General features: G+C 57.8%; 58 protein-coding genes and 1 tRNA gene (2 of these 59 running past the window's edge). 29 read left to right on the forward strand and 30 right to left on the reverse strand.

The window, feature by feature from the left end:
• On the reverse strand, positions 1–252 hold the beginning of the coding sequence (locus tag L2D14_02735; GenBank protein ID WNK00351.1) for an NAD(P)H-dependent glycerol-3-phosphate dehydrogenase. Its footprint begins 753 nt before the window's first position; the window shows 252 of its 1,005 coding nt (coding positions 1–252); it begins with the start codon at positions 250–252; its stop codon lies off the left edge, out of view.
• A 61-nt stretch (positions 253–313) separates the two neighbouring features.
• On the reverse strand, positions 314–1,366 hold the full coding sequence (gene tsaD, locus L2D14_02740) for a tRNA (adenosine(37)-N6)-threonylcarbamoyltransferase complex transferase subunit TsaD (GenBank protein ID WNK00352.1): 1,053 nt from the start codon (positions 1,364–1,366) through the stop codon (positions 314–316).
• 95 nt (positions 1,367–1,461) lie between these two features.
• Here tsaD and hemC point away from each other — a divergent pair, with 95 nt between their 5' ends.
• Genes hemC through L2D14_02770 form a run of 6 tightly spaced genes read left to right on the forward strand, consistent with a single transcriptional unit; the run spans position 1,462 to position 7,872 of the window.
• A complete protein-coding gene (gene hemC, locus L2D14_02745; GenBank protein ID WNK00353.1) occupies positions 1,462–2,403 on the forward strand; it encodes a hydroxymethylbilane synthase in 942 nt (313 codons plus the stop codon).
• A complete protein-coding gene (locus tag L2D14_02750) occupies positions 2,403–3,116 on the forward strand; it encodes a uroporphyrinogen-III synthase (GenBank protein ID WNK00354.1) in 714 nt (237 codons plus the stop codon). Before hemC ends, L2D14_02750 begins: the two co-directional genes overlap by 1 nt.
• Before the next feature lie 35 nt (positions 3,117–3,151).
• Positions 3,152–4,450: a hypothetical protein gene (locus L2D14_02755; GenBank protein ID WNK00355.1), complete on the forward strand. Its 1,299-nt coding sequence runs from the start codon at positions 3,152–3,154 to the stop codon at positions 4,448–4,450.
• 23 nt (positions 4,451–4,473) lie between these two features.
• A complete protein-coding gene (locus tag L2D14_02760; GenBank protein WNK00356.1) occupies positions 4,474–5,895 on the forward strand; it encodes a heme biosynthesis HemY N-terminal domain-containing protein in 1,422 nt (473 codons plus the stop codon).
• Positions 5,892–6,734: a polysaccharide deacetylase family protein gene (locus L2D14_02765; protein ID WNK00357.1), complete on the forward strand. Its 843-nt coding sequence runs from the start codon at positions 5,892–5,894 to the stop codon at positions 6,732–6,734. Before L2D14_02760 ends, L2D14_02765 begins: the two co-directional genes overlap by 4 nt.
• 1 nt (position 6,735) lies before the next feature.
• A complete protein-coding gene (locus L2D14_02770) occupies positions 6,736–7,872 on the forward strand; it encodes a hypothetical protein (protein ID WNK00358.1) in 1,137 nt (378 codons plus the stop codon).
• Positions 7,873–8,368: 496 nt separating this feature from the next.
• Here L2D14_02770 and L2D14_02775 read toward each other — a convergent pair whose 3' ends face one another.
• The 3 genes from L2D14_02775 to L2D14_02785 form a co-directional block, all read right to left on the reverse strand.
• Positions 8,369–9,058: a Bax inhibitor-1/YccA family protein gene (locus L2D14_02775; protein WNK01638.1), complete on the reverse strand. Its 690-nt coding sequence runs from the start codon at positions 9,056–9,058 to the stop codon at positions 8,369–8,371.
• Between the two features lie 174 nt (positions 9,059–9,232).
• Positions 9,233–11,764 carry an FtsX-like permease family protein gene (locus L2D14_02780; GenBank protein ID WNK00359.1) on the reverse strand — a complete coding sequence of 844 codons (2,532 nt, stop codon included), beginning with the start codon at positions 11,762–11,764 and terminating at the stop codon, positions 9,233–9,235.
• 2 nt (positions 11,765–11,766) lie between these two features.
• Complete coding sequence (locus tag L2D14_02785) at positions 11,767–12,465, reverse strand: ATP-binding cassette domain-containing protein (GenBank protein WNK00360.1); 699 nt, start codon at positions 12,463–12,465, stop codon at positions 11,767–11,769.
• Positions 12,466–12,577: 112 nt separating this feature from the next.
• Between L2D14_02785 and L2D14_02790 the strand changes: the two genes are divergently transcribed.
• From L2D14_02790 to thpR, 4 genes are all read left to right on the forward strand, one after another.
• Positions 12,578–13,237, forward strand: a complete 660-nt coding sequence (locus tag L2D14_02790; GenBank protein WNK00361.1) for an arylesterase — start codon at positions 12,578–12,580, stop codon at positions 13,235–13,237.
• On the forward strand, positions 13,238–14,350 hold the full coding sequence (locus tag L2D14_02795; GenBank protein ID WNK00362.1) for an FIST N-terminal domain-containing protein: 1,113 nt from the start codon (positions 13,238–13,240) through the stop codon (positions 14,348–14,350).
• Between the two features lie 100 nt (positions 14,351–14,450).
• A complete protein-coding gene (locus tag L2D14_02800; protein WNK00363.1) occupies positions 14,451–15,491 on the forward strand; it encodes an aldo/keto reductase in 1,041 nt (346 codons plus the stop codon).
• 6 nt (positions 15,492–15,497) lie between these two features.
• Positions 15,498–16,031, forward strand: a complete 534-nt coding sequence (thpR, locus tag L2D14_02805; GenBank protein WNK00364.1) for an RNA 2',3'-cyclic phosphodiesterase — start codon at positions 15,498–15,500, stop codon at positions 16,029–16,031.
• On the opposite strand, the gene L2D14_02810 is transcribed toward thpR, so the two are convergent.
• Positions 16,023–16,676, reverse strand: coding sequence for an HAD family hydrolase (locus tag L2D14_02810; GenBank protein ID WNK00365.1), 654 nt, complete (start codon positions 16,674–16,676; stop codon positions 16,023–16,025). The genes thpR and L2D14_02810 overlap by 9 nt on opposite strands.
• 22 nt (positions 16,677–16,698) lie before the next feature.
• Complete coding sequence (locus L2D14_02815; GenBank protein WNK00366.1) at positions 16,699–17,211, reverse strand: low molecular weight protein-tyrosine-phosphatase; 513 nt, start codon at positions 17,209–17,211, stop codon at positions 16,699–16,701.
• A 65-nt stretch (positions 17,212–17,276) separates the two neighbouring features.
• On the opposite strand from L2D14_02815, the gene cobB reads away from it, so the two are divergent.
• Positions 17,277–18,002 (forward strand): NAD-dependent protein deacylase, encoded by a 726-nt coding sequence (gene cobB / locus L2D14_02820; GenBank protein WNK00367.1) that lies wholly within the window; start codon positions 17,277–17,279, stop codon positions 18,000–18,002.
• On the opposite strand, the gene L2D14_02825 is transcribed toward cobB, so the two are convergent.
• Positions 17,999–18,853 carry a glucosaminidase domain-containing protein gene (locus tag L2D14_02825; protein ID WNK00368.1) on the reverse strand — a complete coding sequence of 285 codons (855 nt, stop codon included), beginning with the start codon at positions 18,851–18,853 and terminating at the stop codon, positions 17,999–18,001. The genes cobB and L2D14_02825 overlap by 4 nt on opposite strands.
• A 51-nt stretch (positions 18,854–18,904) precedes the next feature.
• Between L2D14_02825 and L2D14_02830 the strand changes: the two genes are divergently transcribed.
• Both L2D14_02830 and L2D14_02835 read left to right on the forward strand, forming a co-directional pair.
• Positions 18,905–19,501 carry a uracil-DNA glycosylase family protein gene (locus L2D14_02830; GenBank protein ID WNK00369.1) on the forward strand — a complete coding sequence of 199 codons (597 nt, stop codon included), beginning with the start codon at positions 18,905–18,907 and terminating at the stop codon, positions 19,499–19,501.
• A gap of 154 nt (positions 19,502–19,655) precedes the next feature.
• Entirely contained in the window at positions 19,656–21,092 is a 1,437-nt protein-coding gene (locus tag L2D14_02835) for an ATP-binding protein (protein WNK00370.1), read from the forward strand.
• Positions 21,093–21,116: 24 nt separating this feature from the next.
• Here the strand turns inward: L2D14_02835 and L2D14_02840 are convergent, their stop codons facing one another.
• The 6 genes from L2D14_02840 to rlmN all read right to left on the reverse strand — a co-directional run bounded on the left by L2D14_02840 (position 21,117) and on the right by rlmN (position 25,242).
• A complete protein-coding gene (locus L2D14_02840; protein ID WNK00371.1) occupies positions 21,117–21,326 on the reverse strand; it encodes a hypothetical protein in 210 nt (69 codons plus the stop codon).
• Positions 21,327–21,449: 123 nt separating this feature from the next.
• Positions 21,450–22,661, reverse strand: a complete 1,212-nt coding sequence (locus L2D14_02845; GenBank protein ID WNK00372.1) for an argininosuccinate synthase — start codon at positions 22,659–22,661, stop codon at positions 21,450–21,452.
• Positions 22,662–22,762: 101 nt separating this feature from the next.
• Positions 22,763–23,017 carry a hypothetical protein gene (locus L2D14_02850; protein WNK00373.1) on the reverse strand — a complete coding sequence of 85 codons (255 nt, stop codon included), beginning with the start codon at positions 23,015–23,017 and terminating at the stop codon, positions 22,763–22,765.
• 85 nt (positions 23,018–23,102) lie between these two features.
• On the reverse strand, positions 23,103–23,462 hold the full coding sequence (locus L2D14_02855) for a DUF427 domain-containing protein (GenBank protein ID WNK00374.1): 360 nt from the start codon (positions 23,460–23,462) through the stop codon (positions 23,103–23,105).
• A gap of 103 nt (positions 23,463–23,565) precedes the next feature.
• Complete coding sequence (locus L2D14_02860; GenBank protein WNK00375.1) at positions 23,566–24,054, reverse strand: hypothetical protein; 489 nt, start codon at positions 24,052–24,054, stop codon at positions 23,566–23,568.
• A gap of 72 nt (positions 24,055–24,126) precedes the next feature.
• Complete coding sequence (rlmN, locus tag L2D14_02865) at positions 24,127–25,242, reverse strand: 23S rRNA (adenine(2503)-C(2))-methyltransferase RlmN (protein ID WNK00376.1); 1,116 nt, start codon at positions 25,240–25,242, stop codon at positions 24,127–24,129.
• 95 nt (positions 25,243–25,337) lie between these two features.
• Between rlmN and L2D14_02870 the strand changes: the two genes are divergently transcribed.
• Positions 25,338–26,573, forward strand: a complete 1,236-nt coding sequence (locus L2D14_02870) for an MFS transporter (GenBank protein WNK00377.1) — start codon at positions 25,338–25,340, stop codon at positions 26,571–26,573.
• Here L2D14_02870 and L2D14_02875 read toward each other — a convergent pair whose 3' ends face one another.
• From L2D14_02875 to L2D14_02890, 4 genes are all read right to left on the reverse strand, one after another.
• Positions 26,574–27,431, reverse strand: coding sequence for a DMT family transporter (locus L2D14_02875; protein ID WNK00378.1), 858 nt, complete (start codon positions 27,429–27,431; stop codon positions 26,574–26,576).
• Positions 27,432–27,647: 216 nt separating this feature from the next.
• A complete protein-coding gene (gene folD, locus L2D14_02880) occupies positions 27,648–28,547 on the reverse strand; it encodes a bifunctional methylenetetrahydrofolate dehydrogenase/methenyltetrahydrofolate cyclohydrolase FolD (GenBank protein WNK00379.1) in 900 nt (299 codons plus the stop codon).
• Between the two features lie 13 nt (positions 28,548–28,560).
• Positions 28,561–28,923 (reverse strand): DUF167 domain-containing protein, encoded by a 363-nt coding sequence (locus L2D14_02885; GenBank protein ID WNK00380.1) that lies wholly within the window; start codon positions 28,921–28,923, stop codon positions 28,561–28,563.
• Positions 28,889–29,188, reverse strand: a complete 300-nt coding sequence (locus L2D14_02890) for a YggT family protein (GenBank protein WNK00381.1) — start codon at positions 29,186–29,188, stop codon at positions 28,889–28,891. Before L2D14_02890 ends, L2D14_02885 begins: the two co-directional genes overlap by 35 nt.
• A gap of 208 nt (positions 29,189–29,396) precedes the next feature.
• Between L2D14_02890 and L2D14_02895 the strand changes: the two genes are divergently transcribed.
• Positions 29,397–29,472: transfer RNA gene (locus tag L2D14_02895), tRNA-Ala, on the forward strand.
• Positions 29,473–29,478: 6 nt separating this feature from the next.
• On the opposite strand, the gene L2D14_02900 is transcribed toward L2D14_02895, so the two are convergent.
• Entirely contained in the window at positions 29,479–30,531 is a 1,053-nt protein-coding gene (locus L2D14_02900; protein ID WNK00382.1) for a site-specific integrase, read from the reverse strand.
• Positions 30,532–31,457: 926 nt separating this feature from the next.
• On the opposite strand from L2D14_02900, the gene L2D14_02905 reads away from it, so the two are divergent.
• The 6 genes from L2D14_02905 (at position 31,458) to L2D14_02930 (ending at position 39,662) form a co-directional block, all read left to right on the forward strand.
• Positions 31,458–34,217 (forward strand): DEAD/DEAH box helicase family protein, encoded by a 2,760-nt coding sequence (locus L2D14_02905; protein ID WNK00383.1) that lies wholly within the window; start codon positions 31,458–31,460, stop codon positions 34,215–34,217.
• Positions 34,217–35,650 carry a restriction endonuclease subunit S gene (locus L2D14_02910; protein ID WNK00384.1) on the forward strand — a complete coding sequence of 478 codons (1,434 nt, stop codon included), beginning with the start codon at positions 34,217–34,219 and terminating at the stop codon, positions 35,648–35,650. The genes L2D14_02905 and L2D14_02910 overlap by 1 nt, the downstream gene beginning before the upstream one ends.
• A 10-nt stretch (positions 35,651–35,660) precedes the next feature.
• The gene (locus L2D14_02915) at positions 35,661–36,386 is read left to right on the forward strand and encodes a hypothetical protein (protein ID WNK00385.1); all 726 of its coding nucleotides are present in this window, start codon (positions 35,661–35,663) and stop codon (positions 36,384–36,386) included.
• 83 nt (positions 36,387–36,469) lie between these two features.
• On the forward strand, positions 36,470–37,900 hold the full coding sequence (locus L2D14_02920) for a class I SAM-dependent DNA methyltransferase (protein ID WNK00386.1): 1,431 nt from the start codon (positions 36,470–36,472) through the stop codon (positions 37,898–37,900).
• A complete protein-coding gene (locus tag L2D14_02925; protein ID WNK00387.1) occupies positions 37,900–38,970 on the forward strand; it encodes a DUF5655 domain-containing protein in 1,071 nt (356 codons plus the stop codon). The genes L2D14_02920 and L2D14_02925 overlap by 1 nt, the downstream gene beginning before the upstream one ends.
• Positions 38,967–39,662 (forward strand): hypothetical protein, encoded by a 696-nt coding sequence (locus L2D14_02930; GenBank protein ID WNK00388.1) that lies wholly within the window; start codon positions 38,967–38,969, stop codon positions 39,660–39,662. Before L2D14_02925 ends, L2D14_02930 begins: the two co-directional genes overlap by 4 nt.
• Positions 39,663–39,977: 315 nt before the next feature.
• Here the strand turns inward: L2D14_02930 and L2D14_02935 are convergent, their stop codons facing one another.
• From L2D14_02935 to L2D14_02950, 4 genes are all read right to left on the reverse strand, one after another.
• Positions 39,978–40,844, reverse strand: coding sequence for a flagellar motor protein MotB (locus tag L2D14_02935; GenBank protein WNK00389.1), 867 nt, complete (start codon positions 40,842–40,844; stop codon positions 39,978–39,980).
• 3 nt (positions 40,845–40,847) lie between these two features.
• Positions 40,848–41,669 (reverse strand): MotA/TolQ/ExbB proton channel family protein, encoded by an 822-nt coding sequence (locus tag L2D14_02940; protein ID WNK00390.1) that lies wholly within the window; start codon positions 41,667–41,669, stop codon positions 40,848–40,850.
• Between the two features lie 166 nt (positions 41,670–41,835).
• Positions 41,836–43,512 (reverse strand): PAS domain-containing protein, encoded by a 1,677-nt coding sequence (locus L2D14_02945; GenBank protein ID WNK00391.1) that lies wholly within the window; start codon positions 43,510–43,512, stop codon positions 41,836–41,838.
• A gap of 27 nt (positions 43,513–43,539) precedes the next feature.
• Positions 43,540–43,845, reverse strand: coding sequence for a circadian clock KaiB family protein (locus L2D14_02950; protein ID WNK00392.1), 306 nt, complete (start codon positions 43,843–43,845; stop codon positions 43,540–43,542).
• Positions 43,846–44,635: 790 nt separating this feature from the next.
• Between L2D14_02950 and L2D14_02955 the strand changes: the two genes are divergently transcribed.
• Both L2D14_02955 and L2D14_02960 read left to right on the forward strand, forming a co-directional pair.
• Entirely contained in the window at positions 44,636–45,004 is a 369-nt protein-coding gene (locus tag L2D14_02955; GenBank protein WNK00393.1) for a response regulator, read from the forward strand.
• A 51-nt stretch (positions 45,005–45,055) separates the two neighbouring features.
• The gene (locus L2D14_02960; protein WNK00394.1) at positions 45,056–45,346 is read left to right on the forward strand and encodes a 4a-hydroxytetrahydrobiopterin dehydratase; all 291 of its coding nucleotides are present in this window, start codon (positions 45,056–45,058) and stop codon (positions 45,344–45,346) included.
• Here L2D14_02960 and L2D14_02965 read toward each other — a convergent pair.
• Positions 45,343–46,161 (reverse strand): trypsin-like serine protease, encoded by an 819-nt coding sequence (locus L2D14_02965; GenBank protein ID WNK00395.1) that lies wholly within the window; start codon positions 46,159–46,161, stop codon positions 45,343–45,345. The two genes, L2D14_02960 and L2D14_02965, sit on opposite strands and share 4 nt — an antisense overlap.
• Entirely contained in the window at positions 46,158–46,919 is a 762-nt protein-coding gene (locus L2D14_02970; GenBank protein ID WNK00396.1) for an SDR family NAD(P)-dependent oxidoreductase, read from the reverse strand. The genes L2D14_02965 and L2D14_02970 overlap by 4 nt, the downstream gene beginning before the upstream one ends.
• A gap of 62 nt (positions 46,920–46,981) precedes the next feature.
• Here L2D14_02970 and L2D14_02975 point away from each other — a divergent pair, with 62 nt between their 5' ends.
• Complete coding sequence (locus L2D14_02975) at positions 46,982–47,341, forward strand: YkvA family protein (protein ID WNK00397.1); 360 nt, start codon at positions 46,982–46,984, stop codon at positions 47,339–47,341.
• A gap of 26 nt (positions 47,342–47,367) precedes the next feature.
• Positions 47,368–49,320: an acetoacetate--CoA ligase gene (locus tag L2D14_02980; protein WNK00398.1), complete on the forward strand. Its 1,953-nt coding sequence runs from the start codon at positions 47,368–47,370 to the stop codon at positions 49,318–49,320.
• Here L2D14_02980 and L2D14_02985 read toward each other — a convergent pair.
• On the reverse strand, positions 49,317–49,508 hold the full coding sequence (locus L2D14_02985) for a hypothetical protein (protein WNK00399.1): 192 nt from the start codon (positions 49,506–49,508) through the stop codon (positions 49,317–49,319). The genes L2D14_02980 and L2D14_02985 overlap by 4 nt on opposite strands.
• Positions 49,505–50,437, reverse strand: a complete 933-nt coding sequence (locus tag L2D14_02990) for a transcriptional regulator GcvA (GenBank protein WNK00400.1) — start codon at positions 50,435–50,437, stop codon at positions 49,505–49,507. Before L2D14_02990 ends, L2D14_02985 begins: the two co-directional genes overlap by 4 nt.
• A 246-nt stretch (positions 50,438–50,683) precedes the next feature.
• Here L2D14_02990 and L2D14_02995 point away from each other — a divergent pair, with 246 nt between their 5' ends.
• On the forward strand, positions 50,684–50,923 hold the full coding sequence (locus L2D14_02995) for a hypothetical protein (GenBank protein WNK00401.1): 240 nt from the start codon (positions 50,684–50,686) through the stop codon (positions 50,921–50,923).
• Between the two features lie 121 nt (positions 50,924–51,044).
• Positions 51,045–51,548: a DinB family protein gene (locus L2D14_03000; protein ID WNK00402.1), complete on the forward strand. Its 504-nt coding sequence runs from the start codon at positions 51,045–51,047 to the stop codon at positions 51,546–51,548.
• Between the two features lie 6 nt (positions 51,549–51,554).
• Here L2D14_03000 and L2D14_03005 read toward each other — a convergent pair whose 3' ends face one another.
• The gene (locus L2D14_03005) at positions 51,555–51,734 is read right to left on the reverse strand and encodes a DUF3012 domain-containing protein (GenBank protein ID WNK00403.1); all 180 of its coding nucleotides are present in this window, start codon (positions 51,732–51,734) and stop codon (positions 51,555–51,557) included.
• 158 nt (positions 51,735–51,892) lie between these two features.
• On the opposite strand from L2D14_03005, the gene L2D14_03010 reads away from it, so the two are divergent.
• Complete coding sequence (locus tag L2D14_03010; protein WNK00404.1) at positions 51,893–52,390, forward strand: hypothetical protein; 498 nt, start codon at positions 51,893–51,895, stop codon at positions 52,388–52,390.
• Between the two features lie 31 nt (positions 52,391–52,421).
• On the opposite strand, the gene L2D14_03015 is transcribed toward L2D14_03010, so the two are convergent.
• Together L2D14_03015 and L2D14_03020 are read right to left on the reverse strand one after the other, a co-directional pair.
• Positions 52,422–54,500: a SpoIIE family protein phosphatase gene (locus tag L2D14_03015; protein ID WNK00405.1), complete on the reverse strand. Its 2,079-nt coding sequence runs from the start codon at positions 54,498–54,500 to the stop codon at positions 52,422–52,424.
• Between the two features lie 60 nt (positions 54,501–54,560).
• Positions 54,561–55,559, reverse strand: a complete 999-nt coding sequence (locus L2D14_03020) for an NADPH:quinone oxidoreductase family protein (protein ID WNK00406.1) — start codon at positions 55,557–55,559, stop codon at positions 54,561–54,563.
• A gap of 182 nt (positions 55,560–55,741) precedes the next feature.
• Between L2D14_03020 and L2D14_03025 the strand changes: the two genes are divergently transcribed.
• Positions 55,742–56,193, forward strand: partial view of an RNA methyltransferase gene (locus L2D14_03025; GenBank protein ID WNK00407.1) — the 5' portion only. Its footprint extends 118 nt past the window's final position; only the first 452 of its 570 coding nucleotides appear in the window; its start codon is at positions 55,742–55,744; the stop codon falls past the right edge of the window.

The following is a 56,193-nucleotide window of genomic DNA, read 5'->3' on the forward strand; positions in this document are numbered from 1 at the left end:
TACCACAAGAATGACGGCTTCGGCATCCGTGACGGCTTCGGCAAGATCGCTGCTGGCCAGAATACCGTCCGGCAGCACGATGTCCTTCAGGTAAACAGGGTTGCCTTGGCCGGCGTTGATGGACTCAGCGACTTCGGTTTCGCGGGCATAAAGCCGGGTCGCGCATCCGGCACGGCGGCTGGCGGCGGCCAACGCCGTTCCCCACGCACCCGCACCGATGACCGAGATGTTTTTCATGCGTTCATTTGCCATGGGACATTTGTAGGCGAAGCGCCCGGGGCTGTCACCTGCCCCAATTACCTAATCGAAGCGCTTAAGCCTTCACCCCGGCGAAAGCGGCGGCGGGGGCATCGGGATCCAGCGGCCAGCGCGGCCGGGCCTTGAAGTCGAGCGGATCGGTATGTCCCAGGCGGAACCGCTCGAGCCCGGCCCAGGCGATCATGGCGCCGTTGTCGGTGCACAGTGCCGGCGCCGGTTTCACCAGTTTCATGCCGGCCTTGTCACAGAGTTTGGCGAGTGCCGTGCCAATCGCGGTATTGGCGGCGACACCGCCGGCGACGACAAGAGTGGTGATTTCAGGGTGCTTGTCGCGGGCCATTTCAATGGCGTTTTTGGTGCGCGCCACCAGTGTATCCGCGACGGCCTGCTGGAACGATGCGGCAAGATCGGGGGCGGCGTCTTCGAGCGGACGGTCCAGTGTTTCCACCGCGCGCCGCACACTGGTCTTGAGACCCGAGAACGAGAAATCGCAGCCCGGCCGGTGTGCCATCGGACGCGGGAAATCGAATTTTTGCGGATCGCCGCCTTCGGCGGCTTTTTCGATCAGCGGGCCACCGGGATAACCGAGCCCGAGCATTTTGGCGGATTTGTCAAAGGCTTCGCCCGCCGCGTCGTCGATGGTCGTGCCCAACCGCGTGTATTTGCCGACCCCTTCGACGATCAAAAGCTGACAATGCCCGCCGGACACCAAAAGCAAAAGATATGGAAACGCGACATCATCGGTCAGCCGCACGGTCAGCGCATGGCCCTCCAGATGATTGACGGCGACGAACGGCTTGCCGGTTGCCAGCGCAATCGCCTTGGCAGACATGGCGCCGACCAGCACACCGCCGATCAGGCCCGGGCCGGTCGTCGCTGCGATACAATCGAGATCGCTGAAGTCCAGCCCCGCGTCCTGCATCGCCTGGGCAATAACGTGATCGGTCTTTTCCAGATGCGCGCGCGCGGCGACTTCCGGCACGACACCGCCATACGGGCGGTGATCGTCGATCTGCGACAGCACGACGTTGGATAGGATGCGGCGCGCATCGTCGACGACGGCGGCCGCCGTTTCGTCACAACTGGTTTCGATCCCCAAAACAATCACGTCAAAGCCCTTTCGCTCGGCGGGGCGGGACTTTACTCTCGGGCGCAGCCGACGCCAAGGGTGCGCGGCAATGGAATTACTACAGTGATGCTATCATGACCGAACAACCGCGCAGACTGATAATAGGCACCCGTTCCAGCCCGTTGGCCATGGTGCAGACCGAAACCGCGGCGGCGGCGTTGCGCGCCGCTCATCCGCAACTGGCCGAAGACGGACGGCTGGTCATCGATGCGGTCAAGACAACCGGCGATCTGGTGCTCGACCGGCCGCTGTCGGAAATCGGCGGCAAGGGGCTGTTCACCAAGGAACTGGACCGTGCCCTGATGGACAGGCGTATCGACCTCGCCGTGCATTCCATGAAGGACCTGGAAACCTGGCTGCCCGATGGTATGGCCATCGGTTGCGTGTTGCCGCGCGCCGATGTGCGCGATGCCCTGATCAGCCTCAAGGCGCCGACGCTGAACGAACTGGCACCGGGCTCAAAGATAGGCACGGCATCGATCCGCAGGAAGGCGCAACTGATGTACATGCGCCCGGACCTCGAAATCGGCGTCATTCGCGGTAACGTGCAGACACGGCTGGCGAAGCTTGAAGCCGGTGAATTCGATGCCACGTTTCTGGCACTGGCCGGGCTCGACCGGCTGGGCCGCCGCGACCTGGCGACGGAGATCATCTCGCCCGATGTTTTCCTGCCGGCCTGTGCGCAGGGCGCCATCGGCATCACCTGCCGCGCAGACGATACGCAGACACGCGAATATCTGGCGGCCCTCAATGATGTCGACTCGCATACCGCTGTGGCCTGCGAACGCGCCATGCTGGATGCGCTGGACGGCTCGTGCCGCACGCCGATCGCAGGTCTGGCATTGATCTCAGACGGGCAGATCCGCCTGAAAGGCATGATTTTCCGTCCCGACGGCTCGGAAGTGCTGACCACCGAGCGGTCCGGCCCCGTCAGCGATGCCGTGGTAATGGGCCGCGACGCGGGCGAAGAACTGCGCCGCCGTGCCGGGCCCGGGTTTTTCGACGAGTCCCTGTAATGCCCCGGCTGTTGCTGACGCGCCCCGCCGATGACGCCGAGACGCTTGTGGTGCGTTTGCGCGAGATGGGAGTCGACAGTCTTGTCGCGCCTTTGCTGGAAATCGAATATTTCAACGGCCCGCCGCTTGATGTCGACGGCGTACAGGGGTTTCTGCTGACCAGCGCCAACGGCGTCCGCGCCCTCGCGCGGAGAACGGAGAGGCGCGATATCCCCTGCTATGCGGTCGGCGACGCGACGGCCCGCCAGGCGGCGGAACAAGGATTTGAATCCGTGCAAAGCGCCGACGGCGACGTCGATGATCTGGCCCGGCTTGTCGGTGAAGAATGCACCTCCGAGGCAGGGGCCTTGCTGCATGCCGCAGGCACGGTCAGCGCCGGGGATTTGGCGGCGCTGCTGGCGCCGGTGGGCTTCAATGTCCGCCGCGAGCGATTATATGAAGCAAGGACGGTGGATCGTCTGGCGAAGACGGCGCAAGATGCGATTGAACATGGTGATCTGGACGGTGTCGTGCTGTATTCGCCAAGGACGGCCCGGCACTTCGTCAAGCTGGTGGCGGAAGCGGGGCTTTCTGCGGCGCTTGGCGGCCTGACCCTTTTCGCATTGTCGGAAAATGTCGACCAGGCGGCGGCCGGGACCTGGGCAGAACGTATTGTCGCAGCGCATCCTGATCAGGAATCCTTGCTGGACGCGGTCCGGACTTGTTACTACTGAGAGGCGCCGACGAGGCGAACAGAGAGGGATAACGCATGGCTGAGCCATCGGATCCGGCGAAACCGTCGGAAAAAAAGCCCGCGAAGGCGGCGAGCGATATGAAAAAGGCCGCAGATACCAAGAATGCTCCCGCAAAAGAGCCGGAGAAAGCGCCTGGGAAAGCGACTGGGAAAGCGGCAGCTGACGCCAAGGCCGACGATCAGGCTAGCGATCAGACGGGTACGAAATCAAGCTCCGTGCCGAGCGGCAGCGGCAAACCAGCAGCATCGCAGGCCCAAACCGAAAGCTCGGGCAGCGGTGGGCGCGGCTTATTTTATCTGTTGGTGATCATTGTCCTTCTGGGCGGCGGCGCATATGTGACCCGCGATGTTTGGCTGGCCGAGGTGGAGCCGTATCTGGCGGATCTGCCCGGGTTCGGCGGCAGTGAAAGCAATGCCGTCGCTGACAATCAGCCGAGCCCGGTCGATATGTTGAGCGCACGCCTGGCGACGCTCGAAAAGTCGCTCGCCCAATCCAGTGATGCCGCCGGCTCAGTCGATGCCGTGATGAGTGCGCTCAAGGAAGAAAAGGCGCGCACCAAGGCGGAACTCGACAAGGCGCTGGCCCGTATTGACGATCTCGAAAACAGGCTGGCCGAAGTCCGTTCCCTGGCCAGTGCGGTGACGTCGAGTTCGGGTGCCGAGGTCGATCTGGCGCCAATCCTGTCGCGTATCGACGGGCTTGAAGAAAAAGACCGCGAAACCAGCGGCGAAGTCCGGGCGTTGAGCGAGCAGGTTCAGACCATCTCATCAAAAGGGCCGGGCTCAGCCGGTTCCGGCATTGTTCTGGCGGTCGCGCAGCTGCGTGACGCCGCTCTTTCCGGGCATCCCTATGCGGCACAACTGGACGCGCTCAAATCCGTCGCCGCGGGCAATACGGATATCATTGCCGCCGCCAGCCGACTTGCCGGTGGGGCGGACCGGGGCTTGCCGACGGTCGATGGCCTGCAGACGAAATTTTCGGCGATCGCCGGTGACATCGTTGCGCAGGCACGGGTCGCTGGTGGTGACTGGCTGGGACAGGCGGCAGGGCGGCTTTCGGCACTGGTGTCGTTGCGACGCACCGACGGCGGTTCCGGTAATCCGGTCGAGGATGCTGTGGCCAAAATCGAACAGGACCTGGCGGCACGCGACATGGCATCCGTCGTGAAAACCGGCGATGCCCTGGCCGACACGCTCGAAGGGGAGGCAAAGTCGACCTTTGAGCCATGGCTGCTCGATGCCAAGGCGCGGGCGACGGCGGAACGCGCACTGGATGCCATGCATTCATCCGCGCTGGCGGCGCTTGAAGGATGATCAACAGGAAGGACAGTTAAGCCATGTGGCGTTGGATATTCTTCCTGACCGGGTTGTGTCTCGTCGTTGTCGGCGTTGTCTGGTTCGTGCAGAACCCGGGCGATGTGAGCCTGCAGTGGCAAGGCTGGCGACTGGATACGTCCGTCGGCGTAATGATGGCGGCGGTTCTGCTGTTCGCCGCTCTGACAGCGGCGATTTACCGGTTTTGGCGGTTTTTGCGCGCCGTGCCGGGCGAGATCGGCTCGGCAATGAAAGAGCGCCGCAAGCGTAAGGGCTATACGGCACTTTCCAGCGGCATGGTCGCTGTCGCCGCGGGCGATGCGTCGGAAGCGCGCCGTCATGCCCGCCGCGCCGAAGCTCTTTTGAGTGAATCGGCACCGCTGACGCGGCTGTTGTCGGCGCAATCGGCGCAACTGGACGGCGATGAAAAAGCCGCCGAGCGGTTTTTCACGGAAATGCTGGACGATCCGGAAACAAAGTTTCTCGGGCTGCGCGGCTTGCTGACACAGGCGGTCAAGGCAGGAAACAAGGGCCGGGCGTTGGAACTGGCGCAATCCGCCTATCGATTGCAGCCAAAAAGCGAATGGGTGGCAGCCACCCTGTTTGATCTGCAATCGGGCAGCGGTTCATGGCTTAACGCCGCCGATACCAATGACGACATGGCGCGCAAACGCCTCCTGGCCAGGCCAGAAGCGGATCGCCGCCGCGCCGTCATTGCGTTTGAATTGGCTCGTGAAGCGGAAGCTTCCGCGAACGGGGCGCAGGCCATGAAACAATTGAAATCCGCCTGCGATCTGGCGCCCGACCTGATCCCGGCGTGCGTTGCGTTGATGCGCCGGTATGTGGCGGATGGCCAGCACCGTAAGGCGGTCGCGCTGGGTGAAAAAATATGGGCCAAGACGCCGCACCCGGATCTGCTGGACCCCTATTGGGAAGCCCGCAAGGCGCCGGACGGGCTTGTCCGGGTCAAGGCCAGTGAGAAGTTGGCATCCATCAATCCGGACCACGCGGAAAGTCACATCGCACTGGCCCGTGCCGCGCTTGGTGCCGAGCTGTGGGGCGAGGCGCGTAAGCATCTGCAGGTTGCCGGCGCCGGGGGCGGTCTTGAGCCGCAGGCGCGCATCTGCCGGATGATGGCCGAGCTTGAAGAACGCGAAAACGGCGATCTGACCAAGGCCCGCGAATGGCTGGTGCGTTCCGGCAGTGCGCCCGAGGACGAAAAATGGGTGTGTTCCGAATGCGGCAATGCCGTCGAGGTGTGGACGGCGCACTGCGGCAACTGCAATGCCTTCGACAGCTATGCCTGGCGTAAGCCGACACATATATCCGGTCTGCCCAAGCCTGTGACCGGCGCTGCCGGTCCTGCGGCGATGCATGTACATCCGACGTCCGGCACGGCGCTGGCTCCGAGCGACCCGGCAGCCGTGGTGACTTCCAAGACGTGAACGCGTCCCCGTCCGCTGCGATCCGAACATACCGTGCGTTCATGGCCGATGAGAGCGCGGCCCAGCGCCTTCGGAACGCCGCACGTGCCTGTGTAATCGCGGGTTTGTCGGCGACCCGCTCTCCGACACGGGGTTCCGGGTGGATACGGTTTCCCTATTACCACCACGTCTTCGATGACGAACGCGCAGGCTTCGAGCGGCAGCTCCGCTACTTCAGGAATATCGGCGAGATCATCGGTATCGATGACGCCGTCGCCATGATGACCGGCGGCACGCCGATCGACGGCCGTTATCTGTGCATCACGTTCGATGACGGCTTCAAGAACTGGATCGAAAACGCGGTGCCGATTCTGGTCGGGCAACAGGCCGTCGCGGCTTTCTTCGTCGCCACCGGTTATATCGGCACGGATGTCGAACGTGATCTGGAGAGGCTTTTGGCGTTTTACGACAATGACGGTCGGCTCATGGAATTTCTGAACTGGGACGATTGCCGTGCCATGACCGAAGCCGGCATGACCATCGGCTCGCACAGCGAAGGACACGTGCACCTCAAGGATCTCAGCGATGACGCAGTGATGGGAGAGCTGACTCGTTCCCGCAGCATCATCGAACGCGAAACCGGCAAGCCGTGCCTGCATTTCTGTTGCCCGTTCGGTCGCGAAGGCATCGATTACGACCGGGATCGCCATCCTGAAATGGCCGCCGCGGCGGGCTATGTGTCTTTTCTGACCGGACATCGCGGCGATAACCGTGCCGGGACATCGCCGTTCGATATCCACCGCGATCACCTGCTCGCGAACTGGGGCAATTATCAGCTCCGTTATTTTCTGGGGGCCTAGCATGACGGATACCGCGAAGGGGACGTTGCGCACCGCAAGCATCGACGACGCTCCGGCGATCACTGATTTTCTGGCCGCGCTCGGGCTGGTCATGCCGGATGGCCCCGAAGCAGTGATCCGGCATTGGCGGGGGCTTTGGGTGGATAATCCGGCCCTTTCCCATCATGCCAGGGACGTGGCGCTCGGCTGGGTGCTGGAAGACGGCGGCGCCATCAAGGGTTTTTTCGGCAATATTCCGCAGGTTTCCTGGCAGGGCGACACGCCGGTGTTGATCTCCAGCGCGCGGGCCTGGGCCGTCGATCCCGGATACAGAACGGAAACGCCCCGGTTATGTGAAGCGTTCTTCGGCCAGACGAATGTAGACGTCGTGCTGATCTCGTCGGCGAATCCGCCGGCCGGCAAGCGCTGCCTGGCCTATGGCGGCGCAAAAATGCCGCAACCGGGCTATGCGGATATTCTGTATTGGGTGGTCGATGCGCCGGGATTCCTGAAGGCGGCGTTCCGCAAGAAGGGACGCGGCAATTTCATGGCCGGCCTGCTCGGGCTGCTGGGTTCGGTGCCGCTCGATTTCTCGATGCGGATCGCCGGCAGGCGGCCCTACGGGGCGCTCGACAAGATCACCCCGGTCGGGGTCAGTGCCATTGATGACGCTTTCGACAATCTCTGGACACGCAGGAAAAAGCAGCTTGCCGATGTCCTGCTGGCCAGCCGCGATGCAGAAACCCTGAAGTGGTATTTTTCGCTGGGTGCGGCCAGCGATGAGGTGCGCTTCCTGCGCTATGACGACGACGGCATGTTGAAAGGCTATGCGGTGCTGGTGCGCGAGGATGCGCCTGCAATCGGCCTGAAGCGGATGAAGATCGCCGACATCTTTATCGACGGTGACGATCCGAAAGTGCTGCAGGCCCTGCTGGCGGGCGCCTATGAATACGCCATAGCAAAACGCTGCCATGTGCTGGAACTGATCGGTCTGCCCGAAGGCTTGCGCGCCGAAGCCATGAAAACCAAGCCGATGTCCAGACCGATGGCGACATTCCCGTTTTTTTACAAGGCAATGAGCGGGGAAATGGCGGCTCGGCTCGGCGATCCCGCGGCCTGGTACGTGACCGCCTATGACGGCGATACATCGCTGATTTAAGTTATGAAATAGCTGTTTCTCGACAACTGCTTTTGACAACATTTTGCGTGTTTTTTTGACGGGTAACGGATTTTTGGCTTGTCCTGAAACGGCCCGTTGATTATTAGGGGGCGCAGTGCCGCCTTAGCTCAGTTGGTAGAGCATCGCATTCGTAGTTTTAAATTGCGTCTCTGAGGGGAAACTCTTGGATGAAAACCCATCAAATTCGGGGAAACCTGTAAAATGGCAATCCCGAGCGAAGCCCGAAAGGGAACGTGTAGAGACTTGACGGTGGGCGCCTAATCCAGCCATTTCGACTGGTATGGCGAAGAGAAAGTCCAGGCCACAAACGCCCGTTGGGCGGCAACGAAAGTTGTAGCTGGTATGAATGCGGGGGTCGGGTGTTCAAGTCACCCAGGCGGCACCATTTCTCCTCCTCCACGATCATCCCCGGGCAAAGAAAAACCCCGATGCAGGCACCGGGGTCTTCCGTCGTTTTCTTTGCTGCGCGCGATGATTATTCGCGGTTACCGAACAGGTGCAGCAGCATCATGAACATGTTGATGAAGTCGAGATATAGAGACAACGCACCCATGACGCTTTTCTTGGTCATGGTATCGGCGCTGTCGCCTTCGTAGTACATCGACTTGATGCGTTGCGTGTCATACGCGGTCAGGCCGGCGAAGATCAGCACGCCGATCACCGAGATCGCAAAGTCCATGGCCGAACTGGCCAGGAACATGTTGACGACCATGGCGATGACCAGGCCGATCAGGCCCATCACCAGGAACGAGCCGAAACCGGTCAGATCGCGTTTTGTGGTGTAGCCGTACAGGCTGAGGCCTGCGAAGGCGCCGGCGGTGATGAAGAATACACGTGCAATTGACGCATCCGTGTAGGCGATGAAGATCGTCGACAACGACAGGCCCATGACCGAGGCAAAAGCCCAGAACATCAACTGCGTCGCCGATGCGCTCAGTTTGTTGATGCCGAAGCTCAGCACCATCACGAACGCCAGCGGTGCCAGCATTACGACCCACGCCAGACCGGTGCCGAAAATCGCCTGCATGATCGCCGGCTGCGTTGATACCACATAGGCCATCAGGCCGGTAATGGCCACGCCCAGGGTCATGTAGTTGTAGACCCCCAGCATGTACTTGCGCAGACCCATATCGATCGAGGCGTCGTACGCCTGCGAATGGGTCATCCGCCCGGTGCGGGCACCGAAACGGTTATTGGGTCCGAGAGCCATTTGTAACTCCTGTCAGTCAGAATATTAGTACTGTTCTAAAATAGGGTAGGAGGGGCCTTGTTTGCAACTCATACCCCCAATCCTTACGAAAATTTCATCTTCGCCGGGGATTGCAAAAGTTCTTTATTTTCAGTCATTTCGAAGATACGGGGCGGTTTTCAGTCCGAGTATCCGCCACGACCCGGCAAGTCCCAGAACAATTGTTGCTGAAAGCGCCAGCGTCAGCGTCGCCAAGGCCTCGCGGGCCAGCCATGTCCAGTCGAGATGCATCAGGAACGCCGTCACTGCCCATGCCGCCAGTGTGCCGACCGCAAAGGCGCACAGCGCCGTGATGATGCCGAGTGCGCCGTATTCAAGCACGAAAGCCAGGGCGATGCGTTTTCGCGTCGCGCCGAGCACCTTGAAAACCACGGCGTCGAAGCGCCGGCGTTGCTGTCCCGCCGCGAGAGCGCCGGCAAGGACGATGGCACCGGCAATGACGGTCAGCCCGGCGACGGCACGAATGGCAATGCTGATTCCGGCCATCAGATCACGCGCGGCGGCCAGGGCTTCACGGACATGGATCGCCGAAACATTGTCGAAAGCGTCGGTGACGGCTTTTTCCAGCGGTGCTTCGGCGGCTTCGCTGGCGCGGACGGCGGCGATATGTGTATGCGGCGCGCCTTCGAGAACGCCCGGCGACAACACCACGGCGAAGTCGAACCTGAGAGATTGCCAGTCGATATCTCGCAACGAGGCGATCTTAGCCGTGATGCGGCGACCGAGAATGTTCAGTGTCAGTGTATCGCCGAGCCCGACGCCGAACCCCTTGGCCAGACCGTCATCGAGCGAAATCAGCGGTGGGCCGGTATAGTCTGCGGGCCACCATGCGCCGGCGACGATGTCCATGTCGGGTTTCTTCGCCGCCGCCGATGTCAGCGCACGGTCGCCACGGACCGCCCACTGGCTTTCCGGCGCGATGGCGGCTTCGTTGACCGGTGTGCCGTTTATCTCGACGATGCGTCCGCGGACCACCGGTTCGCGCCTGAGGTCGCTGGTGCCCTCTACGCCACTCACGATGCGGTCGAAGTCGGCGACCTGACCGGGCTGAATATCGATGAAGAAATAGGCCGGCGCCTCTTTCGGCAGACGTTCGTCGATCTGGCGCGTGATGTTGCCTTCGATTTGCACCACCGCGACCAACACCGCGAGACCAAGGCCGAGCGACAGAATCACGCCCGACGTTGCCGCACCGGGCCGGTGCATATTGGCGATGACAAGTCGGGCCATGGCGTTTTTCGGATGCAATTGCCGGCTGAGACGGATCAGGATTATGCCTGCGAGCCGGAGCAGGGCCACAGTGGCAAGTGCGCCCAACACGAACCATAGTGCAAACCATTTGTCGGTAGCACTGAGGAACACGAGCCCTATCAGCAGCGCGATGCCGATGCCGATCCACAGCAGATAAATGCGCCTGGGCGTTGCCGCGAGCGGTTCCGCCTGGGCACGGAACAGGTCGCGTGCGGGGACTTCGCGGGCCCGGCCGAGCGGCCACAACGCCGCCGTGATCGCCGTCAGCAGCCCAAAGGCGGCGGCGATGACGAGGGCTTCCGCATGCCAGCCGAGCACAGGACGGACCGGCAGCAGGTCGGCGATGGCATACAGGGATAGGGCAGGCAGAATTACCCCGGCGAGCAGTCCGACACTCACGGCCAGTCCTGAAAGTGCCAGGACCTGCAGCAGATAAACCTGCACGATCAGTCCGGCGGGGGCGCCCAGGCATTTGAGCGTGGCGATGGTGCGGCTTTTGCTTTCAAGATAGGCGCTGACGGCCCGGGCAATGCCGACACCGCCGACCAGCAGCACCGTATAGCCGACGAAGCCCATGAACAGGGTCAGGCGTTCGATGAACCGGCGCACGCCGGGGGCGGCTTCGTTGGCGGCACGGACGCGCCACCCGGCATCGGGGAAAGCATCCGTCAAGGCCGCGCGCCAAGACGTCGGATCGATGCCCGCTTCGAAAAGAATGCGGTAATAATAGCGGATCAGGCTGCCCGGCTGGACCAGCCCGGTGGCGTCGAGGTCGGCTTTGGCGATCATCACGCGCGGGCCGTAATTGATAACGCTTGTAACCCGGTCCGGTTCCGATTTGATCACGGCCCCGACGTGGAACTGCGCCTTGCCGATCTTAAGGATGCCGCCTTCGGCGATGCCGAGTTTCGACAGCAGGTTGGCATCGACCAGAGCGCCGGGCAGTCCGCCCTTGCCGGCGAACATTGCCTCGCGGGGTAAGGCCGGGGCGAGTTCCATTTCCCCGACGAGCGGATAGACATCATCGACGGCCTTCAGCTCGACCAGGGTGCGCGACGCATTGTCGGCGGTCGAGGCCATGGCCCTGAGCCGTATGGTTTCGGAAAGCTTCGTGCTGTTGGCGGCGAGCCAGGCGCGCTCGTCCGGACCGGCCGCGCGGTGTACCAGGCGCATCTCCATGTCGCCGCCGAGCAGCTTTCGGGCATCCGCCTCGAGACCGCCGACAACCGCGTTGGAAGTCCAGCCGACGGCGGTGATCGCTGCAACGCCCAGGGAAAGGCACAGCATGAATACGCGGAAACCGGCGAGGCCGCCGCGCAGTTCGCGCCCGGCGATGCGCCATGCGAGTGAGAGTGAAAGTTTTCCGGACACCGTCAGTCGGCCGCCATCGTCATGTGCTCGTCGCTGGCGATGCGCCCGTCGGCCATTGCGACACGGCGCTTGCAGCGGACAGCGAGGCGGTCTTCGTGGGTGACGAGGATCAGGGTCGTGCCCTTGCGGTCATGAACGGCAAACATCAGGTCCATGATCTTCTCGCCGGTTTCGCCATCCAGATTGCCGGTCGGCTCGTCGGCCAGAATCAGTTTTGGTTCCGGGCCCAGCGCGCGGGCCAGGGCGACACGCTGTTGTTCGCCGCCGGAAAGCTGCCCCGGGTAATGGCTATGCCGGTGCGAAAGCCCGACCTCGTCCAACGACGCGCGGGCGCGCTCGAACGGATTATCGAGATCGGCCAGTTCCAGCGGCAGTGCGACATTTTCAAGCGCCGTCATATTCGGGATCAGGTGAAAGTCCTGAAACACGATGCCGATGTTTTCGCCACGCAATCTGGCCAGCGCATCTTCGCTCAGGCCTTCGAAGGATACGCCGCCGACCGCGACGCGGCCTGCGGTTGCGCGTTCAAGCCCGGCGATGATCATCAGCAAGGACGTCTTGCCGGATCCGGACGGGCCGACGATGCCCAGTGTCTCACCGCCGTTCACGGCAAGGTCGATGCCGCGCAGAATCTCGACCGGACCGGCGTCGCTCGACAGGGTCAGTTCGACGTTCTCTAGCTTGATGAGGGGAGCGGACATGCTTTCTTCGTTCATTTGTCGACGGCCCTGCCTATATGTTACGGATGACGGTCATCGGACCAACCCCATCGAAACCGGTTCCATCAGGACCAATCAAGGGCATTCACTGGATATGTGGCTTAGACGCGCAATTGCAACAACCCTGCTCAGTTTCGCCGTGGCGGGCCTGTTTTCGCCGGCCCCGCTCAGGGCCGATGGGGCGCTTGCCCTGGTCGTTATCGGCGACAGCCTGTCCGCCGGCTATGGGTTGCCCGGCAAGGACGCCTTTCCGGTCAAACTGGAAACGGCACTGAAGACCAGGGGATATCAGGTATCGGTCGAAAACGCCGGCGTTTCCGGCGACACTACGGCCGGTGGCCGGGCACGGCTGGCATGGGCCATCGGCAGCAACCCTGGCGCGGTTATTCTTGAGCTCGGGGCAAACGATGCACTGCGCGGTCTGGAGCCGGAGAAGGCTTATGCAAATCTTGCGGCCATGCTGGACGAACTTGCGCAAAAGAAAATCCCTGTACTGCTCGCCGGCATGAAGGCACCACCAAATATGGGTGACGAATACGCCAGTGAATTCGATGCCATCTTTATGCGCCTCGACAAGGCATACGATATAATTCTTTACCCGTTCTTTCTGGCCGGTGTGGCTGGTGACCCGTCACTCAACCAGGACGACGGCATACACCCCACTGCGCGGGGCGTCGATGTGATCGTCGAGAACATCGTGCCGTATGTCGAGCGGTTGCTTGAGCAGGCGGCCGCAGCAGCGGGGCGTAGCTGAATGACTGAATTTCCGGTTGCTTACAGCGAGGCCCCGGATGCGGCGGCGGTTGCCGGCGAACTGGCGGCGGGTCTCGGCGGCGGTCTCGGTGGTGGTCTCGGGCTGCTGTATCTGACGGATATCTACGCCGAAGATTTTGCGGCCATCGTCTCCACGCTCAAGGCCAAGACCGGAATCGAGACCTGGGTCGGCACACTCGGCCTCGGCGTGATCGCCAATGCGCGCGCGGCCTTTGACAGGCCGGCGGCGGCGGCGATGATCCTCGATATCGGTTCCGAGGCTTACCGTATGATTGGTCGCACCCCAATCCCCGACCGCTGGCCGGATGAGTTGATACGCTGGGCGGAAACCGTCAACCCGACATGCGCGCTGGTCCATGCCGACGGCACGACACCGGGTCTCGCGAACCTGATTGAAACACTTGCCCAGCGCTCAGGCGCGTACCTCGTCGGCGGGCTGACATGCTCCAGAACCGTGCAGCATCAACTCGCAGGGGATCTCGGCGCCGGGGGTGTTTCGGGTCTGCTGTTCTCGCCTGACGTGCCGGTGACGGTCGGTCTGACCCAGGGCTGCAGCCCGCTTGGGCCGAGCCACGAGGTGACGGCGGGTGAAGGGAACATCATCATTGAAATCGACGGGCGACCTGCGCTCGAGGTGTTCAAGGAAGATATCGGCGAAATGCTGGCACGCGACCTGCAACGGGTGGCGGGCTATGTCCATGTCGCTTTTCCGGTCTCCGGCGCCGATGCCAATGCGGATTATCTGGTCCGCAATCTGATGGCCATCGATGCTCAGAATAATTTATTGGGCGTAGCGACCGAGGTCGCACCGGGTGACAGGGTAATGTTCGTCAGGCGCGATCCGCAAAGTGCGCAAAAGGATCTGCAGCGCATGCTGAGCGACGTCAAAAAGCGGCTGCCGGGTCCTGCCCGCGGTGCAGTATATATCTCGTGTGTGGCGCGCGGCCCCGCCATGTTCGGCAGCGAATCGGCGGAAGCCGAAATGATCTCGGCCGGTCTCGGCGGCGTGCCGGTCATCGGATTTTATGCCGGCGGTGAAATATCGAACGACCGGCTGTACGGCTATACAGGCGTTTTGCTGAGCTTTGGCTGAAGCCGCTGGAAAGCAACCGCGCTCTCCTTGACTCCCGTCCGGCCTGCCCCCCACATTTGCGGACGTAAACGCCGCCGTGCTCGCCTGAAAGGTTTCCCAAATGCAATACAACGAACTTGGACGTACCGGAATTTCCGTCAGCCGGATCTGCATGGGGACCATGACCTTCGGGGGGCAGAATACCGAGGCGGAAGCCTTTCGCATGATGGATATGTGCGCCGATCACGGGGTCAATTTTTACGACAGTGCGGAAATGTATGCATTTCCGGCCAACCCCAAGACACAGGGTCTGAGCGAGGAAATTCTCGGCAACTGGATCAAGGCGCGGGGAAACCGGGCGCAGATGATCGTCGCCACCAAAATCACCGGGCCCGGCGGGCGGTTTCAGCATATCCGGGGCGGCGATCTGAAATTTACAAAGCAACAGGTTGCGGATGCAGTGGACAACAGCCTGAAGCGTCTTGGGACTGATTATATCGATCTCTACCAGACCCACTGGCCGGAACGGGCGACCAATTTTTTTGCCAAACTCGGCTATGAACACGACCCCGAGGATACGGACTGGACACCGATAGACGAGGTCGTCGATGCCATGCAGGCGCAGATCGACGCCGGCAAAATACGCGCTTTCGGCGTTTCCAACGAAACGCCGTGGGGGGTCTTGAAACATCTTGAAGCGGCCGGTGTGCGGCCGTCGCGGATTGCCGCAATTCAAAATCCGTACAACTTGCTGAACCGGACCTTCGAGGTCGGCCTGGCGGAAATCGCCGTTCGCGAAGACGTCGGCCTGTTCGCCTACTCCCCCCTCGGCTTCGGGGCGTTGACGGGCAAGTATCTCGACGGCGCCTTGCCGGAAGGCAGCCGGTTGAAGCTGTTTCCCGATTTCAAGCGTCACTTCAAGCCGCGCGGCATCGAAGCCACGGCCCGGTATGTCGCTCTGGCACGCGAGCACGGGCTCGACCCCGCGGTCATGGCATTGGCGTTCGTGAACTCCAGGCCGTTCCTGACATCGAATATCATCGGCGCGACCAACGTCGATCAGCTTGCGGTCAACCTCGGTGCGGAAGATCTGCGGCTAAGCGCGGATGTGCTGGCCGGGATCGAGACCATCCATGCCGACATTCCGAATCCGGCCCCGTGACCCGCCATGCGCCTGTTTGTTGCCATACCCATACCCGACGACATCCGCCAACACCTGATGGCGGCGTCATCAGGTGTGCGCGGTGCGCGCTGGGTCCGTCCCGAAGGCATGCACATTACCCTGTTCTTTTGCGGTGAAACCGACCGTGCCCAGGCCAGTGATCTGGATGCGGAATTGTCGGATATCAACATGCCGCCGTTCGAACTCAGATGCGACGGTCTCGGATATTTTGAGCGCGGCTCGCGCATCAAATCGATCTGGGCCGGGATCGAAGGCAACACGACACTGGGCTATCTGCATGGCAGGGTAGAAAGCGCCGCCGTCAAGGCGGGGTTTGAGCGCGAAGCCCGGAAATACAAGCCGCACATTACGCTGGCGCGTCTCAAGCAAGCGCGTGCCGAGGATGTCGGTCAGTGGATCGAGGCGCATGACGCCCTCGCCACACCATCGTTTACGGTCGACAGGTTCACGCTTTATCGCTCACACCTCGCCCGCGAAGGCGCGATGTACGAGCCGATGGTGGATTATCTACTAAGCTGACGCGGACAGCAGTCGGGGCAGTTGCAACATGTCGGCGAACACCATATCGGCACCGGCCTTTCGCAATATTTTTTCATCAGATGGCACGCGGTGTGCGCCGCCGATGTAGCCCAGCGCCCGCATGCCGGCTCGCTTTGCCCCTTCGATGCCAAGCGGCGTATCCTCAATCACGATGCAGTCTTCCACGCCCGCGCTCATGCGTTCGGCGGCCATCAGGAACAGGTCCGGTGCCGGCTTCGGGTGTTTCACATCCAAGGCTGAAAACAGATACGGGTCCAGGTAGCCGATCAATCCCGTGGTCTCCAGATTGCGATGGATTTTTTCCGGGCTGCCGGAAGATGCGACGCACCGGGGGGTGCCATGCAGCCGTTCCAGTGTGGCCTGCATGCCGGGTGTCGGTTTGAGGTCGCGGGCAAAAGCCTCACTATCCCTTGCGCGCAAGGTTGCCTCGAAATCATCCGGCAGCTCAACGCCGTCCTCGGCGACCATTTTGATGACGCCGGGGATTGTGCGGCCGACGAACTTGGCGATGCATTCAGATGCGGTCAGTGGATAGCCATACCGACTGAGATGTGCGGCCAGCACCCGATTGGCGATGATCTCGCTGTCCACCAGCACGCCGTCGCAATCGAAGATGATCAGCATCGGTTAGGTTTCCTGTCCGGCCTCAAAGGGTATTCAGATGTTTCTTGCGAATGTCGGCGAGCAGGCCACGCGATGCCGCGTCGATCATATCGAAGACGTCAGCGAAGCCGTCCGGTCCGCCATAATAAGGATCGGGAACATCGGATCGCCCGACCTCGGGCGCGAAGCTCAAGAACAGTTTTACCCGTTCCTTGCCGGTTTCCGGACACTGTGCCAAAAGCCGTGTGATGTTCTGATCATCCATGCCGAGCACGTAGTGGAAATTGTTGAAATCGTCTGGATGAATCTGCCTGGCGCGAAGGTCGCTCAGATCGATGCCACGCCGTTCGGCTTCTGCGCACGCGCGTTCATCCGGCGGGCCGCCGATGTGCCAGTCGCTGGTGCCGCAGGAATCGGTCTGTATCCGATCGCTCAGACCTTCACGCCGAACCAGATCGCGGAACACGCCCTCGGCGGTGGGTGAGCGGCAGATATTGCCGAGACAGACGAAAAGCACACGGATCATTGTGATGGCTTCCATGGAATTGATTGGCAATGCGGACCGCCGGATTATCATGAAGGCGGGCGCCATGAGCAAGGCGGCTTGAAAGGATTTCTAAAATGAACGATGTCGATGCATCGGCCGCGATCGTTATTCTGACCGGTGCCGGCATTTCAAAGGAGTCAGGCCTCGACACGTTTCGCGATGCCGGCGGGATCTGGTCGACCGTTCGGATCGAGGATGTGGCAACGCCCGAAGCCTTTACCCGTGACCCGGTCCGGGTGCACGCGTTTTACAACGAGCGCCGCCGGTCGCTTCTGAATAGAAACGTTCAGCCCAATGCGGCGCATATGGCACTGCAACGTCTGGAAGCCGGCTGGCCCGGGGAGGTGCTGGTTGTGACGCAAAACATCGATGACCTGCATGAGCGGGCGGGCTCGAAGAACCTCGTTCATATGCATGGTGAACTGTTGAAGTCGCGCTGCACACGATGCGGCAACATCGCCGAATGCCGGGACGATCTTTCGGTCGATCTGCCCTGCCCGACCTGCGGCGAACTGGGCTGCCTGCGTCCGCACGTGGTTTGGTTTGGTGAAATGCCGTTGGAAATGGACCGTATTGAAGCGGCGTTGTCGCGGGCCGGGCTGTTTATTTCAATCGGCACGTCAGGCAATGTCTATCCAGCGGCGGGCTTCGTCGAGATCGTGCGGCAGTTTGCGCACGGGCATACGGTCGAGCTGAATCTGGAGCCTTCGAGCAGCGCCACGTCGTTTGCGGAAAAGAAATACGGCTTGGCCGCCGAGATCGTGCCGGCCTATGTGGACCGTCTGCTGAAGGCGGTTTAGTCGCGGGCGATGCGGACGCCGTCGAAACGGTCGAGGTTGTTGCGCTCCATCATGCCACGCAGGCGGGCGCCGTATTTTTCCGGGATTTCGGAATACGCGGTCAGGAAATTCGTCATTGTACGGCCGCTCGGCGGTTGGCCCTTGGCGCGCTGGTCGGCACGAGCCCGGCGGAACTTCGCATAGGCGTTATGTGTGTTCAGATTTTTCATGTAGGCGCGGACACTGGCGGCAATGTTCTTGAAGGTCATGACCTTGAAGCCTTCGGCGGCTTTTGGATCCATACCTTTGGCGTCCTTGTTGTAGGTGCGCATGCCGAAAAAGTTGTTGCCATGTCGCGCGAATCTCGATGTGCCCCAACCACTTTCCAAGGCCGCCTGTGCCAGGACCAGTGATGCCGGCACCACATCAACGCGTCGCAGCAGTTCTTTCACGTCACCGCTGTCGACGCCGTACTTTTCGAAAAGCTTTGCAGGGGCCTTGTCGGGGGCCGCTGTAATTTTTGCGCGTTCATCGCGAATGCGGTCATTTTCACGGGCGATATGCGGCAACATGATGCGAAAGAACGTCGCTTTCTTCTGGTCGATGTCACGGATGCGATCCAGATTGACGTCGAGGGTATCGATGAACAGTGCCGGGACAGCCTTGCGCAATGCAACATCATCAAGGGCGTAAACGAGACCGCTATGGATTTCCGTCGCCAGAAGCGGCGGCAGGGTTGCTATTTCCCGTTCCTCGTTGGGCTGTCTTGTATCGCCGGGTATATAGAGCGCAAAGGCAACGGCTGCGGCGCCGAGAACGGCGAGGACCGCATATGTCCTGGGGTGAGGCCTTGGTTCAGAGTGTGCGCGCATGATCCAATTTACGGGTTATTCGACACCTTTGGCATATGGTATAGAATTATCATGACACAACCTGCGGAAAATCTGGACACATTGCTGACACGGGTTCGGGCGTGCGACATTTGCCGTGATCATCTGCCGCTCGGGCCGCGTCCCGTGGTCAGGATCAGCGAAACGGCAAAAATTCTGATTATCGGCCAGGCCCCCGGCACCAAAGTCCATGAGACGGGGGTTCCCTGGGATGATCCCTCCGGCGAGCGGTTGCGCGGCTGGCTGGCACTCGATGTGGATAGATTCTATGACACATCGAAAATCGCCATCATGCCGACCGGGTTCTGCTATCCGGGCCGCGACCCCAAGGGCGGCGACCTGCCGCCACGCCCTGAATGCGCACCGGCCTGGCACGGACCGTTGCGGAAACATCTTAAGGCTGTTCAATTAACTTTGCTTGTTGGCATGCATGCGCAGGCCTTCTGCCTGGGCGACAAGCGCAAGCGGACCATGACGGAAACGGTTCGCGCCTGGCGGGAATACGCGCCGGATGTCCTCCCGATGCCGCATCCAAGCTGGCGGACAACCGCTTGGGCCAGGAAAAACCCCTGGTTTGAAGAGGAATTGGTGCCGGAAATTCGCCGACGCGTTAAGGTGTTGATTTTCTAGGGGTTTGGCCGGAAGTTCTTGACAGGCATTGGAAATAAGGTCATTCCTTCGATCTAAGAATATAAGATCATATAATTGACCATCTTTGTATGGTGCGGCCCCGAACCAACGGGGTTCCTGAGTGTAACCGTCGGCAGGTATGAAACGGGGATTCATGCATACCATTACCGACAACGACTTGTTCCACCGGTTGGCCTTTGATAATCCCTGGTGGGAATTCAAGGACTCGACCCGTGTCGCCTTTAAAAACCCGCCGAAACGGGCTTTTTTCCCTGCATTTTATGACCGTGTTGTGAACGCCGGTACCGGCAAGGTGGTTGTCCTTGCAGGGCCGCTCAGGGCCGGTAAAACCGTCATGATGCGCCAGATGGTGGCGCAGCTTGTCGAAAAAGGCGTGAAGCCGACCAGTATTCTGTATTGCTCGCTGACCACGCCTAGTTACACGGCTGCCGATCTTGCGATCCTGTTCGAAATGTTCTGCCGCCGCTACCGGCACGGACCGGATGCGGAAATCTATGTCTTCTTCGACGAGGTGCAGTACGCTCGGGATTGGGAAAAGCAGCTCCTGACACTGGCCAAAATGCGCCCGCGCGCCAAGATTGTCGGCACCGTTTCATCCGCAGCCCCCTCCATCGTCAGCGGCACCGAAGTCATGGATGGGAAGATGGAGATTTTCGTCCTGCCGCCACTGACGTTTCTGGAGTTTCTGCGGTTTCGCGGAACCGAGGAAAAGCTTTTCGCTGCGACCGCCAGTGACCCGCAAAAAGGCGGCATGGCGCTGGCGCCGAACGGGTTGCCGGCGCTGAATCAGGAATTTCACCGCTACGTCAATTTCGGCGGCTTCCTTGAGGGGATATTGAGCGGCAAGGATGGCGTTCCGGCACCGGCATTCATACGTGACGGCGTTGCCGACCGCGTGCTGCATAAGGATCTCGCGTCCCTTGCCGGGGTTAACGACCCGCAGGAACTGAACCGCTTGTTCGGGCTATTGGCCTTCAATACAGCACGTGAAGTGTCGATGGATGACCTTGCCAAGGCAACCGGGATCGCCAAGAACACGCTCAGGAAGTATCTCGATTATCTGGAGCAGGCGTTTCTAATCCGCCGCATCAACCGGGTCGACCGCGACGCCAAGAAGTTTCAGCGCCAGGTTTTCTTCAAGGTTTATCTGACCAGTCCGTCACTGTATGCGGCGCTGTTTGCGCCGGTGCCACCATCGGACCAGTTCTTCCAGCGTCTTGCCGAAACGGCGCTGATATCGCAGTGGCTCGGCTCGGCAGCGATTGAAAACCTCTATTATGCGAGCTGGCGCGGTGGCTCCGTCGATCTTTTGACGCTTCATCCGGAGACCGGCCAGCCGGACCATGTTTACGATCTCGACTGGCAGAACACTTATGTTCGGACCGACACACGGCCCGATCAGATGGTCAGCTTCGTGCGCGAGAATAATCCGAAAGCGACGACATATGTGCTGACAGGAAGCGTTGCACGAACGGCGGTTATGAAAGGCGTTGACCTGACGTTGGCGCCGGTCGCGCTTTATACGTACTGGATCGAACGCGATCCTACGCTGAAATCATTCCACGATTAGGCCGCTGTCATGGTGTGTCGGGGCTTAGCCCCGGGCGCGCTGGTCGCGAAGCGCACGAAGGATCGGTTCGAAAAAGATCGAGACCAGAATGCCGGCGATGCCGAAGCAGAGCAGCATGGCGCCGCTGCCTAGGGCTTGTATAGATCCGTTGTGAAAGAAAATACCGACGCAGACAGCGCCGCCAATGACAGAGAATCCCGATAAAAAATAGAGCACAACTTTCAGAGCAGCCATATCCGCCCCCCTTATTCATATGGTTAACGCCACCATGAAGAAAATAGGTTCATCGGTCAACTTATAACGCTAAATAGCCCGGAATACCGGGCTATTTAGGCGCTGTGAGCGTCGTGGGATGTATTAAGATTGCTTGCGGCCGAGTAGACGCAGACGCAACGCATTCAGGCGGATAAAGCCCTGCGCATCGCGCTGGTCATAGACGTCGTCTTCCTCGAAGGTCACCATCGCCTCGTCATACAGTGAATTCGGCGACTTGCGTCCGGTGATGATGACGTTGCCCTTATAGAGCTTGAGCCGCACGGTCCCGGTAACGCGTTCGGACGCCTTGTCGATGGCGGCCTGCAGCATTTCGCGCTCGGGGGCGAACCAGAAGCCGTTATACAGCAGTTCCGCATAACGCGGCATTATCTCGTCCTTGGTGTGCATGGCGCCCTTCTCAAGGGTGATGCTTTCCATGGCGCGGTGCGCATGGAACAGCACCGTGCCGCCGGGTGTTTCATAAACGCCGCGGGACTTCATGCCGATAAAGCGGTTTTCGACGATGTCGATGCAGCCGACGCCGTTGCGCCCACCCATCTCATTGAGCTTGGTCAACAAGGTTGCCGGGCTCATCTTTTCACCGTTGATGGCAATGGGATCGCCACGCTCGAAATCGATGGTAATTTCTTCCGGCTTATCCGGCGCCGCCATCGGCGTCACCATGCGCGACAAGATATGATCGTAATCCGGCTCAATCCAAGGATCCTCGAGGATTTTACCTTCCGACGAAATATGCAGAAGGTTGGCGTCCTGGCTGAAAGGCGCTTCGCCGCGCTTGTCCTTGGGAACCGGAATCTGATTTTGCTCAGCATATTCGATCAGCTTTGTGCGGCTCGTCAGATCCCATTCGCGCCACGGCGCGATGATTTTTATATTGGGCTCCAGCGCATAATAGCCAAGCTCGAAACGGACCTGGTCATTGCCTTTGCCAGTTGCGCCGTGCGAGACGGCGTCGGCACCGGTTTCACGTGCAATTTCGATCTGGCGTTTGGCAATCAGCGGCCGTGCAATGGAGGTACCGAGCAGGTACGTCCCTTCATAGAGCGCACCGGAGCGAAACATCGGGAACACGTAATCGCGGACGAATTCCTCGCGCAGGTCTTCGACATAGATTTCCTTGATGCCGAGCATTTCGGCTTTCTTGCGCGCCGGTTCGACCTCTTCACCCTGGCCGAGGTCGGCGGTGAAGGTGACGACTTCGCAATTATAGGTGTCCTTGAGCCATTTCAGGATGACCGAGGTATCGAGACCGCCCGAGTATGCGAGGACTACTTTTTTGACGTCGTTGCTCATGCGTGTGCGCTTTCAAAATCTGAATGTGGTGAAGCGCGCGCAGTATATTGATCCCGTCCGCTTCGTAAAGGCGGATCGGGGCGGAAAAGGAAAACCCACTATCAGGCGAACGCGTAGACAGCCATCACCCGGTCGATGACCTCGTCGACCATCTGCCGCTGCGCGTCGCCCATGTAATCGAGATCACGCTCGGTCAGGCCGAACGACAGCAGTATTTGTTCGCGCTCAGGCGCGATTAGGGAAAGCGGTTCGTCGTCGGGTAACGCCGGTATGCCGGACATTGCAGCCTTGGCGGCCTTGTCGCTTCCGCACAGGCCCTCAACCAGGGCTTCGAACGTCATGGGATCCAGTAACACGGGACTTCTCCTTCGCTCTGAAAGATAAGCTATTGAAGACCGGGCACTGTTTAGAAAAGCTTAAGTTGCAGGGAAGGTATTTTGCTCAGGAAATGGTGATTTCGGAACCGATATCGTAAAACGCGATGTAGCCGCTGATTTCGGCGACACCGAGAAGTGGTGCCGGATAGGACCATGCGATATTTTCAGCGCCTGTATTACCCGTCTTGAGGTGGAAGTACTCGGCCTTGCCCTTGTGCGGGCAAATGGTCGTTTTATCAGAGGGCTGCAAAAGCGCCATTTTAACGTCCAGGCGCGGAAAATAATACCGCGGCGGATATCCCGGTTCGTGCAAAACGACGGGCGCAGAGCTTTCCGCCAGCAGGGTGCCTCCGAAATGAACGGAGACAGGCGCCGGGCTGATGGTGACGTTAATGGCGATATTTTTCGGGCTTCTGTGAGGCAAGGGCGATTTCGACTTCAAAACAGCTTATGACCCACAAGACATACGCCGAATCCTTGAAATATTCAAAAATTGCGTATGTAAATTGCCTAAGAGGCGGCAGAAATTACCCGGTCGATTCTTCCTTTTCAGCCTCATTTTTGCGGTCGGGCTCATGAGAATTGTCGAGTTCCTGCATCAGCAAAACGCCGGCGCCGAGACCGTTCGGTGCGGCACGGACCTCGTCGGCCAGGCCGTCGGCCGGACTTGCTTTACTGTTTTTATCGTCATCAAGCGTCCCCTCGGCGGCGAGGCGTTGCTGAATTTCCAACGCAATCATCTTTTCGATTTTGTTGCGCTGCTCAGGCGACATGTTTTCAAGATCACCCTCTGTAAGCCCCATGGAGGCTAGGATTTTCTCGCGCAGTTCTTCCATTTTCTTGGCGTGGATTTCATCGGCATAGGCGCCGAAACCCTTGTCGCGGATATCATCGAGTGTGCGCCGGAAATCGCTTTTCCAGGCAGGCTCCTGATCGATCGGGGCCTTCTTGCTGCCGCTCATCGCCGGCATGGAGGTTGCGCCATAGGCATTTACATTGTCTGAATTGTCGAACATGGGATCTTAGCTCCTCTGTCTCTCCCCTGGAATTTGAGAAAAGAGAAGCAAGAGCGGGGCCAAAATTCCGGTTCAGGCGGTTTCAGCGCGATCTGAAAATTTTCGCGCCCGCTCGGAGGCCGATTTCAACTGTCCGCATGCGGCCATGATATCGCGGCCGCGCGGCGTGCGGACAGGCGAGGAATAGCCCGCATCGTTGACGATTTGCGCAAATTTGTGAATGCGGTTGTTGGACGAGCATTCGTAAACCGTCCCTGGCCAAGGGTTGAACGGGATCAGATTGATTTTTGCCGGAATGCCCCGGACCAGTCGGACCAGTTCATGGGCGTCTGCATCGCTGTCGTTGACGCCCGCCAGCATGACATATTCGAACGTGATGCGCCGGGCATTCGACGAGGTCGGATAACGGCGGCAGGCATCCAGCAGTTCGGCAATCGGCCACTTCTTGTTGATCGGCACCAGCTCGTCGCGCAGGTCATCGCGCACGGCATGCAGGCTGATCGCGAGGTTCACGCCAAGTTCAGCGCCGCAGCGCTCGATCTCCGGTACGATGCCGGATGTCGATAGCGTGATACGGCGCTTGGAAAGCGCGATGCCGTCACCGTCCATGACGATGGTCAGGGCCTTGGCCACGTTCTCGTAATTGAACAGCGGTTCACCCATGCCCATCATGACGATGTTCGAAAGCTGGCGGCTGCCGTCGCTGGGCGACGGCCATTCGCCATAGCTGTCGCGCGCGGCCATGAACTGACCGACGATCTCGCCCGCCGTCAGGTTGCGCACCATCGGTTGCGTACCGGTGTGGCAGAACTTGCAGGCCAGCGTGCAGCCGACCTGGCTCGAGACGCAGACCGCGCCGCGGTCTTCCTCGGGAATGTGGACGGTTTCGACTTCTTTGCCGTCGGCAAGCCTGAACAGCCATTTCCGCGTTCCGTCGCTTGACGTCTGTTCGGTTGCAATGCCGGGCCGTGTCACCTTGTGGGTCTCGGCGATCTTGGCGCGAAAGTCCTTGGACAGCGTCGTCATTTCAGCGAAATCGGTTGCACCCTGATGATAGATCCAGTGCCACAGCTGCTTGGCACGGAACGGTTTCTCGCCAAGGCGCGTCAATTCGTCCGCCAGTTCGTCGCGGCTCAACCCGACCAGTTCGGTGCGGGGATCGTCAGGCGTGTTTATCAGTGTGCTCATGGGCGCGGGGTGTACACCCAAATCGGCTCAGCGCCAAGGGGGCAGGTGAGCGGCGCGGGCTTGGCGGCAGGTGGGGAATGCTCTAAAGCCATACTATGGCCGTATCCGGGAACGAGCGTTCGGGGAAAGGGAAGGCGCTGATCCTGTTGGCGTTGGCCGAAGTGTTGGCGTTGTCGCTTTGGTTTTCGGCCAGCGCCGTGGTCCCGGCCCTGAAGCTCGAGGCCGGCATTTCGGATACGCAAGCATCCCTATACACCAGCGCCGTTTCCATCGGCTTCGTTGGCGGAACGCTGTTAAGCGCGGTGCTGGTGCTGGCGGACCGCGTGCCGCCGATCCGGCTGTTTGCGCTGTCCGCACTCGCCGCTGCCGTGTTCAATGCGGGTATTCTGTTTCTGGATCCGTCATCGTTTTCGGTGATCGTGCTGCGGTTTCTGACAGGTGTCTGCATGGCCGGAGTATATCCGGTCGGGATGAAGCTCGCGTCATCCTGGGCCCGGCGCGATCACAGGAACGATACGGGATTTTTGGTCGGGCTTCTGGTGGGCGCGCTGACACTGGGTTCGGCATTGCCGTATCTGTTCAACGTCGCCGGCGGCGTCGACTGGCACTTCACCATTGCCGCGGCCTCCATGGCAGCGGTGCTGGCGGCGCTGCTGATATTGCAAAGCACCCCGGGGCCGGGGCTGGCCCCGGCGGCACCGTTCAATCCGGCAGCCATGCTGGATGCCTGGCGCAATCGCCCGCTGCGTCTCGCCAATCTCGGGTACTTCGGGCACATGTGGGAGCTGTATGCCATGTGGGGCTGGATCGGGTTTTACCTGAGCGCCAGCTTTACCGAGAGCGGCTTGCCCGAGCCGGTGTTCTGGGCCGGTGCGGCGACGTTCCTGGTTATTGCCGCAGGGGGTGGCGGGTCGATGGTGGGCGGATTGTTCGCCGACCGGATGGGGCGAACGACACTGACAATCGGCGCCATGACGATCAGCGGACTGTGTGCCGCAAGCGCGGGATTTCTGTTCGGCGGTATCCCGTTGGCGATGGTCGCGTTGTGCCTTGTCTGGGGGGCGACGGTGGTCGCCGATTCGGCGCAGTTTTCGTCCTGTGTGATTGAGCTCGCCGACCCCCGCTACGTCGGCACCATGCTGACGGTGCAGACCTGCATCGGATTTTCCCTGACGCTTCTGACGATCCACGCCTTGCCGGTATTTGCGGGACACTTCGGCTGGCAATGGGCGATGGCCCCGCTCGCCATCGGCCCGGCACTCGGTGTCGTCGCCATGGCTTTGTTGCGCGCGGACCCGGCCAGCAGCAAACTCGCGGGCGGACGCCGCTAGTTACCCGGTCGCCAGCAACGCCACACCCGTCACAATCACAACGGCCCAGCCGAGGCGGCGCTTCAGATCGCCTTCGTGCAGCAAGATGCTGCCCATGAGCACCGTCAGTAAGACGCTGCTTTCGCGCAACGGGGCGACATAGACAACGGGGGTGAGGGTCATCGCATACAGCACCAGAATATACGCCAACGGGCTGATCGCGGCGACGACGAAGATCGCCAGTTTCTGTTCTTTCCAGAAGGTTCTGACGGTCTGTAGTCGGCGCAGACCGATCGGTGCCAGAAACAGCGCGCGGCAGATCAGCCCGGTGATTTCCAGCACCAGCGGTGAAATCATGATCGTCGACACGGCGTGCGCGTCCCAGACCGTATAGCAACCGATGAACGTGCCCGACCCGATCCCGAACAGCAGAGATGTGCGAAAGTTGTCCGGGCGTTTGGAAAAGCCGCCGGTCAGACTGACAACGCCGATAATGATAATAACGGCGCCGACGGCCAGTTGTACTGAGATGGCTTCGCCCAGAATCAGGACGGCCATGGATACCGAAAGCAGGGGGCCGGTGGCGCGCGCCGTCGGATAGACCAGCGACAGGTCGCCGCTGCGGTAGCCGGCCTGCAACAGCAGGAAGTATCCAAGGTGAATGATCGCGCTGCCGACGACGAAGCCCAACTCGAGCCACCCGAAGGTGGGTTTTTCCATGACGAAGACGAAAATCGCCACCGGCATGTAAATGATGCTGGAGACGACGGCAAACATCCACGCCAACTCGGCACCGCCGTTCAGGCGTTTGACGAAAAAATTCCAGGTGGCGTGGCAAAAGGCGGCGGCAAGGACAAGAAGGAATGCAGTGACGGTCATAGGGGTTCCCGCAGTTGGTTGTTAAAAGGCATGCAACAGCACGCCTCTCCAACCCCTCTAGAATTTTCGTCCTCGGGTGTCTGCCGTACACGGCTCATGACGGCGCTCGGTCCAGGCTTGGCGCATTCAACATGTGCGCAACGGAACCCTAGCCGCACTTGGATAGGCGGATTCAGTATAGGCTTTTATCTGAACTGGTAAAGTTCGCGGGGTCTTTTAAATGTCCGGCGCATCGATGCCGTTCTGGCGGCATGCGGCGACGAGGGTGTTCCTGAGCAGACATGCAATCGTCATCGGCCCGACCCCGCCGGGTACCGGCGTGATCGCGGATGCCGCCGTGGCGGCCGCGGCGAAATCGACATCGCCGACCAGCTTGGTATTGCCTTCGCCCTTTTCCGGCGCCGGTACGCGGTTGATACCGACATCGATGACGACGGCGCCAGGTTTGATCCAGTCACCCTGTACCATTTCCGGACGGCCGACGGCGGCGACCAGAATATCGGCTTCGCGGCAACGTGCCGCAAGATCCTCGGTCCGGGAATGGGCAATGGACACGGTGCAGCTTTCGGCCAGCAAAAGAGCGGCCATCGGTTTGCCGACGATGTTGGAACGGCCCAATACAAGGGCGCGCTTACCGGACAGCTTGCCTTTGAAGTGATCCCTCAACATCAGCAGGCAGCCGTATGGCGTGCATGGCACCAGGGTTTCCTGGCCGGTCCATAAGCGGCCGACGTTGATGACGTGAAACCCGTCGACGTCCTTGTCCGGGTCGATCGTCGCCAGGACCTTGCTTTCGTCGATGTGGTCCGGCAGCGGCAGTTGTACCAGAATGCCGTTGCAGCCGGGATCGGCGTTCAGTTTTTCGATCAGCGTTAAAAGCTCGGTTTCGGGTGTCGCGGCATCGAGGCGATGCGTGACCGACGTCATCCCCGCTTCTTCGGTCTGTGTGCCCTTATTGCGGACATAGACCTGACTAGCCGGGTCTTCACCGACCAGAATGACGGTCAGGCAGGGCTTGATGCCATGGCCGGCGGTCAAGACCGCGACTTCCTTGGCAACCTGCTGGCGCAGGCCGGCGGCGAAGGCCTTGCCGTCAATGATGGTGGCGTCGCTCATGTGTAAATTCCCCTCAACTTTTTTCGATACCGTGCAGCAGCGGGACGAGCCGCTGCATAAGTTCGTCGCCGTCGCCGGCAATCAGCAGTGTCTTGTTGCGGTCCGTCGCGCCCTGCACGATTTCAAGGTCCGACTTTCTGAGCCGCCATGCTTTCGCCAGAAGTTTGATAACCGAAGCATTGGCGTTACCTTTCTCGGGAACGGCGGTGACGGCAATCTTGAGTGCGCCTTTTCCTTGTCCGTCGGCGACCACGCTGCCAATGGCGTCACGTGAAGCCTTGGGCGTGACGCGCAGGCGGACCTGAAGGCCGCGCGGGGTGGGCTGGAAAGGCGAGGTGGCGTCAGCCAATGCGGAGCGCGAGGCGGTATACGACATCCTTGGCGAACCACAACAGCAAGATCAGGATCACCGGCGAAATATCGACGCCGCCGAGGTCCGGCAGGAAGCGGCGGATCGGGCCCAGAAGCGGTTCCGTCAGACGCGTCACGACATCATAGATCAAACGAACGAACTGATTCGACAAGTTGATGACGTTGAAGGCGATCAGCCAGCTCATGATGACGCCGATGATCAGCACCCAGGTATAGAGCTCGATCAGGTGATAAATGAGGGCAAGGGCCGGGCCGATGATGACGTCCATGTACTTTCTCTCCGATGGGCGGGGCAATGCCCGCCAGAAACGACGCTAAAGGTAATTGCCTGTTCCGGATGGCGCAAGCGTCCAGCCGCCCGGTGCGTGCTCGGAGTAGAGATCGCCGGATGTCGCATAGCGTCTTGACAGAAATAGGCGCCGCGCCGCATATTCCGCGCCCGTCGGCGAGGCTATGACCCGCCGGGGAACTTGGTGCGGGGCCGTAGCTCAGTTGGGAGAGCGTCGCGTTCGCAATGCGAAGGTCAGGGGTTCGATTCCCCTCGGCTCCACCAATCTTTTCAATGACTTACAGCCATTTTCAACGGTGGAGAATTTTCCACTGTGCCCGAAATGTGCCCAAATGAATTCTGGCGCTGATCGAGTACGCGGATAGCGGCCTCCTGAAATTCGGGGGCCAGGTGGGCATATCGCTGCACCATCGACAGCGACTTGTGCCCGGTGAGGTTCATCACCTCGTAGAGCGGCACGCCGCCCTGCACCAGACGCGATGCAAACGTGTGCCGGAGATCGTGAAAGCGGAAGTTTTCTATTCCCGCCCGTTCGCAGGCTTTGGCAAACGATGACCGCATGTCCTTGACGGCCCTGCCGCCCCACGTGAACACGGGGCCGCTTTCCTTGGGGCCAAGGGCCAGCAGGGTCCGGTAAGCGCGTTCACAGAGCCTTACAGAGCGGTCTTCGCCGTTCTTGGTTTCCATGAACGTGACCCGCCGTGACGCCAGATCGACGTTGCGCCAGTCCAGCCCCAAAAGCTCACCCCGTCTGCCGCCGGTATCGACGGCAAAACGGATCAAAGGCTTCAAGTGCGATGCGGCTGCCATGACGAGGCGTTCTTCCTCCTCAAACGTCAGCCAGCGGTTGCGGGGCTTGGACGGTTTCAGCCTCGGAAAGTTCGGCACGAAGTCCGTTCGTTCTTCCCGCCGTGCCATGTTGATGGCGGCACGGACGATGGCCAGATCGGCAAGGCACATGGCGGACGAGACGGACTCTAACCGTTCGTCGACAAATGCCTGTACGTTGCGGTACGTGAAGTCGGAAACGTTCCATCCTTCGAACCGTTTCGCCAGATACCGGATTCTGTATCGTGTCTTGGCCATGAAGTTCTTCGTGTTATCCCGTTTCTTTGCCTTGGCGTATCGTAACAGGGCTTCGGAAAACGGAAGTTCGGGTTTCTTCCCGAAATGATCTTCCAGAAAATCTTCCTGTACCCATTTGGAAACCAGCGCTTCGGCTAGCTTCCGGTCGTCAGTCCCAGTACTTCGGCGATGTCGCTTTCCGTCCTGGTTCCATGTCGCCCACCATTGGGACGAGTTCTTGCGTTTGTAGAGTCGCATATTTGCCGTCTCCTCAAATCCGAGGTTCGGGCGCTGTCGCACCGTTTAGTATCGTTGGCGTACTGAACGATGTCCACAACGTCCCAGCGTTTTGTTCGGGGGCCGAAATCGCAAAAGGGGATGTCGAGCGTGTTGAAGGTATCGACGGACACACCCAGCCACGCCGCCGCCTCATCGCGGGCGAGGTATCGTCTGGGTGGCAGGGTCGTCTCAACTTTCAAACGTACAAATCCCGTATCTGCTCGAATCGTTCCTTAAGCAGTGGATGCTTTAGGAAACCCTTGGGTTCGCGAATGGTCTAAGCGAAATGGCATTGCCGGGTCGAATGCCTTTAAAGGGAAATATTCCTTTAAAGGAATCCGGTCCCTTTAAAGGCAAAGAGCAATTTTATTTCGTTTTGGGATTTTCCCTTTAAAGGAAACTTTTTTAACAAACCTGTCATTTGCTCCACCTTTCATGCCAAACCTCGAACCGCGCTAACGCGAAACCGTCTGCAATAATTCTTGCCGTATACGGAGCACATCTCAGGACCGGTTGTCGCGGTCCCGTATACGTATACGGGAATGGTGGTCGTTTGAGTGTGTTCGGGGGCTGATTTCCGTATACGGCGATTCGCGTATACGGAACTGAATGGGGGCGTCTCGCAGGTATACGTATGGGTGCAGGAAAATGTCAGAATGATGAGTTTCTTTGATACACATGATTGAGCCTTAACCAGACACGCGAGCCTTTCCCGCAGGATGGCCCATAGTTTTACCGATCTGTAGACCGAGCCTTAAGCTTAAGCTTAGGAAACAGTGACGCCCCTTAAGCTTAAGGTGGAGCGAATCGGAATACGTAAGCTTAAAAAGCGAAATATTAATCGGATAGACACTCGCCCAAACAACCCCTTAAGGTTGTCCCGTCTTTAAAGACGAGGGGGCTCAATGCCAACGCCGGAGGATAAGGCGCGGGAGGTTATCGACGCTCAGCTTGATGCTGCGGGTTGGGATATCCAGGATATGGATAAGTTCAACCGTAATGCCGCGTTGGGCGTGGCCGTGCGCGAATTCTCGTTACCGAGTGGCCCATGCGATTATCTTTTGTTCGTCGATGGCAAGGCGGCAGGCGTCATCGAAGCGAAAAAAGAGGGCGTCACCCTAAGCGGTGTATCGGATCAGTCCGAAAAATATATGAGCAAGCTGCCAGATCATCTGGCGCGGTGGGCCGATAGCCTGATTTTCGACTATGAAGCGACCGGCACGGAGACGTTATTCCGTGACATGCGCGATCCAAATCCGCGTTCGCGTCGCGTCTTTGCATTTCACAGGCCGGAAACGCTTCTTGCCTGGTTGAAACAGGACAAATCCTTAAGGGCCAAGCTCACGGAAATGCCCGATTTAGACGAGCGCGGCCTTCGCGATTGTCAGGTCGATGCAATCACCGACCTTGAAAAATCACTCGCTGCCGACAAACCACGCTCTTTGATTCAAATGGCGACGGGTGCGGGGAAGACATTCACCGCGTGCACGTTCTGTTATCGGCTGATCAAGAACGCCGATGCCAAACGCATACTTTTTCTGGTCGACCGCAACAATCTGGGCGATCAAACGTTGCGCGAATTTCAGGCATTTCAGCCGCCCGGCACGGCAAACCGCTTCAGCGATACCTACATTGTGCAGCACCTGCATGTGCGGCGAATCGATCCTGACGCCAAGATCGTGATTACGACGATCCAGCGCCTGTATTCGATGCTACGGGGCCAGGACTTGCCCGAGGAAGACGAAGAAATCTCCGGCTTCGAGAAATGGCAGGGCGATGATGATGAAATACCGCCGCTCGCCTATAATCCCGAAATCCCTATCGAGACATTCGATTTCATCGTCACTGACGAATGCCACCGGTCCATTTACGGACTATGGCGACAGGTGCTGGAATACTTCGATGCGTCGATCATCGGCCTGACGGCGACCCCGTCAAAGCATACGCTGGGGTTCTTCAATCAGAACCTTGTGGCCGAATATCCGTATGAACGCTCCGTCGCCGATGGCGTCAACGTCGGCTACGAAGTCTATCGAATCCGCACCCGTGTGACCGAACAGGGCGGCAAGGTTGAAACCGAGGAGGCAGGTTTCCAGGTGCCGGTGCGTGACAAGCGCACCCGCAAGGTTCGCTATGAAACGCTTGATGCCGATCTGGAATATACCGCCAAGGAACTGGACCGATCCGTCGTCAATCCCAACCAGATCAGAACCGTGCTGCAGACGTACAAGGACAGGGTCTTTACCGAACTGTTCCCCGAACGCACGGGCGAATGGCTGCCCAAGACACTGATCTTCGCCAAGGATGACAACCATGCCGAAGAGATCGTCACCGCCGTCCGAGAAGTCTTTGGCGAGGGTAACGACTTCGCCAAGAAGATCACGTACCGCAACACGGGCGAGAAGCCGAAACAGATGATCAAGGCCTTCCGTGTTGACCCGTTCCCGCGCATTGCCGTGACCGTCGACATGATCGCAACGGGGACCGACATCAAGCCGGTCGAAGTGCTGATCTTCATGCGTGACGTTAAATCCGAAGGCTATTACGAGCAGATGAAGGGGCGCGGTGTCCGCACCATCCCCGATGCCGATCTTCAAAGCGTCACGCCGGATGCAAAAACAAAGACCCGGTTCATTTTAATTGATGCGGTCGGGGTGTCGGAGACCAAAAAGAACGCCAGCCAGCCGCTTGAGCGCAAAAAATCCGTCAGCTTCAATGCGCTGATCGATCAGATCGCCATGGGCAGGCGGGACGAGGATGCGCTGTCGTCCCTTGCCGCGCGGCTTGCCGTGCTGGACCGTAATTTGGCCGACGAAGACCGTGCCCGTATTGCCGAGGTGACAGGCGGCAAGACACCGCGCGATCTGGCCAACGATCTGCTGGACGCCATCGACCCGGACAAACAGGAAGCGGCCATCCGGGCCAAGTATATAATGCCGACGCAAACGGAGGAACAGCAGGTCATCGACGAGATGACGGAAACCGCCTGCCGCTCCTTCGATGACCCGGACGCGCGCAATCTGCTAAAAGACATCAAGCAGAAAACCGACATCGTGATCGACGAAATCACCACGGACGAGGTCACGGGCGCGGGCTTCGACAAGAAGCAGGCCGAAGCCACGGTCACCAGCTTCAAAAAGTTTATCGAAGACAACCGCGACGAACTGACGGCATTGCAGATTCTTTATAACCAGCCGCAGGGACGGCAGAAGTTGACCTATGCCGAGATCAGGGAGCTGGTCACTGTCATGACGGAACGCCCCCCGCATCTGACAACGGCGACGGTCTGGCAGGCCTACAAGCGGCTTGATGCTGCCAAGGTGCGCGGCGCACCGGTTGATGAGCAACTGACGGAGGTTGTCAGTCTTGTCCGCTTCGCGCTGGGCCAGGCGGACGTCCTTGAACCTTTCGGGGCGGTCGTCGAGCAGCGCTTCAACCTGTGGATGGGGCGCGAAAAAAAAGCTGGCCGGGTATACTCAAAGGAACAGGAGGGCTGGCTTCGTGACATCGCGTCCTTTATTGCTGCCAATGCGGAAATCGCGCCGGGTGATTTTCAGGATGTACCGAGCCTCGCCGACCGGGGCGGCATCCTGCAGGCGCGCAAGGTATTGGGGCCGAACTTGAACGACATGCTGGATGATCTGCAGGGGGCGTTGGTGGCGTGATGGATGTCAATCTGCCAAATGGATGGAGCATCACCTCACTTGATAAATTTACGCAAACTCGGGGAAGTTCGATCAACCCTGCCAAATCTCCAGACGAGGTTTTCGAATTATACTCAGTGCCAAGCTATGACATAGGAATGCCCGAGAGCACACTTGGATCAGAAATAGGCTCATCCAAACAGGCCGTTACGCCTCTGAGTGTGCTCCTTTGTAAAATTAATCCTCGGATTAACAGATCGTGGGTTGTCGGAGAGGCTGCCGGTTATCGACAGATAGCCTCCACTGAATGGATAGTATTCCCGCCTTCTGATGCATATGAACCAGAATATCTTTGCTATTTTCTCCGCCAACATTCCGTAAGAGACTATTTGGCGCAAAACGTCTCTGGCGTTGGCGGCTCACTAATGCGAGTTAAAGCGTCGACGCTTAAGGATTTTCCGTTTCCAGTCGCACCGCGAGTCGAGCAGCGCCGCATCGTTGAGAAGATCGAGACGCTGTTCGCGCGTCTGGACAAGGGAGAGGAAGCGCTGCGCGAAGTGCAGAAACTTCTCGCGCGATATCGCCAGTCCGTCCTGAAGGCGGCCGTTACCGGCCAGCTTACCGCCGATTGGCGCGCTGAGAACGCTGACCGGCTGGAACATGGTCGCGATCTGCTCGCCCGCATTCTGGAAACCCGCCGCGAACAATGGTCAGGCCGGGGCAAATACAAGGACCCCGCCGAGCCAAATAATAATTATATTGTCACGCCTGATGGATGGGCGACGGCATCGCTTCAAATGGTGTCTCATAAAGTCACTGATGGTACACACCAGTCTCCAGAGTTCGCCGATTCTGGTATCCCGTTCATCGTGATCGCGAACGTAAAAAAAGGCCGGATAGATTGGTCTTCGGTCAACAAGTGGGTTTCCATAGAGACATATGCTGAGCTGACCCGGAATTGCATGCCCGAGAAAGGCGACATTTTATATACGGCAGTTGGTTCATATGGCATTGCGCTGCATGTAGTGGATGATCGTCCATTTGTTTTCCAAAGACACATTGCACATATCAAACCCCTAAACGGGGTCATGAATCCTGATTTCTTGGTGCTTGTTCTCAACTCCCCGCAATCACTAAAACACGCACACCAAGTTGCGAGAGGCGTCGCTCAAAAAACGGTTACTCTTGGTGAGCTTTCTCAATTCTTGGTTCCAATTCCTTCAACGGAGGAACAAGCCCGGATCGTAGATATCGTTGCTGAAAAAACCTCGCAAAATGATGCTCTCGAAACTTGGTGCCAAGCTGAGCTAAAGCGCTCCAACGCGTTACGCCAATCCATCCTGAAAGACGCCTTTGCGGGCTGTCTCGTTCCGCAAGACCCAAACGACGAACCCGCCGCAGAACTGCTTGCACGCATCAAAGAAGAGGGTGCGCGCGGCGCAGCTCGCACGTAGGAAGGTCCGCATGTCAGAGGCCAAAAAGATCGATCCAGAATTGTTGCCGTGGGTGTGGGCATTGCGCGAACAGATACATCTGCTTGACGGTGGCGATGGATTTTATGTCGAGCAAGCGCGAGCGGGGTGGCGGGAGCCAGCGAACTGGCTCCCGCCGAGCGCAAGAGCGTCGAAATATTCGGGGACGGAATGGCCGTTCGATCAGTTCCTGAAGGCGTATGGGCTGAAGCGTGGTGATGCTGCGACATTTTTTTCGGATGCGGAGAATCTCCGCGAGTTTAAACGTATTTGTGCGAATCGATTTTCTGGCCCGTTTAGCAGCCTGGATGATGCCGGACGAAGGTGGGAGGCGGCCATCAAGGACACAAAGGCTGCGAGTTGCCCAGCCAACCTCGCCTCGGCCACTTCAAAGGTCTTTTGGTGTTATCATCCGGACAAACTCTCAATGTATGATGCCTATGCCCGAGGTGCGCTAGCGCGTCGTGCAAAGGGTCGTTGGGTCAAATATCTAAAAGATCTGTCAGAGACAAATTTTATTGAGGTGTTTGAGGAATTTTTTGAAAAAGACGCCAAGCCATTCATTCAGCAAGCAGAGCATTTTTCCGACCGACATTATCCCTACCCGCGACGAGTTGCAGACAAATTTCTATGGCTCAACGGCAGCGGCAGGCAGGATGCGATCTTGCAGCGATTTAAAGCAGGCTTGGACCAAGGGCGGTATAAGCAATGGAAATAATCAAAGATCTTTTCTGTGGGCAGTTGGCAAGGATGCCAGCCTTAGGTGGTCACGTGAAGATAACCGTAGTTAAAGTCAAGTAGATGACCAACGAACAACTCGTCTCGAAAGTCTGGAACTATGCGCATGTGCTGCGCGATCAGGGTATTTCCTATGGCGATTATATCGAGCAGATCACCTATCTGCTGTTCCTGAAAATGGATCAGGAGCGTGAGGACCTGTTGGGCGAAACGTCCGCCATCCCGCCAGAATGGAGCTGGGCACAGTTGGCGAACAAGGACGGTGACGCGCTGGAACTGCAGTACCGTCACACGCTGGAAAACCTCGGCAGCGAAGAAGGGCTGATTGGCACGATCTTCAAGAAGGCGCAGAACAAGCTTTCCGATCCTGCCAAGTTGACGCGCATCGTCAGTCTGATCGACAAGGAAGGACCGTGGGTCGGTCTTGAGGTCGACGTGAAAGGCGAGATTTACGAGGGACTGCTGGAACGCAACGCATCGGAAGTGAAATCCGGGGCCGGTCAGTACTTCACGCCACGCCCGGTGATCGAGGCCATCGTCAAATGCGTCGACCCGAAGATCGGTGAAACCGTCTGTGATCCGGCCTGCGGTACAGGCGGTTTCTTGCTCGCGGCCTACGATCATATGAAAGGTCAGTCTCAGGATCGCACCAAACTACGTGACCTGCGTCATACGGCTTTCACTGGGATTGATATCGTCGATGAGGTTGTCCGTCTGTGCGCGATGAACCTTTACCTGCATGGCGTCGGCAATGGTGGCAGTCCGGTACACCAGGGCGATGCGTTGGCCAATGACGGTGGTGAGCGCTTCAAGGTGGTGTTGACCAATCCCCCGTTCGGCAAGAAATCCAGTTACAAGATCGTCGGTGAAGACGGATCAATCACGACCGAGACCGAAAGTTACGAACGCGAGGACTTTAAGTTCACCACATCGAACAAACAGTTCAATTTTCTGCAGCACATCATGACGATTCTGGAAGCGAACGGTCGTGCCGGTATCGTGCTGCCAGATAATGTGTTGTTCGAAGCGGGCCGTGCCGGCGAAGGTATCCGCAAACGATTATTGGAAGGCTTCAACTTCCATACGCTGCTACGCCTGCCGACCGGTATCTGGTACAGCCCTGGCGTGAAGGCGAATGTCCTTTTCTTTGACAAGCGCCCGGCGTCAAAGGACGTGCAGACTAAGGAACTCTGGGTCTACGACTACCGCACAAATGTGCACAAAACGCTGAAAACCAAACGGCTTGCCAGCGCCGATCTGGATGATTTCGTCAAATGCTATCGCGAGCGCAAGGAAACGGAGCGCTTCAAGCGGTTTACGTATGATGAGCTCGCCAAGCGCGACAAGCTGAACCTCGATATCTTCTGGCTTAAGGACGACAGCCTCGAAGACATCGACAGCCTGCCGGAGCCGGACATCCTCGCTGCCGAAATCGTCGAGAACCTTGAAAGCGCACTGGAACAATTTCGGGGTGTCGCTGAGGAGTTGGAGTGATGGCAGCGAAAAAGCCGGTGGACAAGATTGAGAAATATTTTTGCAACCCGTGCGGCCATAAAACCAAGCACTTTGTGCGCGGTGAATACTCACTCACTGAGCATGATGAGCATGAGGTCGTCAGCTTTACACAAAGGTGTTTAATCGTTGAGTGCTGCGGCTGTGAGAATTTGGCTCTGATCAAAAAAACACATTTCTCTGAAGACGAGGACTATGCGCAAGATCCTCGTACAGGAGAATGGGAATTGTTGCCACGTTGGGAAGAGGCAATCTATCCACCTGTGACCTATCGTAATCCTCCACCTTGGTTCGGCGATCTGCCGGATGAAATCCTCCTCAAGGTATCCGGTGAAATATATAAGTCACTTCAATCAGAATCCTATTTCTTGGCAACCTTTGGCTCCCGAACTCTTTTGGATCGGCTGATCTTGTTGACAGTTGGAGATCAGAAAAATTTCCAGGATGGCCTGAAGGCGCTCCTGGATGAAGAAAAGATTTCTGCAAGTGAAATGGAAATCTTAAACTCGGTGATTCAGGCTGGCCACGCGGCAGCGCATCGCGGTTGGGCGCCTTCGAAAGACCAACTTTTTACAATTCTAGATACGGTAGAGGGTTTGATCCACCGTTTGTTGGTCCTCCCTAAACTTTCGGAAGAATTGGATGAATCGGTGCCAACGCGTGGTGGTGCTGCCAAAGTAGGCGGAGTGAAGCAGGTTGCCACTACTTTGGAGAAGATCGAGAAGGCACCGAGGACGTTGCGTGCAACCTACGAAAAACTGGCAGAGATATTAAAAGGCATGGGCGAGGATGTTTCTGTTCATCCGCAGAAACATTACATCGCGTTTCGTCGCAACCGGAACTTCGCATCAGTTCAAATCTATAACCAGAAAAAAGTCATTCGAGCTTATCTGAATCTGAATCCTGACGAGCTGGAAATTGACGAGTCGTATATGCGAGATGTGCGACAAGTCGGTCATTTCGGCACTGGTGATCTTGAAGTAACGATCCGCACGAACAGGGATATTGAGCGGTGCGTGGAACTTCTTAAAGCGAGCTACGAAGCATCGTGAAGCATAAGTTTACACTAAAACTAGCGGTTGTGGTTTTGGTGACTTGCCTGCTCCCAGCATGCGCTACTGGTGTTTCAAAAAGTGGCAGTGCATGGCCGACCCAAACTTACGAGTTCGTATGTCGAAATGATCTGCCCTTTCCACCGATCTGTCTGGATGGCGCAGACTACGATGGTGGGTTTAAATATCGAGCACAATTCAAAGCATGCCGTGTCGATTTGTTGAATTTTGCGAGTGCGACAGATTTTCAAGTTCAGTGTATGGCAGATGAATTACGTTCTATTTTTAATGACCTAATCGACAAAGTGTTTAAGTCATACAACTGTTACTTAGATCATTTTCGCCAAGGCAACAAAGGTGAACCTGTTCACTGTTCGCGTGTTGAAGTGCCAAGATTCTTGGGAAGATATGCGGCCTCTGGAGTCGAGCTATATTTTGGAATTCCAGATTGCGTTAGGGCAGGAAGCACGTCGCTTTATGTGCCAAAACATGAATATGAACTGGACGACTGCAAGAAGCAGGTTGATGTGTTTACGGATAAGAGTATTTGGGGCTCTAGCTTTAAGGCAACGAGTGCACAGGAGCAGTACGACGATTATATACGAAATCTGGAGAACGAAGCTCAGGAGAACGTAAGGGAGGCAACAGATAAATTTAACTGCATTGCCGAAGGGAACCGATATTGTTTTTAACGCAGTTAAAGCCTTCGAAACGACCCAGCATAAACAATCCGCAGCTTCTTTGCAGTTAACGCACTGTGCCCAGACTGTGCCCAAATACTCCGTAATTCTCCCGGCCTTCGCATGTGAATAGCGACAGTAGAATCTGTGCCCAAACTGTGCCCCGGCTATTCCATTTTAATCCCGATTATCCCCTTTTGTTCCGGTTTAGCGTGCGACAGCGCCCGAACAAGTTGCTGATATTAAAGGGTTTCTAAGTTCCCGAAGCCTTTCGCAATGCGAAGGTCAGGGGTTCGATTCCCCTCGGCTCCACCAATCTTTTCAGAGTTAGCGTGCCGATCCCTTTCGTGTTTCATCGGGCGTGCGGAGCTGGATTTCGACACGCCGGTTAAGCGCACGGCCATTTTCCGTATCATTGCTGCCGATCGGCCGGCTGTCGGCATAACCGGTGGCACCGATCCGGGCTTTGTCGATCTTGCCGCTTTTCAAAAGCATATGCACAAGAGACGCGGCCCGTGCCGATGACAAATCCCAGTTGGAACGGAAAACATCCGTCGATATTGGCACGTTATCAGTATGCCCTGAAACCAAGATCTCGCCCTCGGTTTCGGCTAGAATCGACGCAAGTTCGTTCAGCAGGCCTTCCATTGAATCGAATACATCGGCACTTCCTGAATTGAATAGAAAGTTGCTGTTGAAGCGGATCAGGACCCCGTTGGGTGACGGTTCGAACATAACCTGGCCGGCGCGCATTTCTTTGGCAAGCCGGGTCTGCAGATACTTCGCAACCTTTTCGCCGGAAGTTTCTCTGGGTACGGCTGTCGCTTCTTCCGTCATTTTGTCGGCGGGCGATTCTTCGGTATGGGGAAGTTCCGGCGGAGGTATGTCGATCATTGGTTCTGCATTGATGTCGGCGGGAGCTTCCGGCGCCGGCATTTCCGTAACGGCGCGGTTCGGTGACGAAACATAGGCCCGGTCAGGGATACCGCCCGTTTCCGTCACGCCCAGAAGCTTTGTTTTCAGCGACAAGCCGAATGCCTGCTGCATCTCTCCGGCAATGCGTTTGAATTTCTGGGCATCCATGGTTGAGAAAGACAGCAAGAGTACGAACAGGCAGAGCAGCAACGCCATCATATCGGCGAAGGTCACCATCCATGACGGCGCACCACCGGTTGCTTGTTTTTTGCCTGCCATGTGTCAGGCCTTTGCCCCGTTTTCCTGGCCGTTCGTGTCTGTGGATGCATGGCTTTCTGACGGGTCAGCGGCAAAGCCACGCTTGTTGTCAGGTAAATATGTTTCCAGGATTTCCGCCAGCATATGGACGCGCTGACCACTTTGAATGCCGATGACGGCATCTATGATAAGGGATTTGTTGATCCGTTCGATCTCGATCTTGTTAGCGAGTTTGTCGGCGATCGGTAGCGCGACCAGGTTGGCGATTACGGCACCGTAGAGTGTGGTCAGCAGCGCCACCGCCATTGCCGGGCCGATACTGGCAGGGTCTTCCAAGTCTGCCAGCATCTGTACCAGACCGACCAGTGTGCCGATCATGCCGAACGCCGGTGCGGAATCCCCAATGGCGCGAAAAATCCGCTCCCCCTCCTCGTTGCGTTCGATGCTGTGTTCCATTTCCTTGACCAGCATCCCGTGCACGACCTTCGGCGGATTGCTGTCGACGCAAAGCCGGATGCCCTTGGAAAAAAACGGATCTTCGATTGTCGTGTTCTCGAGTGCCAACATCCCGTTTTTACGGGCAATCTCGGCCAGCTCCAGCGCTTTAACGACCAGGTCGCGGGGTTTGCTCTCGCGGGAGCCGCTGAATGCCGCTTTGGCGCCGACCACGAACGCGGTCATGACGCCGGCAATCGGATAGCGTATCAAGGTTGCCGCGAAAGTTCCGGCGACGACGATCAAAAACCCAGGCAGGTTCAGAAACACCCAGAAATCAGAGCCGGTCAGGACCGCCGCAGTAATGACAAGCAGGCCTGTCGTCAAACCGATATAAGTTGCTATATCCAAGCTCGGTAATCTCCTGCGTTTAAGCGTGGTGAAGACGTAGGGCTCAGCCCCGCCCATGCGCACGCATTCAAAATGGAGAATACTTTATTCAATCCGAAGGGCAAGTGAAGCAGGAATGCTTGAGGATTGGACCGTTCAAGAAGCATCCATTTTACGAGCGCCGCCCTTACAGGTGAATCTCACCATTTTCTATGAGGCCCAGACACACTTCCGCGATCTCTGGGTCATACCGTGTGCCGGCCCCGGTGCGGATTTCCTCGGCGGCTTTCTTGATGCCGAGGCCGGGCCGGTAGGGGCGATGGCTGGCCATTGCTTCCAGTGTATCGGCGACGGCGATGATCCGGGCCTCCAGCAATATTTCTGTTCCGGCCAAGCCATCCGGGTACCCCGAGCCGTCAAAACGCTCGTGATGCTGGTGGATTATTTCGGCGATCGGCCATTCGAACTCTATATCACTCAGCAACTTGGCACCGACGGCCGGGTGCGCCTTGATCAGCGCGTATTCCTCGGGCGACAATTTAGTCGGTTTGCTGAGAATTTCCGCGGGGATCTGGATTTTTCCGACATCGTGGATCGTTGCGGCAAGCTCAAGGCCTGTCAGGCATTCAGAGGAGAGCCCCATTTTCTGTCCGATCTGGATGGATACCTCGGCCACCCGCTGCTCATGGCCGGCGGTATAAGGATCGCGTGCTTCCAATGCCGCTGAAAGAACCCGGATAGCCTGTTTCAACGCATCGGACAGTGCTTGTGCCGATTTTTTTTCAACCGTGACATCAAAAACGAGGGCATTCCAGATCGAAGCGCCGCCTTGCTGACTGCGCGGTCTGGCAAAGCCCCGAAGCCATTTTTTTTCACCCGAAGGCGTAAAAATCCGCCATTCATGCTCCCAGGCAGATGCCGTATGAGCAGACGCCATGACAGAGGTGCGTAAACCTTCGATGTCATCCGGATGTACCTTGTTCCAGACGAGGCTGGAATCACGCGCCACCTGGTCTGTTGTAACGTCCCAGATTTCCTCGCAACGTTTGTTTAAAAAGATAATTTCATCTGTATTGTCGGGATTCAGTTTGTACTGGAAAAAGGCACCCGGCAGGTTCTCTGCAATATCAAGCAATCGGTTCGCATCCCGATGCCTGTCGGTTACGTCCTCGCCATACAGGTTGGTATAGTCCTTCCCCTCGACATGTTGAATATTAAACTCGTAACGCTTGTCGCCGACATCCAGATCGAACCGCCCTGAAAGCTGCATGTCGGTGGCAACGGACAACATTTTCTTCCAGTTTTCCCGTTGCGCCGGTGAAGCGTCGGTCAGATCGGCAATCAGCTTTTGCGCGGCTTTGTTGGTCAGCAGTATATCGCCAAAGCAGTCTATGCGTAGAAGTGGGTACGGGTTCTCGAGCGGGAAGTTTGCAAAGTCACGAGCGCGCGCCTCGGCATTCACAAAGTCCGTGATATCGAGAATGATCCCCTGTGCTTGCAGGGCCCGTCCGCTTTTGTCACGAATGATATCCGTCCAGTCCATGATCCACCTGGTCTCGCCCGAGCGGGTGACGATCCTGTATTTCTGCTCAAGCTTGACGGCATCGGAGTTTATTGCCTGCTCAACTTCCTGCCCGACCCGTTGCAGATCGTCCGGATGTACGATTTCCTCAAAGTCGATACTCCGGGAAAGAAATTCATCGACCGTATAGCCGAAATTTTCGATGGCTTTCGAGACGAACGCGACCGGCCATCCTTCCGTCAATTCCCAGACGAATGCGATTGTCGGGCTGTCATCGATGATAGATATAAGCCGCTCGGTATCGGTATATGGGGCTCGGTGAGTGGCGGATTTATCATCCATAACGGGCCTCTGGGAATATCCGTGGAATCATGGGGTTATCAGACCCAATCCAATGATGGCTTCTTCGATGTCGTTCATGTCGCCGGTTATCGACATAACGGGCTGGGGGGATCTGCGGACAATTGTCGGCGTTGCCATAATGTTATGCGCCTCTGCGGCTTTCGGGTTTTCATGAATATTTATGATTTTGATTTCATAAGCACCGACAACGCAGATCTCTTCACACATCTTGTGTATGTTGGCGATTGCCCGCTCACCTGCAGGTGTGTTCCCGGCGATGTAAATCTCCAGTTGAAGATGGCCGCCGTTAAATCTTGGTGTATTGATTTGCAAAATCTATACAGCCTTAAAGCTTTACCGCTCTGGCGGCATATAAAAGTTGCGAAAAATGTATCCGCATTCCAGTCCACGGCATCAGGAGATCGCGTAAGTTGCAAAGTACATCTATACGCGACCGTTCTTTTTTCATTGTACTGTACACATAGCGGTTTCTGAATTGCGTCATATACGTATGATCTGCAAAAGCAAAGGGAACCCATAAGCCCTTTGAAATGAAGGAATTAGAAGCACTTCCAGATGGTGTTCGGTTGCCGTCCACGGTCTTTCGCGTTGTCTTGCATTCGTTATCGGTCGCCATGGCTGAGGTTCCAGTTTCAAGAGTCCGAGCCGGTCGTTGTCCGGACAGACCGCATCGGTCTGCCTTCGCTTCGCGAAACCTCGTCTTCCCTATTGAAACAACTGTCTGGGACCAGATAGCTGCAAGCGTGAGCACATTTATTCACGAAAGCTCATCGTCAGGCTGCCATTAATATCGTTTAGCTTGCAGGCTGATAAGAAGCCAATTGCGTGATATTATTTCGTAATTATAAATACACGAACAAAATAATGTCAATGCATGAGGTCTATTAGTTCAGTTAATATAAAAATATATTATAAAGAATTAGTATAATGATATTTTTTTATTGTAACGCAGTTTAGCCCTGCGCGTAAATTTCTTACTGTTGCATTCTTGAATAACAAGGCGGTTCCGATCAAGCGGCTTGTTGGTGTAATCGCTATTTTGTGAAGTGATGTTAGTCGTCACAAGCAGGCATCCCGCCTAAGCTTCGCCATGTCTCATGATATGCCCCATGTTCTAATCATCGAAGACGATGAAGACCTGCGTCCTGTGCTGGCGGGTATATTGCGCGCGTCGGGTTTTAGCGTCACGGACGTCAACGAGGGTGTGGCGGGCCTGCAGGCGGCAGAGGCGCATCCCCCCGACATCGTCATCAGTGATATCGTCATGGAGGGGATGGAGGGTATCGCCGCCATCATGGCGTTGCGAAAGTTGATGAACGATGTGCCGATCATCGCCATTTCCGGGAGCCAGAGATATCTTGCCAGCAGCGAGAAGCTCGGTGCCGATGCGGTGCTCCTGAAACCCTTCACCCGCGAGACGATTCTGGATGCCGTGAACGGGTTGCTGGCACGAAGAACCCAGCCCGCTTGACGCATCCGTTAGCGTTCAGCACCCTTGTCAGGAGGCAGGGAGGAGATCGGGATGGCCGACAAGTTGAGCGATGAAGGTCGGACCAAAGCACTGCAAGAGTTGCAGGACTGGACCGAAGTTGAAGGCCGCGATGCGATTCAGCGGACATTTAAGTTCAAGAATTTCAATCAGGCTTTCGGTTTCATGAGCCGGGTTGCGATGCAGGCCGAGAAAATGGATCACCATCCGGAGTGGTTCAACGTCTATGCGACGGTCGAGGTGACCTTGTCGACGCACGATGCCGGCGGCTTGACGGAACTTGATGTGAAACTCGCCAAATTCATGGACCGGGCGGCCAGTTAGTTTACGCCGATTTTTTTGGACAGCTTTTCAAGCTCTTTCATGAATGCAGACGCTGGAACGGCAAAGCCCTTGCCGCCGATCCTGTTTTTTGTGTGTGCCGAATGGACGGCAGCTAGGCGGTATTCCTTGCCGTCGGAAAATATGATCGGCGAGCCGCTGTCGCCGGGGACGGCCTGGCAGCCGTGTTCGACGATTTGCCGCCCCTTGGTGAAGCCCCATAACTTGCAATCCGGATGTGCCGTCAGCACCTGCCCCCGGTCGCCGGAATAACCGGCCTGGGTATAGATCGTCTTGGCCTTGCGCAGATCCCAAAATATCTTTTCGGTGAACATTGCCGGTTTGAGAATTCCGGTTGTTGGGCTCGGGTCCTCTTCAAGGACGATCAGTGCCCAGTCGTATGCAACGGCGGAGAGCGTTGCCGGGCGCAGCGGGTCGTGCCCGGGGGCAGGATGGATCTCCAGGGCGATGGAATGGAACAGATACTCTCCCCGATCCCAGCCGGCGACAAAATGTAGTTTGTCCGGTGCCATGTAGCCTTCTGTATAGCGGTCGATGACGCAATGTGCGGCGGTAACGATGATACGGGGGGCGACCACGGTTGCCGTGCAATGACCCCGGCCGGCCTTGTTGAAGCGGCCGACGGCTGTCCACGGATAGACACGGGAGTCCGCCTTGACGCGGATGTCACCGGCACCGAAGACGCTGTTGGGCTTGTATTTGTAATCGGCACTCTGCGCGCGCGACGGCATGGCAAGCCCGATGCTGATTAAAAGGACGCTCAGCAGGGCCGTTAGCGTGCGCAACGCGAAGCTCATTGCGCAGCCATGCGCAATGCCCCGTCAAGCCGCACCACTTCGCCGTTCATCATCACGTTGTCGATCATGTGCAGGGCTAGCGATGCATATTCAGCCGGATCGCCAAGACGGGATGGAAACGGCACGCTTTCGCCCAGGGTTTTCTGTACGTCTTCGGGCAGGCCGAAGAGCATCGGTGTGCCGAAAATCCCAGGGGCGATGGCGAGGACACGAACGCCGCTTTTCGCCAGTTCGCGCGCCGCCGGCAGAGTCATTGAAGCAACTCCGCCTTTCGAAGCGGCATAGGCGGATTGACCGATCTGCCCGTCATAGGCGGCGACCGAGGCGGTATTGATGATGACACCGCGCTCACCGGTTTCGAGTGCGTCCTGAGACAGCATGTCGGCGGCAGCAAGGCGCATCAGGTTAAAGGTGCCGATCAGGTTGACCTTGATCACGCTGGCGAATGCGTCGAGCGGTTGCGGGCCATCGCGGCCGACTATGCGTTTCGGCGGCGCAATGCCGGCGCAACTGACGAGGATGCGTACCGGACCGTGTGCGGCGCGCGCCGCCGCAACGGCTTGTTCCGCGCTTTCGGCACTGCTGACGTCACAGCCGATGGCGAGACCGCCGATCCCGCTGGCGATCTTTTCCGCTTCCGCGGCATTCAGATCGAGAAGTGAGACCTTGGCGCCTTTTTCGGCAAGGGCTTTCGCCGTTGCCGCACCGAGGCCGGACGCCGCACCCGTAACGATCGCCGCGTGACCTTTAACGTCCATAACCGTATCCTCCTGTTGGCCGAACCGTTATCTGTTTATCAAGAGAATGGGTAGGGGACAACGTGAGCCGGACCCCGGAAGAAAACGAAAAAATCGTCGCCGAAGGTTTTGCCGACAAGGCACGCCGGACGCTGGGGCGCATCCCCTTCTCTCACGAAGCGGCTGCTGCCTATTATTGTGCCATAGATCCAGCGACACCGACCCGGGTACGTATTACCCTGATGGCGGCGCTTGCCTATTTCGTCGTGCCTGTGGATATGGTACCGGATTTCATCGCACTGCTCGGTTTTACCGATGACGCTGCGGTTTTTTGGGCAGCGTGGCGATCGGTTTCGGGGCACGTGAGTGACAAGCACCGTGAACGTGCCCGGTCATTTCTGGGCCAGACGGGCAAAAAGACAGACGACAATACGCCGGCCTGAACAAAGGCGTAAAATGGGAGGTTACATTGAGCACACCACTTTGGCAGCCGAGCCAGGCGCAGATCGACGGCGCGGAAATCACACGTTTCAGAAAACGGATCGAAGCCGACTGGGGGGGCACACTTGCCGATACCCGCGCGCTGTGGAAATTTTCGGTCACCGAGCTTGAGAAATTCTGGACCTCGGTCTGGGACGATGCCGGGATAATCGCCGAGACACGCGGTGAAAGGGTTCTCGAGGACGCAGACAAGATGCCGGGCGCCAAATGGTTCCCTGATGCCAGGCTCAACTTCGCCGAAAACCTGCTGCGCAATCGCGGCAATGGCGAAGCGATGGTCTTTAACGGCGAGAACGTGGTTTCGCGCCGCCTCAGCTTCGACCAGGTCTATGATCAGGTCTCGATCTTGGTGCAGGTGCTCGAACAACTGGGCGTCGGCGAAGGCGACAGGGTCTGCGGATACCTGCCGAATATGCCGGAAACCATCATCGCCATGCTGGCGAGCAATGCCTTGGGCGCGGTGTGGTCGTCGTGTTCGCCGGACTTCGGAGAGCAGGGCGTGCTAGACCGGTTCGGCCAGATCGAGCCCAAGGTCATGTTCTGCACGGACGGTTATTGGTACAACGGCAAGCGCCATGACGTGCGGGCCAAGTCGGCGGCGATCGCCGGGCAGATTCCGAGCCTCAAAAGGGTCATTCTGATCCCCTACGGTGACGAGGATGCGGATACCGGACCGATCGGTAACGCGGTGACGCTAGGGGACGCATCTGCAGGCCTGAGCCCGAAACAGATTCAGTTCCGCCAGTTGCCCTTCGATCATCCGCTCTACATCATGTTTTCCAGCGGCACCACGGGGGCGCCGAAATGTATCGTCCACTGTCAGGGCGGGACACTACTGAAACATGCGACCGAGCAGCCCCTGCATTGCGATATCCGCAAAGGCGACCGGGTTTTTTTCTTCACCACTTGCGGCTGGATGATGTGGAACTGGCTGGTGACCAACATCGCCTGGGGGGCGACGCTGCTGCTATATGACGGCTCGCCGTTCTACCCAAACGGGGAAACCCTGTTTTCATTTGCCGACGCCGAAAAAATGACGCTGTTCGGGACATCGGCAAAATTTATCGATGCGCTCGGCAAGGCCGGGCTGCGGCCCCGCGATACGCACGATCTGTCGTCGGTGCGGATGCTGTGTTCGACCGGCTCACCGTTGGCGCCGGAGGGTTTCGACTATGTTTACGATGCAATCAAACCCGATGTGCATTTGGTCTCGTTCTCGGGTGGTACCGACCTGATGGGATGTTTCTGCGGCGGCGACCCGACCGGCGCGGTATGGCGCGGTGAAATCCAGATGCGCTTCCTGGGTATGGCGGTCGATGTCTTTGATGAAGAGGGCCGTTCCGTTCAGGGCGAAAAAGGTGAGCTTGTCTGTACCCGGCCTTTCCCGACAGTGCCGCTGGGATTTCTGAACGACCCCGGCGATGCACGCTTCAGGGCGGCGTACTTCGAGATGTTTCCGAACATCTGGACGCATGGCGATTATATCATGCTGACGGAACACGACGGCATCGTGATCTATGGGCGTTCCGATGCGACGCTTAATCCGGGCGGTGTCAGGATCGGCACGGCGGAAATATACCGTCAGGTTGAAAAGCTCGACGCGATTCAGGAAAGCATCGTCATCGGCCAGGAATGGGATAACGATGTGCGTGTGGTGTTGTTCGTCATCCTTAAAAAACCGGGCAGCCTCGACGACGAACTGGAAAAGGTAATCCGTACCCAGATCCGCAACACATGCACGCCGCGTCACGTGCCGGCGAAAATCGTCGAAGTAACCGATATTCCGCGCACCAAATCCGGCAAGATCACCGAGCTTGCCGTGCGTGACATCGTGCATGGGCGCGGCGTGAAGAACAAGGAAGCGCTGGCCAACCCGGAAGCGCTTGAATTGTTCCGCGATATTCCCGAACTGGCGAACTAGATCTCGACGTTGGCGAGGGCGCGGTAAAGCGCCTGCAAGGCGCCGGGCGCGGCGCCATCGCCGGCTTTGGCGCGTTTTTCGAGCTGTGCGACGCAGGCTTCCGTAATGGCCTTCAACTCGCTGGTTTCAAGCTCGCCGAGAAACTGGTCCGGGCTGTTGCGGATGGCCATGATGAACGGGTTGCTCATGTCGTCTTCTCCTCGATGCGCTGCTTTTTGGACAGTTTGGATGCGGTTTCCTTGGCTTCGCGCATCAACCAGTCTCTGAAAACCCTGACTTTCGGCCGGTCGTAGTTGGTTTCGGTGCTGGCGACGTAATACCGGTACTCGGCCGTCAGCGCCAGATCAAATGGCGCAATCAGTTTGCCGGCATCGATCGGATCGGCGACCAGCAGGCCGCGGCCCAGCGCCACACCTTCGCCGTTGATTGCCGCCTGGATGACCAGGTTGGAATGCGTGTACCCGGTGCCGCGGGTTGGATCGATATCGCGCAGTCCGGCAGCGTTCAGCCACATGTTCCAGTCTTCGGTCATATCGTCATGGATCAATGGATAATGCCTGAGATCGGCAAGGCTGTTGAGGCCGGGGCCGCGCTGCATCAATTCCGGCGCGCAGACAGGAAAGATATCTTCGTGCATCAGTTCTTCAGCGATCAGGCCGGGCCAGGTCCCGCGGCCATAACGGATGCCGATGTCTATGCCGTCCCGCTCGTAATCGGCGGCAACGTCGGAGGTTGCCAGGCGAATGTCGATCTCCGGGTTTTCGTCGCGAAACCGGCCAAGGCGGGGCATCAACCAGGCCGCCGCCAGACTGTCCATGGTGGCAACGGTCAGAATGCCTGCCTGATCGCGCCGTTTGACCCGGGCCAGAGCGGTGTCCATGGCGTCGAACGCTTCAATCAGATCGGGCAAAAGGGTCTGTCCTGCATCGGTCAGGATCAACTGCCGGTTACGGCGCAGGAAGAGCTGTATGCCGATCTGGTCTTCCAGCGCCTTGACCTGATGTGAGATCGCCGCCTGTGTGACGTTGAGTTCGTCGGCGGCTTTGGTAAAGCTCAGATGGCGGGCCGCCGCTTCGAAAGCCCGCAATGCGTTCAAGGATGGCAGGCGACGTTGCATGAGCGTGATATTTCCATGATTAAATTTTAGAATACTAGGCATGCGTTAAACGCGCGCCATATCTTAACTATATGATAATTATGAATTATATAATTGTTATCATAACATTCAAATAAGAAAACCTAATCCGAAAATAAGATAATGTCGTTTGTTCGCAGTGCCGAATGCGGGTATCAATCCGGACATCGACGGGCGCACGGAATAGGCCGTAGCCCCCGAAACCAAGGTAAGTATCGGAGAAGTACCATGAACAGCATCCTGAAATCGTTTCCCTTCGCTATGGGGTATGGCCGTGCCCTGATCAAATCGCTGGCAATTGCTGTATTTGTCATGCCTGAACGCGGGATGGATCTGCTTCTGGTATGGGAAACCCGTTTGCACCAACGGCAGCACTTGGCCCGCCTGAATTACAGTCAGTTGGAAGACATGGGCATGTCCCCTGAAGACGCGGCCCGCGAGAGCGCAAAACCGTTCTGGTTCGCCTGAGCCCTTATTCCAGCTGTTTTGAAATGGGCGGTCCCGGCTGTACATGGTCAGGGCCGCCCTTTTCATTTTCCAATCGTCGGCGCAGCATGGCGGATATGACAACGGAGTTGCAGAGGTCGCGATGCTTGAGCATTTAAAATTGATGGCGCGCTATAACAAGTGGGCAAACGACCGCATCAGTTCGGCCATCGCCGAAATCAGCGAAGCCGACTACATGGCGCCCCGTGAGGCGTTCTTCGGGTCGATCCACGGTGCCGCCAATCATCTTCTATTGGTCGATCGATTGTGGCGCGGGCGGATGGAAGGCAAGCCGTATCCCGCGGAAAGCCTGGATCAGATCGTTTGTCAGGACCGTGAAGCCTTTATCCGCGAGCGTGCCCGCGAAGACGATAAACTGATTGATTTTGTCGACGGATTTGATGCCGTCGCTCTTGAAGAAGACTTCAGCTACAAGACGATGAACGGCATCGGCAGCACCGACAAGCGGCGCGCCGTGCTGGCGCATATATTTAACCATGCGACCCATCACAGAGGGCAGATGCACGCGCTGCTGTCGCAGGTGCCGAGCGACCCCCCGCCACTTGATTTGATCCCTTATCTGCGTGAACGAAACGCAGAACCCTGAGAAGTCTTAAAGTACGCAGTGCTTGGCGAAATCAGCCGCCTCGTTGGCGCTCCAGTCGCCCTTCGGCTTTTCTTTCAGATCTTCGCACCATTCCTTGGAGCCGACTTCGGGAGAGCAGGCACTGAGCCCGCCGATGGCGATGATCGCGAACGCAAGGAATCCGAAACGGCGGGTTAATTTTAGCATGTCTATACCTCCAAAAAACGCAGACATTGGTGATAGCTCAGAAGCGCACGAATGGGAAGTTTATAGCCAAGCACGTTGATTGCCCATGCCTGAGGTGCCTAGAGTTGAAAGTTCCGTCATGGTCTGGCGGAAAAGCCGAATAATGTTCGGAGGCATGAATGTTCGGGCACAGCCCCGATATCTTTGACAGGATTGTGGAAAGCAATGAAATCGATTTGGATGACATTGCCGGTCTGCCGATCATGGCGGCATACGAATATTGGGATGATCTTCGTGACGGCGCCATCGGGCCTTCGAGAAAGGCCTTCAGACTCGAAGAATTGCCGCCGAAACTTATCCCCTGCATGGCTATGGTCGACTTTATCGGGCCGCCTCTCGATTATTATTACCGATTTTTCGGGACGGCCATGGTCGAGGCGTCCGGGCGGGAACTGACCGGCAGATGCTATTATGCCGATAACATCGAAGGGTATGGGTTCGTCAATGCGCGATTGTTCCCGATTCTGATCGAACGCAAGAAACCGATGGTGCACCGGACCATCTGGGAATCGGTGAAGCGGTTACAATTGCAAACAACATCCTTGAGACTGCCTTTGTCCGAGGACGGAGAGACCGTCAACGGCGCGGTCACCGCGAACGATTACCAGTATGCCTGAAAAAGGATTCGTTAAGGCGCCAGAGTGTTGATCACACGGCCTGCGTGAGCGGCTTGATGACAAGCACGGACACGTCATCGTGGGCTTCGGTGTTGCCGCGATATGCCGCAAGGTCGCTGAGGATTGCATCAAGTATCGCAGCGCTACCGCGTGCATGGGATTTGCGGATAGCGCTTTTCAATCGGTCCAGGCCGAACTGCATGCCCTGTTCGTTCAGCGCCTCACGGAGGCCGTCTGTGTATGCGACAAGAAGCCCGCCATCGGGCAGCGCTGCGGTTTGTCCGCTGAAAGTCCACTCGGCGTCGACGCCGAGGGGGATGTCTTCGCCGTCAAGAAGCGAGAAAGTGTCCGCTTCTGGTTCATAAATCAACACCGGCTCATGGCCTGCGGAGATCCAGCTGAAATCCCGTTTGCCGGCTTCGAGCTGCATATAAAAAAGTGTCAGCGATCTCCCGCCAGGGCTGTCTGCGCTCAGTTGACGATTGACGGCTGCAAGGACATCGGCGGCAGTCTTTTCGTGTGGGGCATTGGCGCGGAGTACTGCGCGTGCAGACGCCATCAGTAAGGCCGCACCGACTCCGTGGCCGGTGACGTCGCCAATGACTATGGCATATCGATGATCGTCGAGGGGGACATAATCCTGATAATCGCCCCCGGTTTCATCACAATAAATCGTCTTGCCGGCAAGATCGAAGCCGTCGATGGCGGGTGCGGTTGCCGGAATCAGGTGTTGCTGGATTTCCTGCGCGGCATGCAGATCGCGTTTGACGCGGATCTGTTCTTCGAGCGCCGGAACCATCCGGTTGAAATCTCGGCCAAGGTCCCCTAGCTCATCGCCGCCGGGTTTCTGAATGCGCACCGAAAAATCACCGCGCGCCAGCCTTGCTGCCGCTTCATGCAGACGCCGCACGGGGCTTGTCAGGGTCTTGGCACCGAACACCGCCAGTGCAGCAGCTATCAGGCCGGCAATCAGGGCAAACACGATCGCTGTGCGTAACTGATCGCGGTATGATTGTTGAACGACGGCTTCAACTTTTTCGCTGGCCGCGTTGATGATTCCCGCCGGGAAGGAAACGGCAATATGGTAAACCGCGCCGTTGGTTGCCCCGACAGGCCCGAATGCCCAAACTTCGCGTCTACCGTCGAGTTCGACTTCTTCAAGGCCGGGCACACCGGAGCGGATATCGCTGACGACCTTGATCCAGAGATCATTACCGTTCAGAGAAATCGGCTGACGCTCTTTTAAAACCTCCCAGTGGCCGTTTTCGGGCGAGAAAACGGCGATTTTGTGGGGCATTAGTTCAGGGTCGTTATTGGGGACGGCAAACAGATGAGCACTGGCATCGGGCGGCAGGCGCGTCGCATCCAGTGATTGGGTCAGCAGAACATCCAGGCGGACCGAGACGCGAACCGCCCCCGCTAGCTGCCCATCGTCAAGCTGAATAGGTGCTGTGGCAAACATCCGTCCTGTTATGCCGTCCGTACTGTCGAACCAGTCGGCTTGCGATGTTTCGAGGGTCCGGAGATACCAGTCCTGTTCGCGTGGGTCTTTGTCGAGGCGTGCCGCCATGCCCGGATATGAAATCGTCAGTCCGCTCTCGAAGGTAATGGTCAAAGTATCGATTGCGCCTCTGTTTCTGAGGTAAACCAAGCGCGCGACTTCATTGAAACCGGCAAGACGATTAAGTGAACTGGCAATCTGATCGCGGCTGGCGTCAGGCGCTATGTGTACGCTCATGTGCTGCAGGTCGATGTGTTGCGCGACGCTCGGATCTGTCGGCATGGTTTGATCGGGCGCGAGGAGAAAACCGTTCACGCCATCCGCTAATTCGGCCACCGGACCTGGTGCCTCAAGCCGTGATGCGATATCGCCGGCAAGGAAGCGAACTTCACGAGCCACCTCGGTGCGGGTTTGTTCAATGCTAACGGCACCGGTTTCGGTGGCGCGCCTGATATCAAGGTGGACCCGTTCGGCCAGCAGGTTCTTGCCGCGCTCCGCCATATCGGCGCCGAATTTCGAAGTCGCCCGCAAATAAACTACGGACGCCGCACCCAGTGGCAGGACGGCGAGGGCGATAAAGCAAATCGCAAGCTTGGTTCCAATTTTCATGACGTTATCTGCCCACGTGCAATCCCGCCTGTCATCCCGCCTGTTGCCCCCAGCGGTGAATCACACTTTGTCCTTGGCCGGGTCTCCAGTCAGGATTACGACCTTGCCGGTCGATTTGCGGCCAACAAGCGTTTCATGCGCAAGCCGGAAATCTTGCATTGGGAAGACATGTGACACATGCGGTTTCAGTTTGCCGGCTTCATACCATTGCAACAGCTCTTTGAAGGAATTGTCGATCAGTTCGGGATCAAGGACACGGTGCGCACCCCAGTAATAACCGATTACGGTGATATTCTTGACCAGCAGAATATTCGCCGGAATTTGCGGGACCGTGCCGCTGGCGAAGCCAACGACCAGAATCCGGCCACCCTGAACGATGGCGCGCAGGCTGGCATCGAAAGCGGAACCGCCGACCGGATCATAGACGCAATCGGCACCGCGCCCGTCGGTCAGGGCCTTGACCCGTTCGCGAATATCTTCGGTCCGGTAGTCAATCAAATCGTCGGCGCCGTATTTTTTGGCGACCTCAAGCTTATCCGCGCCGCCTGCCGTGGCGATGACGCGCGCACCCAGTGCCTTGCCGATTTCAACGGCCGTCAACCCGACGCCGCCGGCGGCGCCGTGAACCAGAAGCGTCTCGCCGGGCTGCACACGCAGTTTATGCACAAGCCCGATGTGCGAGGTGCCGTAAACGATAGGGAACCCGGCGGCCTCGACAAAGGTCATCTTTGCCGGGATGACATAGACGTTCGAGGCTTTGGCGACCGCCTCTTCGGCATATGCGCCGTGTTCAAGGGTCGCCATCACCCGGTCGCCGACGCGGATGCCGTCGACGTCGCTCGAGACCTCGGTCACGAAACCGGCGGCTTCCAGGCCGGGTGCAAACGGCAGTTGCGGCTTGACCTGATACTGTCCCTTGACCATCAGGGTGTCGGCAAAATTGACACCGGCGGCGCGAACCGCAATGCGAACGTATCCCGCCGGCAAATCAGGTGACGGCAGATCGCCGACGCCGAGTTGCGATTCATCGTCAAAGTTTCCGCAAACAACGGCGCGCATGTCTGGCTCCTTCTTGAAATGACCGGGTCCGTCTGGAATGTTAGGCAATGCTCATGTCATACCAGCAGGTAAGATAAAACCAAAACATTGTGAACCCAAGCCATGCAAATAAGTCAGGCAACATGCCGCTCTAAAAGGTGTGCGGCATCAAGCGGGACAAGATCCGGGAGATTGAAGCCGTCATGAGAGGATTTTTCGGTATCGGCGTAGAAGGTATTTCCAAGGAGATGAACGTTGGAAACCTTTTTCGCTCTGCACATGCCTTCGACGCCAGTTTCGTCTTCACGGTGAATGCGAACTATAAGCGAAGGATTGGCAAACGTGCGGATACGTCGGACTCGCTGGCACATCTGCCGTTTTATGAATTCCCGGATATGGATGCGATGCTGCTGCCGGATGGTTGCAGCCTGGTCGGTGTCGAACTGATGGACGATTCCATCGATCTGCCGAGCTTCCGTCACCCACCCCAAGCTGCCTATATCCTGGGGCCGGAGCGGGGGGAGCTGTCCCCTGAAATGCTGCAGCGCTGTGACCATGTCATCAAGATACCGACAAAATTCTGTATCAACGTCGGCGTTGCCGGTGCCCTTGTCATGTATGACAGGGTGTTGTCGATGTCGCGGCTTGCGCCGCG

The organism is Thalassospiraceae bacterium LMO-JJ14 (assembly GCA_021555105.2).
Taxonomy (GTDB): domain Bacteria; phylum Pseudomonadota; class Alphaproteobacteria; order Rhodospirillales; family Casp-alpha2; genus UBA4479.

Bases quoted from the DNA above. Each gene is read 5' to 3' on its own strand.
- hemC (WNK00353.1), top strand. From the start codon at position 1,462: ATGACCGAACAACCGCGCAGACTGATAATAGGCACCCGTTCCAGCCCG.
- L2D14_02750 (WNK00354.1), top strand. From the start codon at position 2,403: ATGCCCCGGCTGTTGCTGACGCGCCCCGCCGATGACGCCGAGACGCTT.
- L2D14_02755 (WNK00355.1), top strand. From the start codon at position 3,152: ATGGCTGAGCCATCGGATCCGGCGAAACCGTCGGAAAAAAAGCCCGCG.
- L2D14_02760 (WNK00356.1), top strand. From the start codon at position 4,474: ATGTGGCGTTGGATATTCTTCCTGACCGGGTTGTGTCTCGTCGTTGTC.
- L2D14_02770 (WNK00358.1), top strand. From the start codon at position 6,736: ATGACGGATACCGCGAAGGGGACGTTGCGCACCGCAAGCATCGACGAC.
- L2D14_02775 (WNK01638.1), bottom strand. From the start codon at position 9,058: ATGACCCATTCGCAGGCGTACGACGCCTCGATCGATATGGGTCTGCGC.
- L2D14_02785 (WNK00360.1), bottom strand. From the start codon at position 12,465: ATGTCCGCTCCCCTCATCAAGCTAGAGAACGTCGAACTGACCCTGTCG.
- L2D14_02790 (WNK00361.1), top strand. From the start codon at position 12,578: ATGTGGCTTAGACGCGCAATTGCAACAACCCTGCTCAGTTTCGCCGTG.
- L2D14_02795 (WNK00362.1), top strand. From the start codon at position 13,238: ATGACTGAATTTCCGGTTGCTTACAGCGAGGCCCCGGATGCGGCGGCG.
- L2D14_02800 (WNK00363.1), top strand. From the start codon at position 14,451: ATGCAATACAACGAACTTGGACGTACCGGAATTTCCGTCAGCCGGATC.
- thpR (WNK00364.1), top strand. From the start codon at position 15,498: ATGCGCCTGTTTGTTGCCATACCCATACCCGACGACATCCGCCAACAC.
- L2D14_02810 (WNK00365.1), bottom strand. From the start codon at position 16,676: ATGCTGATCATCTTCGATTGCGACGGCGTGCTGGTGGACAGCGAGATC.
- cobB (WNK00367.1), top strand. From the start codon at position 17,277: ATGAACGATGTCGATGCATCGGCCGCGATCGTTATTCTGACCGGTGCC.
- L2D14_02825 (WNK00368.1), bottom strand. From the start codon at position 18,853: ATGCGCGCACACTCTGAACCAAGGCCTCACCCCAGGACATATGCGGTC.
- L2D14_02830 (WNK00369.1), top strand. From the start codon at position 18,905: ATGACACAACCTGCGGAAAATCTGGACACATTGCTGACACGGGTTCGG.
- L2D14_02835 (WNK00370.1), top strand. From the start codon at position 19,656: ATGCATACCATTACCGACAACGACTTGTTCCACCGGTTGGCCTTTGAT.
- L2D14_02840 (WNK00371.1), bottom strand. From the start codon at position 21,326: ATGGCTGCTCTGAAAGTTGTGCTCTATTTTTTATCGGGATTCTCTGTC.
- L2D14_02845 (WNK00372.1), bottom strand. From the start codon at position 22,661: ATGAGCAACGACGTCAAAAAAGTAGTCCTCGCATACTCGGGCGGTCTC.
- L2D14_02860 (WNK00375.1), bottom strand. From the start codon at position 24,054: ATGTTCGACAATTCAGACAATGTAAATGCCTATGGCGCAACCTCCATG.
- rlmN (WNK00376.1), bottom strand. From the start codon at position 25,242: ATGAGCACACTGATAAACACGCCTGACGATCCCCGCACCGAACTGGTC.
- L2D14_02870 (WNK00377.1), top strand. From the start codon at position 25,338: ATGGCCGTATCCGGGAACGAGCGTTCGGGGAAAGGGAAGGCGCTGATC.
- L2D14_02875 (WNK00378.1), bottom strand. From the start codon at position 27,431: ATGACCGTCACTGCATTCCTTCTTGTCCTTGCCGCCGCCTTTTGCCAC.
- folD (WNK00379.1), bottom strand. From the start codon at position 28,547: ATGAGCGACGCCACCATCATTGACGGCAAGGCCTTCGCCGCCGGCCTG.
- L2D14_02885 (WNK00380.1), bottom strand. From the start codon at position 28,923: ATGTCGTATACCGCCTCGCGCTCCGCATTGGCTGACGCCACCTCGCCT.
- L2D14_02890 (WNK00381.1), bottom strand. From the start codon at position 29,188: ATGGACGTCATCATCGGCCCGGCCCTTGCCCTCATTTATCACCTGATC.
- L2D14_02900 (WNK00382.1), bottom strand. From the start codon at position 30,531: ATGCGACTCTACAAACGCAAGAACTCGTCCCAATGGTGGGCGACATGG.
- L2D14_02905 (WNK00383.1), top strand. From the start codon at position 31,458: ATGCCAACGCCGGAGGATAAGGCGCGGGAGGTTATCGACGCTCAGCTT.
- L2D14_02910 (WNK00384.1), top strand. From the start codon at position 34,217: ATGGATGTCAATCTGCCAAATGGATGGAGCATCACCTCACTTGATAAA.
- L2D14_02915 (WNK00385.1), top strand. From the start codon at position 35,661: ATGTCAGAGGCCAAAAAGATCGATCCAGAATTGTTGCCGTGGGTGTGG.
- L2D14_02920 (WNK00386.1), top strand. From the start codon at position 36,470: ATGACCAACGAACAACTCGTCTCGAAAGTCTGGAACTATGCGCATGTG.
- L2D14_02925 (WNK00387.1), top strand. From the start codon at position 37,900: ATGGCAGCGAAAAAGCCGGTGGACAAGATTGAGAAATATTTTTGCAAC.
- L2D14_02935 (WNK00389.1), bottom strand. From the start codon at position 40,844: ATGGCAGGCAAAAAACAAGCAACCGGTGGTGCGCCGTCATGGATGGTG.
- L2D14_02945 (WNK00391.1), bottom strand. From the start codon at position 43,512: ATGGATGATAAATCCGCCACTCACCGAGCCCCATATACCGATACCGAG.
- L2D14_02955 (WNK00393.1), top strand. From the start codon at position 44,636: ATGCCCCATGTTCTAATCATCGAAGACGATGAAGACCTGCGTCCTGTG.
- L2D14_02960 (WNK00394.1), top strand. From the start codon at position 45,056: ATGGCCGACAAGTTGAGCGATGAAGGTCGGACCAAAGCACTGCAAGAG.
- L2D14_02965 (WNK00395.1), bottom strand. From the start codon at position 46,161: ATGAGCTTCGCGTTGCGCACGCTAACGGCCCTGCTGAGCGTCCTTTTA.
- L2D14_02970 (WNK00396.1), bottom strand. From the start codon at position 46,919: ATGGACGTTAAAGGTCACGCGGCGATCGTTACGGGTGCGGCGTCCGGC.
- L2D14_02985 (WNK00399.1), bottom strand. From the start codon at position 49,508: ATGAGCAACCCGTTCATCATGGCCATCCGCAACAGCCCGGACCAGTTT.
- L2D14_02990 (WNK00400.1), bottom strand. From the start codon at position 50,437: ATGCAACGTCGCCTGCCATCCTTGAACGCATTGCGGGCTTTCGAAGCG.
- L2D14_02995 (WNK00401.1), top strand. From the start codon at position 50,684: ATGAACAGCATCCTGAAATCGTTTCCCTTCGCTATGGGGTATGGCCGT.
- L2D14_03000 (WNK00402.1), top strand. From the start codon at position 51,045: ATGCTTGAGCATTTAAAATTGATGGCGCGCTATAACAAGTGGGCAAAC.
- L2D14_03005 (WNK00403.1), bottom strand. From the start codon at position 51,734: ATGCTAAAATTAACCCGCCGTTTCGGATTCCTTGCGTTCGCGATCATC.
- L2D14_03010 (WNK00404.1), top strand. From the start codon at position 51,893: ATGTTCGGGCACAGCCCCGATATCTTTGACAGGATTGTGGAAAGCAAT.
- L2D14_03015 (WNK00405.1), bottom strand. From the start codon at position 54,500: ATGAAAATTGGAACCAAGCTTGCGATTTGCTTTATCGCCCTCGCCGTC.
- L2D14_03020 (WNK00406.1), bottom strand. From the start codon at position 55,559: ATGCGCGCCGTTGTTTGCGGAAACTTTGACGATGAATCGCAACTCGGC.